This is a genomic window from Bowdeniella nasicola (genome assembly GCF_001907295.1).
Lineage (GTDB): Bacteria > Actinomycetota > Actinomycetes > Actinomycetales > Actinomycetaceae > Bowdeniella > Bowdeniella nasicola.
On sequence record NZ_MQVR01000011.1, the window covers coordinates 1 to 45427 of the forward strand.

At 66.7% G+C, this 45427-nt stretch carries 38 protein-coding genes, 1 tRNA gene and 1 rRNA gene; 25 read left to right on the forward strand and 15 right to left on the reverse strand.

Features of this window, described 5'->3' with window-relative positions:
• The 5 genes from BSZ39_RS03080 to gatC form a co-directional block, all read right to left on the reverse strand.
• A 16S ribosomal RNA gene (locus tag BSZ39_RS03080) occupies positions 1 to 92 on the reverse strand; the annotation flags it as partial.
• Between the two features lie 507 nt (positions 93 to 599).
• A complete protein-coding gene (locus BSZ39_RS03085; RefSeq protein ID WP_073715925.1) occupies positions 600 to 1991 on the reverse strand; it encodes an NAD-dependent malic enzyme in 1392 nt (463 codons plus the stop codon).
• A gap of 60 nt (positions 1992 to 2051) precedes the next feature.
• Positions 2052 to 3548 (reverse strand): Asp-tRNA(Asn)/Glu-tRNA(Gln) amidotransferase subunit GatB, encoded by a 1497-nt coding sequence (gene gatB / locus BSZ39_RS03090; RefSeq protein ID WP_073715926.1) that lies wholly within the window; start codon positions 3546 to 3548, stop codon positions 2052 to 2054.
• Positions 3549 to 3551: 3 nt separating this feature from the next.
• Positions 3552 to 5039 (reverse strand): Asp-tRNA(Asn)/Glu-tRNA(Gln) amidotransferase subunit GatA, encoded by a 1488-nt coding sequence (gene gatA / locus BSZ39_RS03095; protein ID WP_073715927.1) that lies wholly within the window; start codon positions 5037 to 5039, stop codon positions 3552 to 3554.
• Entirely contained in the window at positions 5039 to 5335 is a 297-nt protein-coding gene (gatC, locus tag BSZ39_RS03100) for an Asp-tRNA(Asn)/Glu-tRNA(Gln) amidotransferase subunit GatC (RefSeq protein ID WP_073715928.1), read from the reverse strand. The genes gatA and gatC overlap by 1 nt, the downstream gene beginning before the upstream one ends.
• 73 nt (positions 5336 to 5408) lie before the next feature.
• On the opposite strand from gatC, the gene BSZ39_RS03105 reads away from it, so the two are divergent.
• Positions 5409 to 6659 (forward strand): phospholipase D-like domain-containing protein, encoded by a 1251-nt coding sequence (locus BSZ39_RS03105; protein WP_083602895.1) that lies wholly within the window; start codon positions 5409 to 5411, stop codon positions 6657 to 6659.
• On the opposite strand, the gene ligA is transcribed toward BSZ39_RS03105, so the two are convergent.
• Positions 6656 to 9103, reverse strand: a complete 2448-nt coding sequence (gene ligA, locus BSZ39_RS03110; RefSeq protein WP_073715960.1) for an NAD-dependent DNA ligase LigA — start codon at positions 9101 to 9103, stop codon at positions 6656 to 6658. The genes BSZ39_RS03105 and ligA overlap by 4 nt on opposite strands.
• A gap of 36 nt (positions 9104 to 9139) precedes the next feature.
• Here ligA and BSZ39_RS03115 point away from each other — a divergent pair, with 36 nt between their 5' ends.
• From BSZ39_RS03115 to BSZ39_RS03140, 6 genes are all read left to right on the forward strand, one after another.
• The gene (locus BSZ39_RS03115) at positions 9140 to 9832 is read left to right on the forward strand and encodes an SOS response-associated peptidase (protein ID WP_073715929.1); all 693 of its coding nucleotides are present in this window, start codon (positions 9140 to 9142) and stop codon (positions 9830 to 9832) included.
• On the forward strand, positions 9829 to 11106 hold the full coding sequence (locus BSZ39_RS03120) for a sensor histidine kinase (protein ID WP_073715930.1): 1278 nt from the start codon (positions 9829 to 9831) through the stop codon (positions 11104 to 11106). The genes BSZ39_RS03115 and BSZ39_RS03120 overlap by 4 nt, the downstream gene beginning before the upstream one ends.
• Positions 11099 to 11767: a response regulator gene (locus BSZ39_RS03125; RefSeq protein WP_073715931.1), complete on the forward strand. Its 669-nt coding sequence runs from the start codon at positions 11099 to 11101 to the stop codon at positions 11765 to 11767. The genes BSZ39_RS03120 and BSZ39_RS03125 overlap by 8 nt, the downstream gene beginning before the upstream one ends.
• A 57-nt stretch (positions 11768 to 11824) precedes the next feature.
• Complete coding sequence (locus tag BSZ39_RS03130) at positions 11825 to 12604, forward strand: ABC transporter ATP-binding protein (RefSeq protein ID WP_073715932.1); 780 nt, start codon at positions 11825 to 11827, stop codon at positions 12602 to 12604.
• Positions 12604 to 15294 (forward strand): FtsX-like permease family protein, encoded by a 2691-nt coding sequence (locus tag BSZ39_RS03135; protein WP_073715933.1) that lies wholly within the window; start codon positions 12604 to 12606, stop codon positions 15292 to 15294. The genes BSZ39_RS03130 and BSZ39_RS03135 overlap by 1 nt, the downstream gene beginning before the upstream one ends.
• Before the next feature lie 101 nt (positions 15295 to 15395).
• Positions 15396 to 18353, forward strand: coding sequence for an FHA domain-containing protein (locus BSZ39_RS03140; RefSeq protein WP_083602896.1), 2958 nt, complete (start codon positions 15396 to 15398; stop codon positions 18351 to 18353).
• Here BSZ39_RS03140 and BSZ39_RS03145 read toward each other — a convergent pair.
• Positions 18301 to 18711: a hypothetical protein gene (locus BSZ39_RS03145; RefSeq protein WP_143180345.1), complete on the reverse strand. Its 411-nt coding sequence runs from the start codon at positions 18709 to 18711 to the stop codon at positions 18301 to 18303. The two genes, BSZ39_RS03140 and BSZ39_RS03145, sit on opposite strands and share 53 nt — an antisense overlap.
• 233 nt (positions 18712 to 18944) lie before the next feature.
• On the opposite strand from BSZ39_RS03145, the gene BSZ39_RS03150 reads away from it, so the two are divergent.
• On the forward strand, positions 18945 to 19193 hold the full coding sequence (locus BSZ39_RS03150) for a WhiB family transcriptional regulator (protein ID WP_073715936.1): 249 nt from the start codon (positions 18945 to 18947) through the stop codon (positions 19191 to 19193).
• Between the two features lie 58 nt (positions 19194 to 19251).
• Here the strand turns inward: BSZ39_RS03150 and BSZ39_RS03155 are convergent, their stop codons facing one another.
• On the reverse strand, positions 19252 to 20718 hold the full coding sequence (locus BSZ39_RS03155; RefSeq protein WP_073715937.1) for a sensor histidine kinase: 1467 nt from the start codon (positions 20716 to 20718) through the stop codon (positions 19252 to 19254).
• An 83-nt stretch (positions 20719 to 20801) separates the two neighbouring features.
• Here BSZ39_RS03155 and BSZ39_RS03160 point away from each other — a divergent pair, with 83 nt between their 5' ends.
• Positions 20802 to 21296: a DUF2505 domain-containing protein gene (locus BSZ39_RS03160; protein WP_073715938.1), complete on the forward strand. Its 495-nt coding sequence runs from the start codon at positions 20802 to 20804 to the stop codon at positions 21294 to 21296.
• A gap of 72 nt (positions 21297 to 21368) precedes the next feature.
• Here the strand turns inward: BSZ39_RS03160 and BSZ39_RS03165 are convergent, their stop codons facing one another.
• Positions 21369 to 24848, reverse strand: a complete 3480-nt coding sequence (locus BSZ39_RS03165) for a proline dehydrogenase family protein (RefSeq protein ID WP_073715939.1) — start codon at positions 24846 to 24848, stop codon at positions 21369 to 21371.
• Between the two features lie 138 nt (positions 24849 to 24986).
• Here BSZ39_RS03165 and BSZ39_RS03170 point away from each other — a divergent pair, with 138 nt between their 5' ends.
• From BSZ39_RS03170 to BSZ39_RS03235, 14 genes are all read left to right on the forward strand, one after another.
• A complete protein-coding gene (locus BSZ39_RS03170; protein WP_083602897.1) occupies positions 24987 to 25454 on the forward strand; it encodes an OsmC family protein in 468 nt (155 codons plus the stop codon).
• Positions 25455 to 25459: 5 nt separating this feature from the next.
• Positions 25460 to 26158: a hypothetical protein gene (locus BSZ39_RS03175; protein ID WP_073715940.1), complete on the forward strand. Its 699-nt coding sequence runs from the start codon at positions 25460 to 25462 to the stop codon at positions 26156 to 26158.
• A gap of 9 nt (positions 26159 to 26167) precedes the next feature.
• A complete protein-coding gene (locus BSZ39_RS03180; protein ID WP_073715941.1) occupies positions 26168 to 26968 on the forward strand; it encodes a thymidylate synthase in 801 nt (266 codons plus the stop codon).
• Positions 26965 to 27480 (forward strand): dihydrofolate reductase, encoded by a 516-nt coding sequence (locus tag BSZ39_RS03185; RefSeq protein WP_073715942.1) that lies wholly within the window; start codon positions 26965 to 26967, stop codon positions 27478 to 27480. The genes BSZ39_RS03180 and BSZ39_RS03185 overlap by 4 nt, the downstream gene beginning before the upstream one ends.
• Entirely contained in the window at positions 27481 to 28179 is a 699-nt protein-coding gene (locus tag BSZ39_RS03190; protein ID WP_073715943.1) for a DUF4129 domain-containing protein, read from the forward strand.
• A complete protein-coding gene (locus BSZ39_RS03195; RefSeq protein WP_073715944.1) occupies positions 28176 to 28607 on the forward strand; it encodes a hypothetical protein in 432 nt (143 codons plus the stop codon). The genes BSZ39_RS03190 and BSZ39_RS03195 overlap by 4 nt, the downstream gene beginning before the upstream one ends.
• Positions 28604 to 29569: an AAA family ATPase gene (locus tag BSZ39_RS03200; protein WP_073715945.1), complete on the forward strand. Its 966-nt coding sequence runs from the start codon at positions 28604 to 28606 to the stop codon at positions 29567 to 29569. The genes BSZ39_RS03195 and BSZ39_RS03200 overlap by 4 nt, the downstream gene beginning before the upstream one ends.
• Positions 29569 to 30864: a DUF58 domain-containing protein gene (locus BSZ39_RS03205; protein WP_073715946.1), complete on the forward strand. Its 1296-nt coding sequence runs from the start codon at positions 29569 to 29571 to the stop codon at positions 30862 to 30864. Before BSZ39_RS03200 ends, BSZ39_RS03205 begins: the two co-directional genes overlap by 1 nt.
• Positions 30861 to 31403 carry a hypothetical protein gene (locus BSZ39_RS03210; protein WP_073715947.1) on the forward strand — a complete coding sequence of 181 codons (543 nt, stop codon included), beginning with the start codon at positions 30861 to 30863 and terminating at the stop codon, positions 31401 to 31403. Before BSZ39_RS03205 ends, BSZ39_RS03210 begins: the two co-directional genes overlap by 4 nt.
• A 131-nt stretch (positions 31404 to 31534) precedes the next feature.
• Positions 31535 to 32455: an ABC transporter ATP-binding protein gene (locus BSZ39_RS03215; protein ID WP_073715948.1), complete on the forward strand. Its 921-nt coding sequence runs from the start codon at positions 31535 to 31537 to the stop codon at positions 32453 to 32455.
• 13 nt (positions 32456 to 32468) lie between these two features.
• Entirely contained in the window at positions 32469 to 33269 is an 801-nt protein-coding gene (locus tag BSZ39_RS03220) for an ABC transporter permease (RefSeq protein ID WP_073715949.1), read from the forward strand.
• 35 nt (positions 33270 to 33304) lie between these two features.
• Positions 33305 to 34480, forward strand: coding sequence for a sensor histidine kinase (locus tag BSZ39_RS03225; protein ID WP_073715950.1), 1176 nt, complete (start codon positions 33305 to 33307; stop codon positions 34478 to 34480).
• The gene (locus BSZ39_RS03230; RefSeq protein ID WP_073715951.1) at positions 34477 to 35097 is read left to right on the forward strand and encodes a response regulator transcription factor; all 621 of its coding nucleotides are present in this window, start codon (positions 34477 to 34479) and stop codon (positions 35095 to 35097) included. The genes BSZ39_RS03225 and BSZ39_RS03230 overlap by 4 nt, the downstream gene beginning before the upstream one ends.
• Positions 35098 to 35112: 15 nt before the next feature.
• Positions 35113 to 35430 carry an antibiotic biosynthesis monooxygenase family protein gene (locus BSZ39_RS03235; RefSeq protein ID WP_073715952.1) on the forward strand — a complete coding sequence of 106 codons (318 nt, stop codon included), beginning with the start codon at positions 35113 to 35115 and terminating at the stop codon, positions 35428 to 35430.
• Here the strand turns inward: BSZ39_RS03235 and BSZ39_RS03240 are convergent.
• The 5 genes from BSZ39_RS03240 to BSZ39_RS03260 all read right to left on the reverse strand — a co-directional run bounded on the left by BSZ39_RS03240 (position 35427) and on the right by BSZ39_RS03260 (position 41674).
• Positions 35427 to 36167, reverse strand: coding sequence for a DUF1287 domain-containing protein (locus BSZ39_RS03240; RefSeq protein WP_073715953.1), 741 nt, complete (start codon positions 36165 to 36167; stop codon positions 35427 to 35429). The two genes, BSZ39_RS03235 and BSZ39_RS03240, sit on opposite strands and share 4 nt — an antisense overlap.
• A 10-nt stretch (positions 36168 to 36177) precedes the next feature.
• Entirely contained in the window at positions 36178 to 36672 is a 495-nt protein-coding gene (locus BSZ39_RS03245) for a GNAT family N-acetyltransferase (protein WP_083602899.1), read from the reverse strand.
• A gap of 444 nt (positions 36673 to 37116) precedes the next feature.
• Positions 37117 to 37193, reverse strand: a tRNA-Met gene (locus BSZ39_RS03250).
• A 61-nt stretch (positions 37194 to 37254) separates the two neighbouring features.
• Complete coding sequence (locus BSZ39_RS03255) at positions 37255 to 38496, reverse strand: TIGR04053 family radical SAM/SPASM domain-containing protein (protein ID WP_083602900.1); 1242 nt, start codon at positions 38494 to 38496, stop codon at positions 37255 to 37257.
• A 79-nt stretch (positions 38497 to 38575) separates the two neighbouring features.
• Positions 38576 to 41674 (reverse strand): UPF0182 family membrane protein, encoded by a 3099-nt coding sequence (locus BSZ39_RS03260; protein WP_245792407.1) that lies wholly within the window; start codon positions 41672 to 41674, stop codon positions 38576 to 38578.
• 274 nt (positions 41675 to 41948) lie between these two features.
• Between BSZ39_RS03260 and BSZ39_RS03265 the strand changes: the two genes are divergently transcribed.
• Entirely contained in the window at positions 41949 to 42503 is a 555-nt protein-coding gene (locus BSZ39_RS03265; RefSeq protein WP_073715956.1) for a PPA1309 family protein, read from the forward strand.
• Here the strand turns inward: BSZ39_RS03265 and BSZ39_RS03270 are convergent.
• Positions 42500 to 43630 (reverse strand): YlbL family protein, encoded by a 1131-nt coding sequence (locus tag BSZ39_RS03270; RefSeq protein ID WP_143180346.1) that lies wholly within the window; start codon positions 43628 to 43630, stop codon positions 42500 to 42502. The genes BSZ39_RS03265 and BSZ39_RS03270 overlap by 4 nt on opposite strands.
• Before the next feature lie 130 nt (positions 43631 to 43760).
• Here BSZ39_RS03270 and BSZ39_RS03275 point away from each other — a divergent pair, with 130 nt between their 5' ends.
• The gene (locus BSZ39_RS03275; RefSeq protein WP_073715958.1) at positions 43761 to 45224 is read left to right on the forward strand and encodes a zinc-dependent metalloprotease; all 1464 of its coding nucleotides are present in this window, start codon (positions 43761 to 43763) and stop codon (positions 45222 to 45224) included.
• The last annotated feature ends 203 nt before the right edge of the window (positions 45225 to 45427 follow it).

The window sequence follows — 45427 nt, forward strand, 5'->3', positions numbered from 1 at the left end:
AAACCCGCAAGCGGATAAGGATCCCGTTCGACTTGCATGTGTTAAGCACGCCGCCAGCGTTCGTCCTGAGCCAGGATCAAACTCTCCGCAAAAAACCAATAAACTGGCCTTCACGGAAAAATCCCAGCCAGCCACCCCAAAACAGGGCAGCCAACCAAACAAAACAACCCACACACCACAAAGGTGCGCGAGCCAAATGGCATCACAAAAACAAAATAATGACACACTGTTGAGTTATCAAGGAACCACCACACACCAGTCCCATCGGTAGTGAAACCGATCGTTCTAGAGGTGAAGATTTCTGGCCCGATCTCTCAGGGCCGGGAATCAAACTTACCAGAGCTTTTGAATCTCAGTCAAGTCCGATCCGTGTGGCCTCCATCTCGATGGGCTTTCCGCCTTCCCGATCCGGGGCCGTTACTCGCTCCGGGCTCTTGGCCCCTCGCGGCAACAGGTAAGACATTACGACCCTGCTACCCCCGGGTCAAGTTGCCCCCACTGGGGTGTTGCAGGCGTGTTTGCCCCATGATTTAGCGGAAAACACGCGCTTGCAACCCCAATGTTCACGTTTTAGTGAAACACATCATATCCAACGGTTGTTATTCGGCGGCGGCGCGCTTGGCGGCCGCAGCTTCCTGCACCGCTTCCGATACGCGCGGTGCTACCCGCTCATCGAAGACGCCCGGGATGATGTAGGCCGGCAACAGTTCCTCATCGGTAATGGTCTCCGCGATGGCGACCGCGGCGACGCGCAGGACCTCATCGGAGATCTCGGAGACCTCGGCGTCGAGTAGGCCGGGGAAGGCGAGGACGTTATTGATCTGATTCGGATAGTCCGAGCGTCCGGTCGCGACGATGGCCGCGGTCTCGGCGGCTTCGGTCGGGTCGACCTCTGGGGTGGGGTTCGCGAGCGCGAAGACGATGGCGTCGTCGGCCATGGTCGCGATGTCCTCGCCCGTAAGGATGTTGCCGGTCGAGACGCCGATAAAGACGTCGGCATCCTTCAGGCCTTCTTTCAGGCTGCCGCTCACGCCGCGCGGGTTCGTGTTCTCGGCGAGCCAGCGCCGGTGTGCGTTCATGCCCTCGGTGTCCCCCGCGTGCAGGGCGCCGGTCCGGCCGTAGCCGACGATGTCCTTTGCTCCTTGGGCGGCGAGGAGGCGGATGATGGCGTGGCCCGCGGCGCCGACGCCGGAGACGACGATGCGAACGTCGGCGATGTCCTTGCCGACGACTTTCAGGGCGTTGATGAGGGCCGCGAGGACGACGACGGCGGTGCCGTGCTGGTCGTCGTGGAAGACGGGGATGTCTAGCTCGTCGCGCAGCCGCTCTTCGATCTCGAAACAGCGCGGGGCGGAGATGTCTTCGAGGTTGATGCCCGCATAGGCGGGCGCGATCGCCTTGACGATCGAGATGATCTCGTCCGCGTCGGTCGTATCGAGGACGATGGGCCAGGCGTCGACGCCGCCGAACTCCTTGAAGAGGACGGCTTTGCCCTCCATGACAGGCAGCGCCGCGAGCGGGCCGATGTCGCCCATGCCGAGGACGGCAGTGCCATCGGTGACGACGGCGACGGTGTTCTTCTTAATCGTCAGCTGGCGAGCTTTGCTCGGGGTGTCGTAGATGGCCTGGCAGACGCGGGCGACGCCCGGGGTGTAAATGCGCGAGAGGTCATCGCGGTTACGCAGCGGCGCCTTCGCGTGGATCTCGAGCTTGCCGCCGACGTGCGCGAGGAAGGTGGCGTCGCCGACGGTGCGGACGTGAACATCCGGGAGGGCACCGAGGACCCTGACTAGTTCGCGGCGATGGCCGGAGTTGCGCGCGTCGCACATGAGGTCGACGGTGAGCCGGCCGCCTTCGGAGGCGGCGACGTCGAGGCCCGTGACGAGCGCCCCGGTGCCCGCTGCGGTAGCGACGAGTTCGGATGCGCCAGCAGTCGTGGCCGGCATGTCGATACGGAGCGAGACGCGATATGCAGGAGTCGGGGTTGCCATGTCTTAAAGCCTAAGACAGGCAACCCCGACTCCTTCTGGGACGATCAGTCCGTGGGCGGGCTAGCTCCCGACCTTTTCCATAATGATCTCGCGGACGCGGGCGGCGTCGGCCTGACCGCGCGTCGCCTTCATGACCGCGCCGACAAGGGCGCCAGCGGCCTGGACCTTGCCGCCCTTAATCTTCTCGACGATGTCGGGGTTGGCAGCGAGTGCCTCGTCGACGGCCTTCTCGAGGGCGCCATCATCGGAGACGACCTTCAGGCCGCGAGCCTCGACGACCTCGGACGGGCTGCCCTCGCCTGCGAGCACGCCCGCGAGCGCCTGGCGGGCGAGCTTGTCGTTCAGGGCGCCGGAATCGACGAGCTGCTGGAGCTCGGCGATGTGCTCGGGCGTGACGGACAGGTCATCGAGCGAGACGCCCTCGTCATTCGCGGTGCGGGCGAGCTCGCCCATCCACCACTTGCGGGCGGTCGCCGGGGCGGCTCCAGCCTTGACGGTCGCCTCAATGACGTCGAGCGCGTCGGCGTTGATGACGTCGCGCATCTCCATGTCGGAAAAGCCCCACTCGTCATGCAGGCGACGCCGGCGCGCGGCCGGGAGCTCGGGCAGGGACGCGCGCAGTTCTTCGACCCACTGCCGATCCGGCACGACCGGCACGAGGTCCGGCTCCGGGAAGTAGCGGTAGTCCTCGGCGTCCGACTTCGCGCGGCCCGCGGAGGTCGAGCCGTCCTCTTCGTGAAAGTGGCGCGTCTCCTGGGTGACGGCCTCACCTGCGGCGAGGATCGCGGCCTGGCGACTGATCTCGTAGCGCACTGCGCGGTCGATCGAACGGAAGGAGTTGACGTTCTTCGTCTCGGTGCGGGTGCCGAACGGCGCGTCCGGCCTTTCGCGCAACGAGACGTTGACGTCGGCGCGGACGTTGCCGCGCTCCATGCGGGCCTCGGAAACGCCGAGCGCGCGGAAGATATCGCGCAGCGTCTGGACGTAGGCGGCGGCAACCTCGGGGGCGCGCTTGCCGGCGCCGGCGAGCGGCCGGGAGACGATCTCTACGAGCGGGACGCCCGCGCGGTTGTAATCGACGAGCGAGTAGTCCGCGCCGTGGATCCGGCCGTCGGCGCCGCCGACGTGGACGTTCTTGCCGGCGTCTTCTTCCATGTGGGCGCGCTCGATCTCGACGCGGAAGACCTCGCCGTCCTCGAGCTCGACGTCGAGGTAGCCGTCGTAGGCGATCGGCTCGTCGGACTGGGAGGTCTGGAAGTCCTTGGCGAGGTCCGGGTAGAAGTAGTTTTTGCGCGCGAACCGGCAGGACTCGGCGATCGTACAGTTCAGCGCGAGGCCAATCTTGATCGCGTACTCCACCGCCTTGGCGTTGACGACCGGCAGCGAGCCGGGCAGGCCAAGAGACGTCGGCGTGACGTGCGTGTTCGGGTCGCCGCCAAACGCGTTGGGGGCGGCGTCGAACATCTTCGTCACCGTGCCGAGCTCGACGTGGACCTCGAGGCCGAGGACCGGGTCGTACGTGCTCGTTGCCTCATCGAAGGGCATGAGAGTGGTCATGGCTCAGTTCTCCTTCAGGGCCGGGCATACCGGGGCGTCGACGAGGGATTCAATGGCGGCGGCGACGCGGTACATGCGCGCGTCTTCAAATGCGGGGGCGAGGACCTGCAATCCGACGGGCATCTGGTCATCGCTCGCGAGGCCGCACGGCACGCTCAGGGCGGGGATGCCGGCGAGGTTCGCGGGGATCGTCGCGACATCGTTGAGGTACATCGACATGAGGTCTTCGGACTTCTCGCCGAACTTGAAGGCCGTCGTTGGGGCCGTCGGCGAGATGAGAACGTCGACCTCACCGAACGCGGCCACGAGGTCGCGCTGGACGAGCGTGCGGACCTTCAGCGCCGCGCCGTAGTAGGCGTCGTACACGCCCGCCGACAGCGCGTGGGTGCCGAGGATGATGCGGCGCTTGACCTCGTCGCCGAAGCCCGCGCCGCGGGAGGCGGCCATGACCCGTTCGGCGGTCACGGGGCCCTCGGCCGGTTCGACGCGCAGGCCGTAGCGCATGCCGTCGAAGCGGGCGAGGTTCGAGGAGACCTCGGCCGGCATGATGAGGTAGTACGCCGCGAGGGCGTAATCGAAGTTCGGGCAGTCGACCTCGCTGATCGTGGCGCCAGCGGCCTTCAGCGCTTCGACGGTCTCGGTGAAGCGTTCGAGGACGCCCGCCTGGTAGCCCTCTCCCCCGAGCTGCTTGACGACGCCGATGCGCACACCGGTTAGGTCGGGGCCCTCCGCGATCGAAGCGGTGAGGTCGGCGGCGGGGCCGGGCAGCGACGTCGAGTCGGCCGGGTCGTGGCCGCTGATGAGGTCCTGCAGCGCGGCGGCGTCGGCGATCGTGCGCGTCACGGGACCGATCTGGTCGAGCGAGGAGGCCATGGCGATGAGGCCATAGCGTGAAATCGCGCCGTAGGTGGGTTTGACGCCGACGGTGCCAGTGACGGCGCCGGGCTGGCGGATCGAGCCGCCGGTATCGGATCCGAGCGCGAGCGGGGCGAGGCCGGCCGCGACCGCAGCTGCGGAGCCGCCGCCCGAGCCGCCGGGGATGCGTGTCGTGTCCCAGGGGTTCTTCGTCGGGCCGAATGCGGAGTTCTCCGTCGAGGATCCCATCGCGAACTCGTCGAGGTTGGTCTTGCCGAGGATCGGCAGGCCCGCCTCCTTGATCTTCGCCACGACGGTCGCGTCGTACGGCGGGCGCCAGCCTTCGAGCATCTTCGAGGCGCACGTCGTCGGCATGCCGCGCACGACGAGGTTGTCCTTCAGCGCGATCGGCACGCCGGCCAGGCGGTGCAACGTCTCGCCGCGCGAGCGGCGCTCGTCGATCTCTCGGGCGGTCGCCAGTGCGCCGTCGCGGTCGACATGCAAGAAGGCGTTGTAGTTCGTGTCGAGCGCGTCGATGCGATCGAGGAAATGCGTCGTGACCGCCTCGGAGGTGAGCTCGCCGGCGGCGAGCTTATCGGCAAGGTCGAGGGCGCTCAGGGCGTGAATCTCCGTCATTATTCCTCCCCCAGAATCTGCGGCACGAGGAAGCCGCCGTCTTCGCTAGCCGGGGCCTGCGCGAGGACCTCGTCGCGGTCCAGGACCTGCCCGATCACGTCATCGCGCATGACGTTCGTAAGCGGAATGGGATGGGAGGTGGCGGGGACGTCGTCGGTAGCAACTTCGGAGACCTTGGCGACCGCGTCGGCGATGATGTCGAGCTCGCGCGCGATGCGCTCGATTTCATCGTCGGTGAGAGCCAGTCGAGCCAGGTCGGCCACGCGGGCGACTTCTGAGCTAGAAATTGTCGACATGCCTCAAAGTGTAGTGCGTCGCTCGCGGCCTCGTTGCGGGCGGTCACGTCTCTGGCTCGGTAGTGTTAAGGGAATGAAGCGATGGACAATTAGAGGCCGGTCGATTCCGCGCGCCGTTTTGACGGGCCTCGCCGTCACATTCACCGCGCAGCTGGGCGTTGCCGCGGCCCTCACCGCCGTCGACGCCGTCCGCAAAACTCGCGAAGGGCCGCACGGCGGTTTCCCGACGCTCTCCCCCCAACGCTCGGTCGTCCATCACACCGAGATCACGACCTATACCGAGGGCGGCCAGCTTTACCGCGACATGCTCGAGGCGATCCGCGGCGCCAAACACCTCATCTTGTTCGAGTCCTATATCTGGAAGGACGACGAGATCGGCCGGGAGTTCAAAGAGGCGCTCACGCAGGCCGCGCATCGCGGCGTCGAGGTCTTCGTCATCTATGACACGTTCGCGAACCTCGTCGTGCCCCGGAGCTTCAAAAACTTCGACCCGGCCCTGCACGTGCTGCCGTTCCCGCTGATTAGGCCCGGCCTGCTCACGCTGAACCCGCGCTATGCGGGGCGCGATCACCGCAAGATCCTCGTCGTCGATGAGGAGGTCGGGTTCGTCGGCGGGTTCAACATCGGCAAACTCTATGCCGACACCTGGCGCGATACGCACGTGCGGCTGAGCGGCTCGGCCGTGTGGGAACTGACGAACGCCTACGTCGACTTTTGGAACGCCTACCGCAAATCGCGCCACCCGATCCTGCCGGACCGCGGCGCAAAGAGCTGGGATTCGCGCATCCGCGCGGCCCTGAACATGCCGAACCGGATGCTGTTCCCGGTGCGCGGCCTCTACCTCGATGCGATCGACCGCGCCGATGACCGCGTCTGGATCACGCAGGGCTACTTCCTGCCCGACGACGATATCGTCGCCTCGATCCTCGCCGCACGCGACCGCGGCGTCGATGTGCGCATCATCGTCCCGTCGATCTCGAACCACGTCGTCGCCGACTGGGTATCGCGCGGCTACTACGCGCGCCTGCTCGAGGCCGGAGTGCGGATCTTCCTGTACCAAGAGGCCATGGTGCACGCGAAGACCGCGACCGTCGATGGCCGCTGGACGACCGTCGGCACGACGAACGTCGACCGGCTGTCGATGATCGGCAACTTCGAGATCAACCTCGAAATCTTCGACGCCGACCAGGCGCGAGTCATGGAGGACGTGTTCGAAAACGACCTCACCAACTGCAAGGAACTCACGCTCGAGGCGTGGGAGGCCCGGCCCCGTTGGAAGCGCGGCGTCGAGGCGTTCTTGCACCCGCTGCGGCCGCTGCTTTAATCCAGCGCGTCCATCCCCTGCGCGAGCAGGGCAACAAAGGCGTCTTCGTCGATGATGCGGATGCCGAGGTCGCGGGCCTTCGTCTCCTTGGAGCCCGCATTTTCGCCAACGACGACGAGGTCCGTTTTCTTCGACACGCTGCCGGCGGCCTTGCCGCCCCGGTCGAGGATCGCGGCCTTGGCTTCGTCGCGGCTGAAGCCCTCCAGCGAGCCGGTCACGACGATCGTGAGGCCCTCGAGCACCTGCTCGGGCGCGTCGGCGCTCGCCTCCTCGACGAGTTGGACGCCGGCGGCGCGCCAGGCCTCGATGATGTCGCGGTGCCAGTCGACCTCGAACCAGTCGGCGACCGATTGGGCGATGATGGCGCCCACGCCCTCGACCTCGGCCATCTGGTCGACGCTCGCGTCACGGATCGCATCGAGCGAGCGGAAGTGGCTTGCGAGCGCCCGCGCGGCGGTCGGGCCGACGTGCCGGATCGACAGGGAGACGATGATCCGCCACAGGTCCTTTGTCTTCGCGGCCTCGAGCCCGCCGAGCAGTTCCGTCGCGACGGCGTTCGGCGCCACCTCCTGGCAGACGCGGAAAGCGCGCTTGGTGCCCTGGCGCGAGCGCCACTGGACCGTCGAGCGCGATTTGGAAAAGTAGGGACGCCGGCACCAGATCTTCTCGGCGGTCACGTTCGGGGCATCGCCCGCAGCCTCGATCGCGGCCGTGACCTCGTCGGCGGAGCCTGGCAGATCCCCGATGATCGGCGGCGAGGGCGGTTCGCGTCGCCAGACGAAGACGTCGAGCAGATCGTCTTGCGTGAGCGCGAACAGGCCGCCTTCGTTGGCAAGGGCGGGCGCGCTGGGCTCAGGCATCAGCTCTTGCGCGGCTTTCAAGCGAGCGGCCTCATCGGCGTCGGCGGGCAGGTCGATGCGCAGCTGATTGCGGTGCTCGTCCTCGATCACGTCCCCGCTCGCGAGCGCCGCGAGGACTTCATCGCGCTGGGCCTCGGGCTGGGTGAGCGCGATCGCGGCCTCTTCGCCCAGGCCCTCGATGTCGAGTGCGCCGCGGGTCCCGACGTGTTCGACCCGGCCGGTGACCTGCGCGGGGCAGTCCTTACGGTTCGGGCAGCGCAGGTCGACGTCGCCCTCCTTGGCGGGCCGCAGCGCCGTGCCACACGAGGGGCAGTCCTTCGGCATGACGAATTCCCGCTCGGAGCCGTCGCGCACATCGACCACGGGCGCGACGATCTCTGGGATGACGTCGCCGGCCTTGCGCAGCACGATGAGGTCGCCAATGAGCACGCCCTTGCGTTTGACCTCGTCCTGGTTGTGCAGCGTCGCAAGCGAGACGGTCGAGCCCGCGACGAATACCGGATCCATGACGCCAAAGGGCGTGACGCGCCCGGTCCGCCCAACATTGACGCGGATATCGAGCAGCCGCGTCGTCACCTCTTCGGGCGGGTACTTATAGGCCGTCGCCCACCGCGGCGTGCGGGAGGTCACGCCAAGCTCGCGCTGCGCGGCGAGCGAGTCGACCTTGATGACGATGCCGTCGATCTCGTGGGCGAGGTCGTGGCGGTGCTCGCCGTGATAGGCGATCATCTCGCGGATCTCATCGAAGTTCGTGGCGCGGCGCGCGGCATCGGAGGTCGGAACCTCCCAGCGCTTCAGCGTGTCGATGAAGTCGGACTGGGTTGTTGGCAGCGGCGCGTCCTTGCTCTCCTCCCAGACGCCGAGGCCGTGAGCGAGGAACGCGAGTGGGCGCTTGGCCGTGTCCTTGGCGTTCTTTTGCCGTAGTGACCCGGCGGCCGCGTTGCGGGCGTTGACGTAGACCTTCTCGCCCGCCTCCTGCTGCGCGGCGATGAGCTCGGCGAACTTATCGGAGGGGAAATAGACCTCGCCGCGGATTTCCACGCGGCGCGGGAACGGGGCCGGCAGCTCGTGCGGCAGGCCCGCGATGGTGCGGACGTTCGCGGTGACGTTCTCGCCCTCGCGGCCATCGCCGCGGGTCGCAGCACGCGTAAGGACGCCGTCGTCGTAGATGAGATCGACGGCGAGCCCGTCGATCTTGACCTCGCAGACGACCTCGGGCTGCTTGCCGAGCGCGCGCTCCATCCGGGCGTACCACGCTTCGACTTCTTCGAGCGAGAAGACGTCGTCGAGGCTGAGCATGCGTTCGGGGTGGCGGACGCGTTCGAAGTCGCTCGCGACGGGGGCACCGACCTGGACCGTCGGGGAATCGGGCGAGCGCAGCTCCGGGAAGCGCTCCTCTAGGCCCTTCAGCTCATGGAAGAGCTCGTCATACTGTGCGTCGGCCATGAGTTCGCGCGCGGTGCCGTGGTAGACCTCGCGCGCTTCGTTGATGCGTTCGGCGAGTTCACTCCACCGTGCCTTGGCGGCGGCGAGCTCGGTGTCGGAGTCGAACGATTCCACCTGGTCGTCACTGGGCGTGCTCATGAATCCCATTGTCGCACTGTGCGACATAATGGCAGCATGTGTGGCCGCTACGCTCAGTTCCGAGATGCCGATGACCTGGCCAACGTGTTTCGTGTCCAACTCGTGACTCCCGATGCCGCGAGCCTGCTGCCGAGTTGGAACGTTGCCCCGACGCAGCCGGTACGGATCGTGCGCGACACGCTCGAGGTCTCACCCGAACCGCTCCGGACGTTAGAGCTCGCCAAGTGGGGGCTCGTCCCGACGTGGGCGAAGGACCCCGCGATCGGCTCGCGCATGATCAATGCGCGCAGCGAAACCGTGGCGGAAAAGCCCTCGTTTCGCGGCCCGATCCGTTACTCGCGCTGCCTCGTGCCCGCCGAGGGCTATTACGAATGGCAAAAGCCCGCGCCCGGCAAGCGGCTGAAGACCCCGCACTACATCTACCGCGAAGACGGCGCACCCCTCGCATTCGCAGGCATGTACTCGCTATGGCGCGATGAGCTGCTCACCTGCACGATCCTCACGCAAGAGGCACGCCCAACGCTGCGCGAGTTGCACGAGCGCGAACCCGTCGTCCTGTCCGATGACGTCATCGACGCCTGGCTCGATCCGTCCCTGAAAGAGAGCGACGAAGCCCTCGCCATGCTGGCCCACGATCCGCCCGCACTCACGCATCACATCGTGTCCACGGAGGTCAACGCGGTACGCAATAACGCTCCGCACCTCATCGAACCCGCCATCCTGCTATGACCCAAAAACACGCCTCGCTCCTGCCCGGCCGAACCGACATCCTGCTCGCCTTCGGCGCGTTCGTGACCCTGTCGCTACCGGTCATGGTCGGCGGAGCCAGCGGCGCTTTCGAAACGGCGCTGAACTCCACGATGCGCAATTCCTCGGGGCCGATCCTGCACCTGGTCTGCCTCCTCATGCCGCTCGCGACGGCCTTCCGACGTACCCTGCCGGCGACGTCGGCGGCGGTCATCTATGTTAGCGCACTCACCCACTTCGCCGCCGGCATCCACCTGCTGCCGGCCGACCTCCTCGTCTTATCGGCCCTCTACTCGGTCGTGCTCTACGGTTCGAAATTCGCCCAGATCCTCGGGATCACGGGTGCCTACCTCGGCGCGATCATCATCGCCGTGTGGTCGGGGACGCTGTCCTTTGGCGACCGCCCGCGCCCGATCAACGGCCTGTATGCGTTCCTCGGCGGCGCGGGTGCCGTGACGATGACGTGGTCGATCGCGCTCACGCGCCGGCTGCACCAGCGCGAGATCATTGCCCTCGCCGAACACAACCGCGCGCTCCAAGAAGAGCGGGACCAAGAAGCCGAGCTCGCCACGACGGCCGAGCGCAACCGCATCGCCCGCGAAATGCACGACATCGTCGCCCACTCGCTGTCGGTCATGATCGCGCAGGCCGACGGCGGCCGCTACGCCGCCCAAGCTCAGCCGGAAGCCGCCGTCACCGCGCTCGAGACCATCGGGCAGGTCGGCCGCGATGCCCTGTCCGATATGCGTAAGATCCTCGGCGTGCTGCGCGGGGAAACCGGTGACGAGTCACCGCGCCTGCCGCAGCCCGTCGACAGCGACCTCGATGAACTCATCACCCAGATGCGCGAAGCTGGCCTCGATATCTCGCTGGTGCGCATCGGCGTCGCCCGGCCGCTGCCGCCCGGCGCCGGCTACGCGATCTACCGGATCTGCCAAGAGGCCCTGACGAACTGTCTGAAGCATGCCGGCCCGCAAGCCTCCGTCACGGTCGTGATGCAGTGGCTGAACTCGTCGGTCGAACTGAAGGTCGACGACGACGGCCGTGGCGCAGGAGCCCTGAGCGATGGCAAGGGCCAGGGCCTGGTCGGGATGCGGGAACGTGCCGGTATTTTCGGCGGCTCCCTGTCCGCCGGGCCGCGCCAGGGCGGCGGCTTCCGGGTACATCTGCAACTGCCCGTCCCCGCGGCGGCGCCACCGACCCCCGCGCTCGGAGTAGCCTTAGCAACGGGCGAACTGAAGGAGGACCATGAGTGACGCGATCCGGGTAGCGATCGTCGATGATCAGCAACTCGTACGAGCAGGGTTTTCTCTCGTCATTAATTCCCAACCCGATATGCACGTCGTCGTTGAAGCGGGCGACGGGGTCCAAGCCTTGCGCGCGCTGCGCTCCTACGCGTGCGACGTCGTCCTCATGGACGTGCGCATGCCCAACATGGACGGGCTGCAGGCCACCGCCGAACTCACGGCCCACGATACGGGTCCGAAGGTCATCATCCTCACGACGTTCGACCTCGACGAATACGTGCTGCAGGCGATCCGCGCGGGCGCCTCGGGATTCCTGCTCAAGGATGCTCCCCCGGAGGACATGCTCGAGGCGATCCGCACCGTCCACTCCGGCGAGGCTGTCATCGCACCGTCTTCGACGAAACGCCTCATCGAACACCTCGCCCACGTGCTACCCGATGAGCAGCGCGCCGATACCTCGGTCCTCGATGCCCTCACGGATCGCGAACGCGAGGTCCTGGTCGAGATGGCGCGCGGCTTTTCTAACACGGAGATCGCTCAGCGACTCTTCGTCGCCGAAGCTACGGTCAAGACCCACGTCGGCCGCGTCCTTGCCAAGCTCGGCGCCCGCGACCGCGTGCAGGCCGTCATTGTCGCCTACGAAACGGGGCTGGTAGCCCCTGGATCCTAGGCGCTTTCACCCCACGGGTGGATGACTCGGTCAGCGACAACCTGATGGGATCGAGCAGTGAGAGCTTCCGTTAAAACTGCACCCGACGCAACAGAGCGCCTCGCGCTATCTGCCCACAACCTCACGAAGGTCTACGGCAGTGGCGGCAGCGAGGTCAAGGCCCTCAACGGGGTCAGTCTCGATATTGCGCCGGGCCGGTTCACGGCCATCATGGGCCCCTCCGGCTCCGGTAAATCGACCCTGTTGCATGTGCTTGCCGGCCTAGAAGCCCCCACGTCCGGAGTGGTGCGCGTGGGCGGCGTCGATCTCGCCGAGATGAGCGACGCCGAGCGCACCGAATTGCGCCGAGACCGGATCGGCTTCGTCTTCCAGTCCTATAACCTCGTCCCGATGTACACTGTGCGCGCCAACATCACACTCCCGCTCGACCTTGCGGGACGGACGGTCCCGGCCGACGGCCTCGAGCGCATCACCGACACCCTCGGGCTGTCCGACCACCTCGAACACCTGCCGAGCGAACTGTCGGGCGGTCAGCGCCAGCGCACCGCCATCGCCCGCGCGCTCGTGACCGAACCCGACGTCATCATGGCCGACGAACCGACCGGTAACCTCGATAACCGCACAAGCGCGGAAGTTCTGTCGCTGCTGCGCTCCGCCGTCCTCGAATACGGCCAGACCCTCGTGCTCGTCACGCACGATCCGATGGCGGCCGCCTATGCGGACAACGTCTTGCTCCTGACCGATGGCGCCATCGCCGGCACGGTCGAGCGCCCCACGTATGATGCGGTCGTCACCGCGCTGGAAGCCCTTCGCAGCATTAACTCGTCCGTCATCTAATGTGGTCCCTCGCGCGCGCCCAAATCCACGCGGGATGGCCCCGGCTAGTCCCCGGCGGCATCGCGCTCATGATCGCGACGGCGATCATTTCGGTCGCACTCATGTCGGGCACCGTCATTTCCAACGTGGCGATGCGGATGTTTGCCCTCGATTACGGCAATACCGACGTCGTAGTCAGCAATATAACGGGTTCCCTCGATTCGGCCACGATCGAGGACATCGCGGCCGAGCCGCTCGCGAGCACCGTCGTTGGTGATACGACGGGCGTCGTCGGGGTCGCGCATGACGGGACGGTAAGCAACGAGCTGTTCGTTCCCACCCAGCCCGAGGAGTTCGCCCGCTATTCCCTCGCCGAAGGGCGCGCCCCGGCCAACGCTGGCGAAGTCGCGCTGACAGAATCCCAAGCGGAAACCTATGGCGTCGGCCTCGGTGATTCCATCACGATCGCCCTGACGATCCCCGCCGCGAATGCCGATGACGTGACCGCAAAGGATGGGACCGTCGAGTGCGAGGGCGAGACCTGCAGCCTGCGCGTACCGGTCACGGTGACGGGCTTCGTCCATCCGCCCCCGCTCGTAGTCTCCGAGGTCAGTTGTCTCGTGCTCTCGCCGGACGATATCGCGGCCTGGCATGATTACGGTGCCCTGCCCGAATCGGTCGACCGCCTGCTTATCTCCTCGCCTGACCCGGCCGGGCTCATCGCCTCGATCACGGCGAATTATCCGGAGAACATTGCGGCCACGTCGGTGCGCGAAGCCTCCCAGCTTCGCTTCGACGACACGACGGGCAACACTGCGCTCATCCCCGCGATCGTCATCGTTTTTGCCACGCTCGCCATGGTGGTGGCCGGCCTCATCATCGCCAATACCTTCCACGTCACCGTTGCCCACCGTGTGCGCCACTATGCGCTGCTGCGCTGCGTCGGAGCCCAGCGTTCGCAGATCCACGGCGCGGTGATGTACGAAGCCGCGGTCGTGGGCCTGGTCGCGGGGCTCAGCGGCGTGCTCCTCGGCTACGGGCTCATCGCCGCGCTGCTCGCCTATCTCGCGAACCTGCCGACGACGGCAGACCTGTCGATGAGCATCCCGATCTCGGCCGTCTCCATCGTTGTGCCCGCCCTGATCTCGATCGTGATCTCGCTGATCGCCTCGCTCTGGCCCGCCAATATCGCGACCCGGCAGGAGCCGCTCGAGGTCCTCAGCGGCGCCGAGACCGCTCCGATGCGACTGCCGACCAAGCTCCGTTTCCGGATAGGCCTGGGGCTCTTCCTCGGCGGCGTGATCGGCCTCGGGGTCTCGCTCCTGCTACAGCCGTGGCTGCGCACGCTGATCCCCGCGTTCCCGGTCCTACCGCTCACGCTCGGTTTCGTCTGCGTCTTCATCGCCGCGCTCATCGCGGGCCTCGCGGTCCTCGCGCCCCGCATCCTGCCGCCCATCACCCGCAGCCTCGCGCGCGGCATCGCCGCCATCCTGCCCGGCAATTACCGGGTGCCGATCCGGCTGACGCAGGCCTCGCTGCAGCAGCAGCCCGGCCGTACGACGGCGGCCACGATGGCGGTCTTCCTTACGACTGCCCTCGTCGCCCTGTCCTCCGTCGGCACGGCGGTCGTGCGATCCTCGGTGAGCAGCGCCTTCGGAAATCTTTTCGCCTTCGACCTCGAGGTCCATACCGATGGGACGAAGGAAGGCCTATCCGAATCGTTCTTCCGCAGCCGGCTCGAGGGGCTGCCGGGCGTCGGCGAGATCGCGATCGGTCGAGCGAGCCACCTCGGGATGGCCTTCGGAACCGATGACGTCCGCACCGCGATCTCCGTCATCGGTGTGGACCCGGTCGCCGTCACGCTGACGACGAGGATCGAATCGCTCCCGAAATCCATGGGCGACGATGTCCTTGTCATCGGCCAGGAGTACGGCATCCCCGAGGAGGTCACCCAAGTGCGGCTGTGGCGCCTGCCTTCGGGAGACCTCCCCCCGGATCACGAACTCTTAGGACCGCCCGAGGGCGGCAACGATACCGACCCGATGAGCATCGGCGAGATCCCCAAGGACGCCGTCACCCTGCGCGTCGTCCACGCCCCCAGCGGGACGCCCACGATGCTCACGCGCACCACCTTCGATTCGCTCGTGCCCGACGCGAAGGGTCTCGTCGCACTCGCCCATGTCAATCCCGATGACAGCGCACGGGCCGTGGAATCCGTGCAGACCGCATTCGCGTCGAGCTCGCTTGGTTCGCCGTTTTGGATCAGTGGCTCCGCCGTCATCCGCGGCGCCGTCGATCAGGTCCTCTCGGTCCTCGTCGCCGTGGTCGCCGCCCTGCTCGCGATCGCCGTGTTCATCTCCTTTGTCGGCGTCACCAATACGCTGATGCTCTCGGCGATCGAACGCCGCCGCGAGGTCGCGCTGCTGCGCGCCGTCGGGATGACAAAACGTCAGCTGCGGATGGCACTCGCCAGCGAAGGCTTCCTCATGACCGTCATCGGCACGACGCTCGGGATCGCGTGCGGCGGCCTCATCGGTGCCGCGGGGTCGGCGTTCATCTTGCACCAGGCCGATGTCCCCGTCGAGTTCTCGCTGCCCCTGCGCTTCCTCGTCCTCCTCGTGGCGCTCACGGTGCCCGCCGGAATCATCTCGAGCATCCTGCCCGCCCACACGGTGCTGAAGGATTTCCAGGTCGAAGACCTCGCCGAGTGAGCTTGCCGCCGCAATCCACAGGCGTCTCTCCCTGACGCTCTGCTCCCCTGGCCGCAGCCGCTCGGCGCCCTCCGGCGTGCCGCCCGCGCCACAGTGGGTGCATGGCCGTTGTGTTGTCGTGCGTTGCAGGACCCGATCGCGGGTTCGCGACCGTCCTGTCCCCCGGGACCCACACGATTGGCCGGGCAGGCACGATCGAACTGCGCGACCCGACCGTCTCGCGCATCCACGCCACGATCCGGCTCGATGCCCGCGGCGTGCGGCTCGCCTATCCCGACCTCCCCTGGCGCCGGCTCCCCGTCGACCGCAAGCGGGTGCGCCTGCGGTTCGGCGACACCACCATGACGATCCAACACCTGCGGCCAGGCCGCTTTACGTCCGCCTTTGACGCGCAGGTGATGATGCGTGTCGGCGCGCCCGCCCTCATCTGCCTAGCGATGATCCCGATGGCCCTGTCGGGCCCGGCGTGGCGGTGGGCGATGGTCGCCCTGCCGGGCTTCATGGCGCTCGCGGGCTGGCTGTCGTTGCGCCAGTCGCGCCGCTCTACCCGCCGCGGCCGGCTCCTGCCCGTCGCCCCCGAAGATGTGCTCATCCATGTTCTGCTCGGCGAACGCGGCTCCGATGAGCGCGTGGTGCCGCGCTGCCTGACTTCTGATGTCCTGTGGGAAAGCGGTGAAGCGTGGAGCATCCTTGGACCGGACACGCAAGGCCACGCGATGTGGCTCGCCGGCTGGCTCGCCGCCACTCATCGCCGAGAAACCCTCGGCGTCGCCAGCCCGTGGATCAATACCGCCGACGACGACAGCGACATCGTCGTGACGTTCCTGCCGCACGATGCGGCCCTCACGCCGAGCCCCGGACAGGTCGTTGTCACCTACGGCGGCCCCCTGCCGTGGGCAGTCCCGATTCCGATGCGCCGCCGCGCCCGCCTCCCGCAGGGCACCAAGCGCTGGATTTCGGCCCTCGCCGACGCCCTGATGCAGGACGAGGCCGCCGCCAGCCTTCCGACGCGGACCGCACTGGGCGACATCCTCGAGCTCACCACTCCCGCTGTCCGTCGGCGATGGGATGCGACAACCCTGGGCAGCACGCTCGCCATTCCCATCGGAAGCGATGAGGACGGCACCGCCATCCTCGACCTTGCGGCAGAAGGACCCCACGCCCTCGTCGCGGGCACCACGGGATCAGGAAAGTCCGAGCTCCTGACGACGTGGTTGCTCGCCCTCGCGGCGACGTTCTCACCTGCCACCCTCACGTTCCTGCTCGTCGACTTCAAAGGCGGCGCAGCCTTCGGCCCCCTTGCCCGCCTGCCCCATACGATCGGCGTCCTGACCGACCTCGACATGTCCGACACCATACGGGCGCTCACGTCCCTTACCGCTCAGCTGAAGCGGCGCGAGGAAATCTTCGTGCGCTACGGCGTGCGATCCCTGTCGGAGTACTCCGTACTCGACGACGCCGATAAACCCGACCTGCCTCGGATCCTTGTTGTCATCGACGAATTCCAAGCGCTCGCCTCCGATGCCCCCGATGTCCTCGACCAATTCGTCCGGCTCGCGACGCAGGGGCGATCGCTTGGAGTGCACCTCATCGCGGCAACCCAACGCCCGGCAGGCGCGGTCACTCCCGCCATGCGCGCCAATATGCCGCTGCGGCTGTGCCTGCGCGTGACCACGCCCGCCGACTCTTCAGACGTCCTCGACTCCCCCGCCGCAGCCGAGCTTCCCGCCATCCCCGGCCGGCTCATCGCCGCAGGACACGCCACCCGCACCCTGCAGTGTGCCTGGGCTGGTCCCTTGACCGAGGTCGAGGCGCTCGTCAGCGACCTTTCTGCCCAGTGGGCGATCCGGGGGGGCGGGCACGTCAGCGTGCCGTGGGCACCGACGCTCCCGGCACGCGTGACACTCGAGCAGTGTGATGGCGCGTGGGGGCGCGCCGACGAGCCGGAACTCCTTCGCCACACATCGTTCACGCCAACCTCGCGGCACCTCATGGTGATCGGAGGTGCAGAAAGTGGCCGCAGTACGACGGCCAGGCTCGCCGCCCACCAGTTGTCCGCAGCCGGCGAGCACGTCGTGTTCGTGACCTCCCAAGACATTGCGTGGCCGGGGATCGATACCGTCGCCCTGCACGATATCCACCTGTCACGTATTCTCGTCGAGGCGGCACAAAGCGAACCGTCACGACTCTTGATCGTCATCGACGATCTGCATCACTGGCGGGCAGCGCTCGATGACGCGTTAGGACCGGGCACCGGCAACGACTACGTCGAGCGGCTCACGCGCTGTGCTGCGCGCTTCATCGCAGTCGGCGATACTTCGCTTGCGACGGCACGATTCGCCGCGGCATTCCCGGAACGATTGGTCCTCGCTGGCCTCGATGCCGTCAACCTCTCCGTGTGCGGGGTCCCCAACCGTATGTCGCCCGGGCCTGGCGCAGGCCGGGCCTTCCACATCCCTACCGGGCGCGCGATCCAGCTGGCGCTCCCCGAAGATCCTGTCCCACTGCGTGCCGCTCGCCAGCCACGATTCCGTTCGCTTCCCACCGGCACCCCTAACGCGCCTGCCGGTTTCGCCGGCTGGTCGCTGCCTGCCGCAGCGCCTTGGGCGCCACGAATCACGACGTCGGTCCTCATCATCGGACCTGCGGGATCAGGCCGAACCACCGCAGCGCATACCCTCGCGGCGATCTGCCGCCAGCAGGGGCGGCGTGCCCAGGTCATCGATAACGCGAGCGCGATGGACGAGCGGCTCATGGCCCCGGTTGATTGCGATGACGTGTTGATTGTGGCGAGTGATCCGGCGACGGTCACCTATGCGGCCGCGGGTCCGCTCGCGGCGCTCAAGACGAGCAGTAGCCTGCTGCTCCTGAACCCACAGCGTATGACGCGCGTTGCGGGGATGAGCTTTCCGATTCCCGGTTGGGTATACGCGCAGTGCCCTGCAATGAATCACCCCGGACGGGGCGTCTGGATCGATGGCTACGGTGCCACGATTATCCAGCTGGCTAGTCGAATTTCGTCGGGCGATCCTCGACTCCCAAAAAGGCCCGCGTGCTAGCGGGCAGCAGTCCCCAAATTCCCACGACCGACAGCAGGCCGAGCGCGCTGAGCCACCACGACCTGTTTCCGATCGTGAAGAGGAAGGAGAACGCTTCGACTAAGAACAGCACGAGCAACGGGGCGCGGGCGAACTTCTTCTTCCGTACGATCCCGTACGTCGCGGCCGCCAGGCAGAGCCCCATGACGAGCGCTGCGGTGGCCATGATGCGCAGCAGTTCGACGAACTTCGGTTCGCTCATCGAGTCGATCCACCACGAAATACCGATGTAGAGGAAGCCCGCAGCGTGCAGCGCTCCGATGGCGACGGATGCCCGCAACGGGTTCGGCATCGTCCGAAGAGAGTCAGCAACGCTCATCCCCCTAGCATAACGACGTTGTCCAGCGGCCTGGCACGCGTAGGTGACAAAAAATTGTCCGGATAGTAAACGGCGTGTGAGAAACTGCACCACTCCTTGATCGAGTGGAGTGGACCGGGACTCTTGTGCCCCCGGGACATTAGTGCGAAGCTTGTCATCAGACATTCACACGATGACGTTGAGTTGTGCTCCGTCATGTGTTGGAGGCAACTCAATTCACTTGAGGAGATGAGATGGACTGGCGTCACCGGGCTAAGTGCTTGACCGAGGATCCGGAGCTCTTCTTCCCCATTGGTAATACGGGCCCTGCCCTAACCCAAATTGAGGAAGCCAAGGCTGTTTGCCGGCAGTGCGAGGTCATGGATACCTGCCTCAAGTGGGCCCTCGAAAACGGCCAGGATTCTGGCGTCTGGGGCGGCATGAGCGAGGATGAGCGTCGCGCGCTCAAGCGCCGGACTGCTCGCGCCCGCCGCGCTAGCTAAATCGCGAATTACTTCCCGATAAAAGATTTCCGGCCCGCACAAAGCGGGCCGGAAATCTTTATTCCCCGTCCGACGAATTTCGGCTGCACAAATGGACGTGAACGACGACCTCGGTACCGCCTGAGGGCCGCGGAATCCAGTTAATTGTCCCGCGCAGCTCACCTTGCACAAGGGTCCGGACAATCTGCGTGCCAAGCCCCGTACCGGGCCCCGCATTGCTCACGCCGGTGCCCGAATCGCGGACATAGACCGTAAGGTCACAGTCATCGCGACGCGCCTCGATCTCGATCTCGCCGCCTGAGCCCTCATAGCCGTGCTCGACAGCGTTCGATACGAGTTCCATCAATACGACCGACAGACTCGTTGCCACATCGGCGCCGACAAAGCCGAAGGAACCGAGCACTTTCGTGGTCGGGTGGTCCCCCGGGGATGCCACATCGGCCGCCAGGCGCAGCACGCGTACGAAGACATTGTCGAAGTCGACGGTCTCGTCGATCGTCTGTGAGAGCGTCTCGTGGACCGTCGCGATCGTGGCGACGCGGCGCATCGCCTCCCCGAGTGCTTCACGGGTCTCATCGGAGTTCGAGCGACGCGCCTGCAGGCGCAACAGGGCCGCCACGGTCTGGAGATTGTTCTTGACGCGATGGTGGATCTCGCGGATCGTCGCGTCCTTCGTGAGCAGTTCGCGCTCGCGGCGCCGCACCTCGGAGACATCGCGCACGAGGAGGACCGCTCCGCGGCGTTCGCCATGTTCGGTAATCGGCTGCGCCCGCAGCGTCAGCGACACCCCATAACTTTCGACCTCCGTGAGCCAAGCGGCCCGGCCCATGAGCACGACGGGCAGGGTCTCATCGACCAGGGAGTGCGCCTCGATGATGTCGGAGACGGCTTCCGCGAGGTTGCGGCCGTTCATATTGCCCTGGACCCCTAGGCGGTGGAAGCAGCTCAGGGCATTCGGGGAGGCGTACTGTACGGCGCCATCGGCGTCGAGCCGGACCATGCCATCGCCAACACGCGGCATGCCGCGCCGGAAACCGGGGACCGAAGACGAGGGGAATTCGCCGCGCGTCATCATCGCGCACAGGTCGTCGGCCGCGCTTTGGTAGTTGCGCTCGAGCCGCGACTGACTGCGGGCCGTACCGAGGTTTGCCTCCCGGGAGACGACGGCGATCGCTTTGCCCTCGAAGAGCACCGGGACGAGGTCTTCGCGCACCGCATAGGACCCGGTCCACCGGGGTTCTTCGGAGCGACGGATTGTGCCCGCGGCCATCGTTTCTTCGAGCAGGGAGCGGCGTCCTTCGGGAACGTGTCGGCCGACGACATCATCGTGGTGGACGGTCGAACCCGTCGACGGGCGGCAGTGCGCGACCGCGGTAAACCCTTCGCCGTCGGGGACCCACAAGACGAGATCTGCGAAGGCGAGGTCGGAGATGATCTGCCAGTCACCCACAAGGAGATGGAGCCATTCCACCTGTTTCGGATCGAAGCCGCCGAGGCGACGGATGAGATCGTTTAGATTCGACACACTCCAAGCCTAGCGCCGCCATCGTCGCTGTCTTGCCTCCTCGCGGTAGCCTTGAAGGAACATGTCCTCGGTTAGGAGCTTTGATGCATTTCTCGACCTCCGTCGCATACCCTGCCACGACGAATCGCGTGAGCGAGCTGTGGCGGGATGAATCGTTCCAGCAGGCCAAGGCCCGCCGCGCCGGCGCGACGAAAGCCGACGTGACGATCCAGGGCGAATCGGACCTGACCGTGACGATCCGGGCCGAGATCCCCGCGAACCTCCTGCCGCAGGCGGCGCGCCGATTCGTCGGCGACACGCTCGATGTCACCATCGTGGAGGCGTGGCAGGCGCCGCGCGAGGACGTCCGCCGGTCGGGAACACTGAACCTCGATATTGCGGGCGCACCGGTACGGGTACGCGGCCGGATGGAGTTGTTGCCGGTGAGCGATGGCTCCTGCACGCGCACGATCGACGGCGAGGTTAAGGCCTCGGTACCGCTGTTTTCGGGTCCGATCGAGCGAGCGGCCGTCGGCGCCGTCGATGACGTCGTCGAGGCTGAAAAGGCGATCGCGGTCGAATTTTTGACCGCCGAGTAACCCGCACGTAAAAACACGTCGGCCCGCGTCAGCTCTTCAGGAGCGACGCGGGCCGACGTGCGATGTGGCCGCTTAGCGGACCGGGACTTCCTCACCGGCCGGCAAGTGGCCGAAGCGGTGACGGGTCCGCGAGATCGCCTGCTCACGCAGGAACGTGAGCATCTCGCGACGACCGGTCGCAAGGACCGGGCCGGTCAGCACGGTCACGGCCGACGTCGAGGCGAGGGCGGCATCGATCTCGGCGCCTTCCTCCCCGATGACGCGGATGCGACCGGTGATCTGGCCGGAGCGGGCGCGCGCGATGAACTGGTCGGTGCGCTCGCCGACGTCGACGACCTTCGCGAGGCGCTGCAGGCCCGCGACAGCGGCCGGTCCGGCCGGGTGCATGCCCTTGAGCTGCTTGGACAGCTCGGGGTTGAGCGAGACGCGCACGGTGGAACCGGCGAGCTCCGCAGCGGCGAGCAGGCGAACCAGCTCGGCCGCGCTCGCGCCCTTGCCGGCGCGGATCGTCACGTCCGCCGGACGGTAGCGGAAGATGTTGTCTTCGGCGTTCAGGCCGGACACGTCTTCTTCCTGGCCGAGTTCGGCGGCCCAGGCGGCCGCGTCGGAGGCCAGCGCCGCACGCAGCCAGGCACGGTCGGCCTGATCGGTGACGAGTCCCGTGTAATCGGCGTGCGCAGCGGCGACGGTGTCGGACAGCTCGATGCCGTGCTCGGGCTCGCCATTCGGGACCCAGCGGCCCAGCTGCGCGACGTAGTTCGGGCCACCGGCCTTGGCGCCCGGGCCGAAGGCGGACAGCTTCCAGCCGCCGAAGGCCTGGCGCTGGACGATCGCGCCGGTGATGTGCCGGTTGACGTACGCGTTACCGATCTCGACGTTGTCGAGCCAGGTGTTGATCTCTTCCTCATCCAGCGAATGGATGCCGCCGGTCAGACCGTAGGCCACCGCGTTTTGGATCTCGATCGCTTCCGCGAGGGTCTTCGCACGCATGATGCCAAGGACCGGGCCGAAGCACTCGGTGAGGTGGAAGAAGGATCCGGGCTGGACGTTGTCGCGCACGCCGGGCGACCAGAGCTTGCCGGTCTCATCGAGCTTGCGCGGCTCGACGAGCCAGGTCTCCCCCGGCTCGAGCGTCGTGAGGGCGCGCAGCAGCTTACCTTCCGGCTCCTCGATGACCGGGCCCATCGTCGTGGACAGATCATCGGGGTAGCCCACGCGCACCGACGAGGCGGCGTCAACGAGCTGGTTCATGAGGCGCTCGGAGGTGCCCGCAGACCCGACGAGGATCGCGAGCGACGCGGCCGAGCACTTTTGGCCGGCGTGGCCGAAGGCCGACTTCACGAGGTCCGCGACCGCGAGGTCGTAGTCCGCGGCCGGGGTGATGATGAGCGAGTTCTTGCCGGAGGTCTCGGCGTAGACGCGCGCACCGCCGTCGTGATCGGCGCGCCAGCCCGCGAACATCTCCGCGGTCTCGGAGGCGCCGGTCAGGATGACCTGGTCGATGTCCGGGTGCGAGATCAGGTGCTTGCCGACCTCGTTTTCCTTGCTGCGCACGGCCTGCAGGAGCTCGCCGGGAACGCCGGCCGCGTGGCAGGCTTCCACGATGAGTTCGGTACAGCCGGGCACCGCGGAGGCGGGCTTGATGATGACGCCGGAACCGGCCGCGAGCGCCGCGATGACGCCACCACAGGGGATAGCGACCGGGAAGTTCCACGGCGGGGTCACAAGCGTGACATCGACCGGCTCGAAGCTGGCGCCGTCGGTCGCAAGCGAGCCGGAGCCTGGCTCGAGCTCGGCGACGCGGTCCGCGTAGTAGCGGGCGAAGTCGATCGCCTCGGAGACCTCGGGATCGCCCTGCTCGACGGTCTTGCCGCCCTCGGCGGCCATGACGGTGATGAACTGGCCGCGGCGGTCCTCCAGCTGCTGAGCAACGGCCCGCAGGATGGTGGCGCGCTCTTCGGGGCTCTTCGCCCGCCAGTTGCCCACCGCGGACTTCACCTTGGCGACGACGTCATCGACCTCGGAGGTGGACCCGAGGACCGGGCTCCACAGTTCCTTCGGCTTGGCGTCGAGCGATTCGCGAGCCCAGGCCCGGGTCGCGGGCAGCGCCGGGTCGGAGTCGGCGGTGTTTTCGAACGAGTCGGTGATCGGCGCGCGCTCGGTGGAGCGGCGGGCCGAGGCCTCGTGGGAGAACATGTCGGTCACGGAGCGACGGAAGCGCACTTCCTGGTCGTCCAGACCCGCACCGGACTCATCGCCTTCTTCGGCGAACATCGCACGCAAGAAGTTTTGCGTCTGGGCGTTTTCTTCCAGGCGACGCACGAGGTATGAGACGGCCACGTCGAAGTCCTCGGGGGCGACGACGGGCGTGTACAGGAGCACCGAACCCACGCGGTCGCGCACGGCGCGCGCCTGCGAGGGGCTCATGCCCTGCAGCATCTCGATGTCGAGCATGTCGCTCACGCCGCGCTCGGTCGCGAGCAGGTGGGCGAGCGCCACGGTGTAGAGGTTGTGCGAGGCGACGCCGACGCGGATCGAGCCGAGGTTCTCCTCGCGCAAGATGCGCTCGACGAGGCGCAGGTAGTTGGCGTCGACGCCGTCCTTGTCGGTAAACGGCGCCTGCTTCCAGCCGTGGATCTCGGCCTCGACGCGCTCCATCGAGAGGTTCGCGCCCTTGACGATACGGATCTTGATCGGCGCGCGGCCCTGCTCGTGGCGCTTGTGTGCGAAGTCGATGAGCTTGTCCATCGCGGCGACCGAGTCCGGCAGGTATGCCTGGAGCACGATGCCAGCCTGCAGGTCGTGGAATTCTTCCTCGTCAAGGATGCGCGTGAAGACCTCGATCGTGAGGTCGAGGTCGCGGTATTCCTCCATGTCGAGGTTGACGAACGTGTGCGGGCTCGTGGAGACGGCCGCGCGGTACAGCGGGCGCAGGCGCTCGAGCACGCGCTCCGTCGTGCCCTCGGTGTCCCAGGTCGAGATCTGGGAGACGAGCGAGGAGACCTTGATAGACACATAGTCGACGTCATCGCGCTTGATCAGGTCGGTCGTGCGCTGCATGCGGGAGGCGGCTTCCTGCTCACCGAGGACGGCCTCACCGAGCAGGTTGATGTTCAGGCGGAAGCCATCCTTGCGGGACTTTTCCAGGTGCTCGGCGAGCTGCGGATCACGGGCGTCGACAACGAGGTGCCCGACGATCTGGCGCAGGCGCTTGCGCGCGAGCGGCACGACGACACCCGGCGCGAGGCGCGCGGCCTTAGCGCCCAGACCCAGCAGCACGCGGTCAATGCCACCAAGGAACGACGACGCGTCCGAGGCGGTCAGTCGTGAGAGTTCCTTGGCCGCAACGCCACTGTCTTCCGGACGAGCCACGCGGTCCACGAAACGCATCGCAAGGTCCAGTCCGGCTGGATCGGCAACGAGCGCCGCTAGCTGGCCCGTAGTAGCCCGCTCCTCATCTGTTTGACCGGCCTCGGTTTCGTCAATCCACCGGTGTGCAAGATCGACTGCGTCATCGACCAAAGCGAGAACGTCAGCGGGTACTTGGGTCATCGATTTTCCTCCATCGTCCCAACGGTTTAGGCGGATCGAGCGCAGCATCAGTACTGGGCTAGACCTTCTGACCTAATCTATCAACCGATTGCTTCTACCACATGCGCGTCAGGCGCTGTGGCATGCGACGATTACGGCATGAGTACGCAGCCCACGCCTCCGTCCTTTCCCACCGAGCCCGACGAGGGCCAGTCGGCCCGCCCGCCAATCCTCCTGCGGCGGCTCGGCACCCGCACATTCGTCGCGACCGCGCCCCGCGGACAGCAGATCACTGTCGGCCCCGCGGACGTCCCCGGCGCGATCACTCCTGGCGAACTGCTTCAGATCGCGCTCGCCGGATGCAATGCGATGAGCGCGGATGCGCGGATGGAACACGCCCTCGGCGAAGACCACAATTCCGTATGGTGGGTGCGGGCGATCTTCGATAAGGAACGCGACGCGTATGCGGCTTTCGATGTCGTCGCCGACCCCGAGACCGGCGATAAGGACGTGCCGGATCCGAGCCGAGTGCACGCTGCCATCTCGCGAACCTGCACGGTTGGGCACACATTAGAAGAGTCCCCCGCGATGACTGTCACTTTTCGTGACGAAATTTTTAAGGAGTGAGCTTCATGGCCTCACTATTTTCTGTGCAGGGATTCGACAAGGCCCTCGATAAGGCCGTGACGATCCCGTCAGCCCGCGTCAGCGCCCAGGTGGCGAAACTTCGCCGCAGGCGCCCGCGCGCCACGCCCGAGCAGATCATCGCGATGCTGGACAAAAAGTTTTTGCGGTTCGTAAAGACCTCCGGCGCCGGTGTCGGTGTCGCGGCCGCAGTACCGGCCGTCGGGACCGCCGCCGCGGTGGGTCTGACGGGTGCCCAGATGGCGGCATTCGTCGCCGCGACCGCCTTCCACGTCATGGCCGTGGCCGAGGTCTATGGCATTCCGACAGAGGACAAGGACCGCCGCCGCACGCTGCTGCTGACGGCGCTGCTCGGCGAAGAAGGCGCCTCGGCGGTGCAGGCCTCGCTCGGCCTGTCGACGATCCACTGGGCGAAGCAGGCGATGACGCGCATGCCCGTGTCCACCGTGAAGTCCGTGAACAAGGCGCTACGCAAGCGCGCCGCGAAGCAGACGGCGGCTAAGGGCGGCAGCCTCGCGCTCGGTCGCCTCGCTCCCTTCGGCATCGGCGCGGGCATCGGCTGGGTCGGCGGCAAGGCGATGGGCAAGTCGGTCCTCGACGGCATCGCGGCCGCGTTCGGCCCGCCGCCGGTGAGCTTCGAGGTGGCGGACAAGAACCGTCAGCAGTTGCTGGAGGCCATGCACTAAGCTGGCCCTGTGACCGTCAACACAGCCTACGAGGATCTGCTCCGCCACGTCCTGGAGCATGGCACGCGCCGCGAGGATCGGACCGGCACCGGAACGATCTCGACCTTCGGCGCCCAGATGCGTTTCAATCTCGCCGAGGGTTTCCCCCTGGTGACGACCAAGCGCGTGCACATGAAGTCCGTCATTGGCGAGCTGCTGTGGTTCTTAAAGGGCGACTCCAACGTCCGCTACCTGCAGGAGCACGGCATCCGGATCTGGAATGAGTGGGCCGATGAGGACGGCGAGCTCGGTCCCGTGTACGGCGTACAGTGGCGCAGCTGGCCGGCCGCCGACGGGCGCCACATCGACCAGATCGAACGGGTCCTTGGCCAACTGCGCGAGGATCCCACCTCGCGGCGCATCATCGTCTCAGCCTGGAACGTCGGCGAGCTGGAGAAGATGGCGCTCATGCCGTGCCACGCGTTCTTCCAGTTCTACGTCGCCGACGGCAAGCTATCCTGCCAGCTGTATCAGCGCAGCGCGGACATGTTCCTCGGCGTCCCGTTCAACATCGCGTCCTACTCCCTGCTCACGCACATGATGGCACAGCAGGTCGGCCTCGAGGTCGGCGATTTCGTGTGGACCGGCGGCGACTGCCACATCTACTTAAACCACCTCGACCAGGTGCGCGAGCAACTATCGCGCACGGCCTACGACAAGCCTCAGCTGAAGCTCGCGAAGGCCGACTCGATCTTCGACTACGACTTCGACGACGTCGTCATCGAGGGCTACCAGCACCATCCCGCGATTTCGGCACCGATCTCTGTATGATCGGCGCTATCTGGGCCCATGCGCACGGCGTCATCGGGGCCGACGGCGCGATGCCCTGGCACCTGCCGGAGGATCTCGCACATTTTAAGTCGACGACGCTCGGCGCCACCGTGCTCATGGGGCGAGCTACGTGGGAGTCGCTGGCCGAAAAATACCGTCCGTTGCCGGGCCGGACGAATATTGTCGTCACCCGCAACCCCAACTTTTCGGCGCCCGGCGCCACCGTCGCGACCGACCTCGATCGTGTGCTTGCCGATCCCCGGTGGCACGAGGAGGACCTGTGGGTCATGGGCGGCGGCGAGATCTATCGCGCCGCAATGCTCTACGTCCAGGTCGCGTCGGTGACCGAAATCGACCTCAAAGTGGCCGGTGATACCTTCGCGCCACACCTGCCGGATGGCGAATTTTCCTGCGGATCTTGGCAGCTTTCGGCAACCGAATTGAGGTATCGCTTCTGCCGCTGGGAGCGCACCTTTTACACTGGCACGATGAATCAGGCAGGGGGTCGCTAAGTGCGCAATCGTTCTCTCGCGGCGATCCTTGCGCTCGCCTGCTGCCTCGTTGTCTTTATTGGGTCGCTGCCGCCCGCGATTCGGCTGCGTCCGCAGGTCACTACTGCCGAACACAGCCGCGATTACCGTCCGGGCCCGGGCTACGGCCCGCACTCAGGGGAAGAGGTCTTCCCGCCCGCCGCGCCAGATCTGTCGGACCTGCTGGCCGCGGCCGGCGCCGTCTTCTTCGTCGTGATCGTCCTCGGCGCCATCTTCGGCGTGGGGCTCTGGCTGCACCGGTCCGCGAAGCGCCGCGGCAGCGCCGAACAGGTCGACGACGGCGCACGCTTCGATGCCCTCATCACGGCCGAAGAACCGATCTACGCCCATCAGGTCGCACGGGCGCGCAGCGCGCTGGCCGACCTCGATGTCAGCCCGACCGATCGCGTTATCGCGACGTGGGTCGAACTCGAACGCGCGGCCAGCGCCAAGATCGGCGCCCGTTCCGCATCGGTCACGCCGGCGGAATGGGCCCGCGAGCGCCTCGTGCGTTCGGGTGCCGATGAGGCGGCGACGCAACAGCTAATCGACCTGTACCACCGCGCGCGCTTCCGCCCGAATACGACGTCGACTAACGACGATATTGCCGCGGCTCACGCGGCACTGGAGACCATCGAAGCTAGTCTGGCCGAGGCACCGAAGGCGGGCTCCCGCCGATGATTCGTCGCAGCCTTATCCCGCTGGCCATCGGCCTCGTGGTCTTCTTCATCGCCCAGGCCATCTCCTGGCCGTTCGGATACGCACTCGCCCTTGGCGCGGGCGCTACTGCAATCGCCGCGGCGGCGAGCCTGCTGCGCGGGATCGATACCGAAAAGACCCCCGATTTCGAATCGCAGGCGTTCACCGGGCTGCGCCCGAGCGTCGCCACGACCGCGGGCGCGTTCCGCGAGCCCCGGCTTTCCGGCACGACGCTCGAACGCCTCGGCGCAGTCGTCGCCGATTTTTCTACCCGTCATCAACTCACTAATGCCCAGGCGCGTGAACTGTTCGGACCGGAGTATGACGCTCTGGTGTCCGGTCAGGCGCGCATCACTCCGGCCACGGCGCGGCAGCTGCTGCGCACCATCGCAGAAAAGGACAGGACATGACGCCAACTCCCGCATCCATCGAGGAGATCTCTTCGAACGGTCAGGCGGTGCTCGATGCCGTCAAGACCGTCGTCGTCGGCATGGACGAGGCGCTGTCGACCGCGCTCGCTGCGGTCCTCGCAGGCGGACACGTCCTCTTCGAAGACCTTCCGGGTCTCGGCAAGACGGTCGCGGCTCGCTCGATGGCCTCGGCACTCGGCCTCGACTTTGCGCGCCTGCAGTGCACCCCCGACCTCCTGCCGGCCGACGTCACGGGCTCGTTCGTATGGGACCCGGCGACGCGCGAATTCAACTTCCGCCCCGGTCCCGTCTTTACCGGCCTGCTCCTCGCCGACGAAATCAACCGCACCTCCCCGCGCACGCAGTCCGCGCTGCTGGAGGCGATGGCCGAAGGCCAGGTCAGCGCCGAAGGCCGGACCTACCGCCTGCCTTCCCCCTTCCACGTCATCGCGACGTCGAACCCCGTCGAGCTCGAGGGCACGTTCCCGCTGCCCGAGGCCCAACTCGACCGCTTCATGGTGCGCCTGTCGGTCGGTTACCTGTCGTCCGCCGACGAGACGACGGTCCTCATGAACCGCGTCGCTCGCCGCGCCGAAGCCACGCGCGTCGACAGCGTCATCACGGCCGAGCAGGTCCTGGCGATGCAGGCCGGCGTCGAAGCGATCGACGTGAACGAGGACGTCGCCGCCTACTGCGTCGCCCTTGCCGCCGCGACGCGCGCGCATCCCGAGGTCGAGGTCGGTGTCTCCCCGCGCGGCGCCCAGTCGCTGCTGCTGCTGTGCCGCGCGAAGGCCGCACTCGCGGGACGTGACTTCATCATCCCCGACGACGTGCGCGCCGTCGCGACCCCGGCGCTCGCCCACCGTCTCACGCTCACGGCTCGCGCCTGGGCGGGCGGCACGACGGGCTCGTCGATCATCACGTCGGTCCTCGACACCGTCCCGGTTCCCGATCTGGCCTAATGCTGGGAGAAGCCCGCGCCGAACACGCCAAACCCACCCTGCTCCACATCGGTGGGATGCTCACGGCTGCCGTTTTGGCGACGATGGCCCTGGTCGCGGCGCGCCCCGAACTGGCCGTGCTCGCCGCCCTCTTCGCGTTCGATGCCTTTCGGCGGGCGACGACGCGCGTCGTTATCAACCGCACGCATCCGACGCTCGATCGGAATAACCAGCTGACCTCCACCCTCGAGATCGCGGGTGAAGGCGGCCTGCCCGACGGCATCAATGTACGCATGGCGGGCGTCTCCGGCATCCCCGTCGAGGCCGTCATCGCGCCAGAGCCGCACGACGAGTTGTGGGGGCGATCCATCGTCGCCACCGACACGTGCGGCCGCTCGGGCACGCTCGATTTGCTCCGGCTCGAATCCCGCGTGCAATCGAGCCGCGGTGCCTTCGGCCCGCTCGTGCTGTTGCCGCTGCGGGTCTTCGTCCCGCCGCGCATCACGCCACTGCCCGATCGGCCCCGCCCGCGCCGCCTCGTCGGCGCCTGGGGTCCGCGCGAGGACCGGCGTGCGGGAAGCGGCACCCGATTCTTCGACGTCGCGCCCCTCGGCCGCGGCGACCGTATCAGCCGAATCTCGTGGCGGACGACGGCCCGGCACGCGACCGACGAGGGCCTCGCCGAGCTCTACGTCGCGCGAACCCACGCCGGCGCGGAATCGATCGTCATGCTCGTGCTCGACCCGCGCGATGACGTAGGCCGCAACGTCGATGCGTGGGCCGGCGGCGTCAAGCGCGGCGCCACCGACATTACGAGCCTGGATATCGCCCGCAACGCCGCCATTTCGCTGGCGCACGCCCACCTCGAGGCGGGCGACCGCGTCGGCCTCGTCGACCTGTCGAACCCCGGTCACGGCATGCTGCCCGCGACCGGGCGCCGCGCCGAACAGCGCCTGGCCCGCTACCTCACGATGGCCCGTCCACCGCACCGCGCGACGCACCTCGTGCGTCCCCCGCGGCTGACGTCGGCGGCCTCGGTATGGCTGATCTCGACGCTGCTCGATGACGTGCCCCTCGACCTCGCCTTCACCTGGTCGTATGCGGGCCATCAGGTGATGGTCATCGACGTGCTACCCGATGGCTTGGCGTCCAAGGACTCCGCCGTGGCGGCGGCGCTCGAGCTCGAACTGGCCGAACGCGAGATCCGGATCCGGGCGCTGCGGGACGCGGGAGTCGAGGTCATCTCCTGGCCGTGGCTCGGTTCACCCGACGTTGCCGCGTTCCTGCAGGCCAAGAAGCGAGGAGAACGCCGATGAGCCGGTCGCAAGATCTCACCTTGAACATCGGTCCGGCCGTCCCCGTCGTCGCGCTCATCGCCTTCCGCCCCCTCGCGGCGCTCGCCATCGGGCTGCTCTGGGGCGCCCCGGTCTGGCTGCTCATCCTCACCTCGGTCCTCTCCCTCGCGGCGACCGGCGCCTGGGTGCCGATGCTCGGCCTCGCCTTTGGCGCGCTCGTCGACTTCCTGCCCGCCCGGTACGTCGACGGCGTCCTCGTCTCCTCGCTCTCGTGGTGGGCGAGCGTCGCCGCGATCATCGTGCTCGCCCACGCCCTCATCATCTCGGCGCGGCTGACCGAGCGCGTCGGGTGGCGCGGCCAGGTCGAGTGGCGCGCGATCGGCTCCCTGGCCCGCCGCAGCCTGCCCGCGCAGCTCTTCGCCCAAGTGCTGTGGGGCGCCGCGAGCGCCCTGCCGCTCCTGACCGATCACGCCCACCGCAACCTCCTCATCGTTGGAGCCGTGGGCCTCGCGGGCCTGGCCGCGCTCATCATCTCGCGCCTACGCCGCACCGCCTCATGACCGCGCCCACGCAGATAGCGCTGATCTCCGATGTGCACGGCAACGTCACCGCCTCCCCCCTGACATTCGTCATGGCGAAGTTCGGCCGCCGGTCATAGGGGCGGCGCCGTGCGCGGGTGAAGCATGGAGACATGGACACCACAGCACTCGCCCTTTCCGGCGTCACGAAATCCTTCGGCGACACGAAAGCCGTTGCCGGCATCGATATCGCCATCAAGCGTGGCGAGATCGTCGCCCTCCTCGGCCCCAATGGCTCGGGCAAGACGACCTCCCTCGATATCGCCCTCGGGCTTACCTCGCCCGATTCGGGTAGCGCGAAACTCTTTGGCGCGGACCCCATCGCGGCGATCAACCGCAATCTCGTCGGCGTCATGCTTCAGGCCAATTCGCTGCCGACCGACGACCGCGTCGGACGCATCATCACCCTGCTCGCGAGGATCGCGGGCGCCAGCGGCACCGTCGACTCGCTCGTCAAGCGCACCGAGATCGACGGCCTGCTGACCCGCCACGTCGCCCAGCTCTCGGGCGGCGAACTCCAGCGGGTACGCCTCGCGATCGCGCTCATCGGCGATCCCGAACTGCTCATCCTCGATGAGCCGACCGCCGGAATGGACCCGAATGCGAGGCGCAACTTCTGGCGCCTCATGCGTCGCGAAGCCGATGCGGGACGGACGATCATCTTCGCGACCCACCAGCTGAACGAGGCCGAAATGTTCGCCCCGCGCACGATCGTCCTGTCGCACGGCAGCGTCGTCGCCGATGGCCCCACCGCCGAGGTGCGGGGGCTCACCGCCTCGCAACACCTGACCGCGCTCATCGACGAGGAAAACTGGCCGACGCTGCACGACCAGCTCGCCGACGCGCTCGCTGAGGACGACTCGGTCGACTTCGCCCGCGGCCAACTGGCGATCACGGGCGCCGACCTCAAAGACGTCGCGATCGCGGTGCTCTCCTCCCCTGACACGCACGCGGTCGAGCTGCGCAACTCCACGCTCGACGATTCCTTCGAAATGCTGACCACCACCCCCGACGCTGAACGCGTCACCGCCTAAGGACTGATTGACCATGACGACCACGACTCTTACCTCGTCCGCTGACCTGCTGGAAACTCGCCCCTCGCGCGCCGGGCACGGTGTGCTTGCCGCAGCGGTTTTCAACCTGCGTTCGGCCCTGTTCAACCCGTTCATGCTCGCCTTTTCGGTCATTATGCCGGTCCTGTTGTACCTGATGTTCGGCGTCGGCAAGGAATACACCGACATCCAGCTGGGCCGTGGCACCATGGGAGGCCAGATCCTCGTCCAGATGACGTTTTTCGGCGCCGTCAATGCACTGTCCGCGCTCGGCGTGACCGTCGCGATGGAACGCCAGCAGGGCTGGCTGCGTCAGATCGCGATCACCCCGCTCGGAGCCGGCCGCTACGCCCTGTCAAAAGTCATCGCCGGGTTCGCGCTCGCCATCGTCATCATCGCCATGACGTACCTGGTGGGCTTCGTCACGGGCGCCCAGCTCGATGCACCCGTCTGGCTGTACTCTGCCATCGCGATCCTCTTTGTCGCCCTCATTGCCTCCTCCATTGGCCTGGCGGCGGCGTTCTTCCTGCGCTCCGACGCAGCTTATGCCGCCACTTCGGGTGTCGTGACGCTGTCGGCGTTCATCTCCGGTATCTTCCTGCCGCTTGAAGAGATGCCCGCAATCTTCCAGTCCATCGCGCAGTTCACGCCGTTTTATGGCCTTGCGCGTCTGCCGCTCGTCTTCATCGGCGGTGAGGAGCTCAACGCGACCGTCATCATCTCCGCGGTGGCGTACACGGCGGTGTTCCTCGCCCTCGCGATGTGGGGCGCGACGATCCGTAAGGACCGCAAGTAACCACTAGGCTGACAGCTAGCGAGAAAGGAGCACCCATGCTGACGCGCCCTTCCAAAGAACGGATCATGTCCCTGGGATGGTCTGCACCGTATCTCGTCTTCCTCGCGATGCCGATCGTCCAGCTCGTGCGCATGTGGGACGGTAGTCCGCGTGCCTACGGGATCGGACTCCTGCTCGTGGCCTTCGCGGCGACGTACCTGTCAGCCTGGCTCCTTGCCGATGTCGTCCCGCTTGGGCGCCGCATCAATAAGAACGTCATCATCGTCGTGATCCTGCTCGTCTTGATCCAGGTCGGCCTGTGGTTGCTGACGGACTGGACGATGATCTACCTGCTGTCCTACGCCATTTCGCTCACCCTGCTCCTGCCGCGGCGGGCCCTCGTCGGCTACCTCCTCGCCGTCGCTGCGATCGCATTCGTACAGGCGATCATCGAACCGAACACCGAGCTGTGGGTCCCGTTTGCGATCCTCGCGATGAACATGTTCATCATGATCGCCGTGCGAGGCTCGATCGTCTCGGATCGACAGCAGCAGGTCGCGACCGCGCAACAGCACGCGCTCGCCAAGGAACAGCAGCGGCTGCAGCTGGCGAGCGACCTGCACGACGTCCTCGGCCAGCAACTGACCGCGATCTCCGTGAAGGCCGAGCTGCTCACGCGCCTGATCACGGCCGAGCAGGCGAGCGACAAACACCTCGCGGCGGCGCGCAGCGAAGCCGGCGACGTCTCCGATCTCGCGCGCCAGGCACTGACCGACGTGCGCGCCGTCGTCGCGAAGACACGGCAGGCCCGGTTGAGCGATGAGATCGAACAGGCCCGCGCCCTGCTGAAAGCGGCGGGCATTTCCTGCACGCTCGAGACGAGCATCGACATCGATGAGCTCGACCCGTCGAGTATTGTCGGGCGCTTCGCGCCGTACGTCATCCGCGAGGGCTGCGCGAACGTCGTCCACCACGCCGCCGATCCGACGCAGGTGCGCATCGAGGTCGATTCCGACCGCGTGAGCGTCAGCGACAACGGCGCGGCGGCCTCGCCGCGTGATGCCCGCGCCGGCGGGAGCGGCCTCAACGGCCTACGCGACCGCGTTGGCGATCACGGCCGGACCTCGTGGGGACCGCGGTCCGATGGGCCCGGGTGGCGGCTCGAGTTGGCCCCCGCGCCCGTGTCCGCCGACGAGCTCTCGGCGGACGATCACGTCGAGGTCCTCGGATGATCCGCATTATCGTCGTCGACGACCAGGCCATGGTGCGCGGAGCGCTGGCGACGCTGCTGGACCTCGAAGACGACATCGAGGTCGTCGGCCAAGCAGCCTCCGGCACCGAAGCCCTCGACCTCATCGCGCACCTGAAAACGCGCGAGATCGGCGTCGATATCACGCTCCTCGATGTCGAAATGCCCCACCTCGATGGCATCGGCACCGCCCGACGGATTGCGACCGAGCATCCCGAAACCCACTGCCTCATCGTCACGACGTTCGGCCGCCCGGGCTATGTCCAGCGGGCGCTGGAAGCCGGTGCGCGCGGATTCATCGTCAAAGACACGCCCCTGCCGCAGCTCGCGGCCGCGATCCGCAAGGTTGCCGCCGGTGAGCGTGTTGTCGACCCGCAGCTCGCCGTCGACTCGATGACGCGCGGCACCTCGCCGCTCACCGACCGCGAGACGGACGTGCTCCGGGCCGCGGTCGATGGCGGCACGATCGAGGACATCGCCGCCGCCGTGCACCTGTCGACCGGGACCGTGCGCAACCACGTCTCTGCGGCGATGACGAAGACGAATGCGCGCACTCGCGCCGAAGCCGCCCACATCGCGCGGGAGAACGGCTGGCTCTAGCCGTAGGGTGGGCTCATGAGCATCATCGTCACGAACGAAATCACCGTCCCCGCCGAGCGCGGCGAGCTGGTCGCTGCCCGCTTTGCCGCAAACTCTCAATCTCTCAAGGACTTCGACGGCTTCGAGGGATTCCAGCTGTGCCGCCCCACAGATCCCGCCGACGATCGGTGGCTCGTCATCACCCACTGGCGTGACGAGGACGCCTATGAGGCGTGGCGTAGCGGCAAGGATTTCGGCGCCTCCCACCCGAAGGGCGAGAAAGCGAAGGGCAACGTCGACGCCCGCTCCGTGGTCCGGCACTACGACGTGGCGTTCGCGGCCCCGGGCAACTAGTCGCCCCAGCGCTTCAGCACGTCGGCGGGCACTTTCGACGCATCGAAACGGAAGTGCCCGTTTAGTGTCCAGTTGCGCAACCCGTTGTCATACAGCTCGCGCTGGGCGGCGTTGTGTGCGATCCATGGCAGGCCGTCCTTGTCCCGGTCTGGCCCCAGCACGCCGGTATGCGTAAGCGGTTTACTTCCCTCCCCGAGCGTGACGATATCGCCGGCTTGCCAGTCGGCGGGATTGAATTCACTGCTTGCGGGATCAGTACTAGTCGACAGCGAAATCGCGTACTTGGTGAGAAAGACGTGCAGGTTAGGCACGCGCCGGTAGTCGATGAGCGGATCGGGTTTGCCCGCAACGCGCGGATAATCACCGGGATGCGCCGCGATATCAGCATTGATCATCGCGGGCAGGTCATAGCCCGCATCGCGAAACGCGCGCCACACGAGATCCGTGCAGACGCCCGTCTCGGGACCGGGCATGCCTCGGTTCGTCGTGAGATAGGCACCGTCGTAGCGCGGGTGCCGATCGGCCTCAGCCTTGCCGCCGAGCCATAGGTCCCAGTAGTCATCGACGCCGTTGCCGTTCGCATCGGCGGGCGACGCGACCCGCTCGATGGCGAAGTCGTCGTCCGAAAAAGTCTTTTGTGCTCCGACGCCGCGCACCCCGATCAGGTAGGCCGCGCCCCCAATAGCGATGAAGAGGATGACACCGACGATGGTACCGACGATTGCTCTGCCCCGCATGGGCAAAATCCTAGTGGCTGATGGTCGCAAGCGGGACCTTGCCCGAATGCGCGGGCCCAATCATCTCAAGCTCCATAATGCCCTCATAGAAGGGCCGACGGTTCCCGGTGAAGCGGAAGCCATGCCGGAAGTACAGCCGTTGCGCCCCGAGGTTGATCGTGAGCACGTGCAGCCGCGGCGTATGGACCTGGGCGCTCGCGTGAGCGAGCAGCGCCGAGCCGATGCCGAGGTTTTGCGCTTCGGGATGGACGTAGAGTTTGGAGATTTCGTCGCCGAGTAAGCACACGATTCCGCCGCAGCGCCCGTGGACCTTAGCGGCCCACAGCCGCCCGCCTTGCGCTAACAGCTCGGTGAGGATTCCGGCGCCGGCCGCAGCATCGAAACGGGCCACGCGCTCGGCGGGAAAGAATCCGTGCGAAGAGCGCCACGAGGCCGCATAACAGCCTGCGATCGCCGAAAAATCGCACTCCTGGCTGGTGACGATGTCGACTTTAACTCGGGTCACATCGCCACCTCCGTCTCGAGCACTCCCTTAAATCCGGCGATAATGATCGAATCTAAACCGGGCGTGCGGCCGCGTTAGGGCGAGTCCGAGAGGTGGACGGACGATTAGGACCCTGGCCGAGTCCGATCGAAGCGAGTTCCATCACGACGATAGCCAACGGAAAAGACGAATCGGAGGCCAAGACCCGCGGCCGCGATCGCAATGCCTGATCGGATGAGGAAAATACACCAGGACACCGACAGCAAGAACGACGGGTCCGATCCACATCATCGCGCGGCCCGTGCGCACCATCGTGCGGGCTTCAGCGACTCCGGTGTGGTCGATAGCCATGTCCCCTCCCGCGTTTGACCCTCCCTTAAGCGTATCGCGCGCGAGTATTCCCGCCCATGGTTCCGGCACGGGAAGGCGAAAGGCCCGGAACTGAGGTTCCGGGCCTTCGCGACGTGGTAGCGGGGACAGGATTTGAACCTGCGACCTCCGGGTTATGAGCCCGGCGAGCTACCGAACTGCTCCACCCCGCGTCGTGTTCTCCACCTTAGGTTGCTTGGCGCGGCATTTCAAACTGAATACCGGTGTTCCCTCTCACACCCCACTGCCGCTCTTAGCCGCTTCGGGCGTGTAGGCGCAGGTGGGATCTTCCGCGAGATGATCTCCAGTTAAGGCGTAGGCCGTCGATCGCGAACCACCGCACACATGGTTGAATTCGCACACGCCACACGTGCCGCCGAACAGCGAGGGTGTGCGCAACTCCTGCATCACCTCGGTGTCGCGGTAGAGCTCGGCGAACGGCCGCTCCTTGACGTTGCCGACCTTGATCGGCAGGAACCCCGATGGGTAGACATCGCCGAGATGGGAGACGAACGCGAAGCCCGAGCCGGAGTTGATCGCGAGCGGCGGGCGCGGCGGGCGCGGTTTCGGCGCGTGCTCCCCCAGCAGTTTGGTCGTCTCGGCAGTGAGCCAGTGGTAGAGCTCGCCGCGTTTGGCGGGCTCGGCGAGCTCGTCGTGCGGCACTCCCCGTTCGGCCGCGGCCTCGCGCTGCAGCGCGACGCGGCGGTACTGCGGCGCCTCGGTCGTCTTGATCGCGATTCGGTCGGACACATCGTGCAGCCAGTGCATGACGTCCTCGCGCTCATCGGGGTCGAGCGCCTCGAGTTGCGCACCGCGGCCCGTCGGGACGAGGAGGAAGAGGTACCACATGAAGGCGCCCATCTCGATGGCGTTCTTCAGCATCTGCGGCGCCTCTCGGATCGTCTTTTTCGTGAACGTCGTGTTGATCTGCAGGCGGAAACCGACGTCCTTGATGAGCGCGGCGGCCTCGAGAGTCTTGTCGAACGTGCCGGCGAACCCGCGGAAGGCGTCGTGGGTTTCTGCTCGGGCGCCGTCGAGGGAGACGCTCATCGCGCGCGCACCGGCGGCCTTCAGCGCCTCCAGCCGCTCCCGGGTGAACAGCGGCGTCACCGACGGCGAGATCGAGACGGCAAGGCCGAGCAAGCAGCCGTATTCGGTCAGTTCGACGAGGTCCTCGCGCTCGAAACAGTCCCCGCCCGTGAAGACGACGAGCGGTCGCGGCTTGTCGTAGGCGGCGAGCTGGCGCAACAGGTCCTTGCCCTGTTCGGTCGTGAGCTGGCCGGGCGCCGCGGTCTTTTGTGCCTCGGCGCGGCAGTGTTTGCACACGAGCTGGCAGGCGCGCGTCACCTCCCAGATCACGATGAAGGGGCTCTCGTTCAAATCCTTGTGGACGTGCCGCACGGTCGGGTGGCGACGTCCGTGGTGCGCTGCGGCGTCATCGCCGTGCGGGTCCGGGGCCTGGGGCATCGTGCTCATCTTCCCATGGTAGGAGGAGCGAACATCCCCCATATGCGACAAAGGGCCCGACACCGCGTGGTGTCGGGCCCCGTGTCTGCTAGCCGCCTTCGGTCGGCTGCGGGGTTGGCGTCGCGCCTTCAGCGGGCGGCACTGCGCCGGTATCGGCCTTCTCCGCGGCAACGGCGTCTTCCAGCGCCTTTTGCAGCTTGGCCTGGGCCTCGCCGTACGCCTTCCAATCGCCACCCTTCATCGCGGCATCGGCTTCCTGCATGGCCGCGCGGGCGCGTTCGAGGGCGTCGGTCAGCTGCTCGCGAGCAGCCTTCTCCGGGCCGTCTTCGCCGGGCGTCTCGCGATCCTTCGGGTCGACGCCCGCGTCGCCGGCTTGCGCACCGGAGTCGCCGCCGAAGACCTGGTCGAGTGCTTCATCGAGCGTCGCCGCATAGCCGATCTCATCGCCGAATGCGACGGCGATGCGGTGCAGCAGCGGGAACTGCGTGCCTTGCGAGGACTGGACGTAGACCGGCTGGACGTAGAGCAACCCGTCGCCGACGGGCAACGTCAGGAGGTTGCCGCGGATGACCTGCGACGCGTTTTGCGCGAGCAGGTTGAGTTCCTGGGAGATGCGCGGCGTCGAGTTGAACAGGTTCTGGACCTGGCCGGGTCCGGGGACCGTGAGGTCGCGTGGCAGCTCGAGCAGCCGCAGCTTGCCGTAGCCCTCGCGCACCTTGCCGGCCTCGTTTCCGGGTTCGGCGTCGACGGCGAGGAAGCCCGTGAGAACTTCACGGTCGGTCCGACCGCCGGGGATGAAGGAGGACGTCAGCGAGAACGTCGCCTCATCCTGGCCGGGCATCTTCAGCGTGAGGTAGTACGGGGGCTGGGAGATCTTGCCGCCACCCTGCGTCGGGTCGTTGGGCGACTTCCAGAAATCACCACCCGAGTAGAACGAGCGCGCATCGGTCACGTGGTAGCTCGTGAGCAGCTCGCGCTGGACCTTGAACAGATCCTCCGGGTAGCGCAGGTGGCTCATGAGGTCGCCGCTGATTTCGGACTTCGGCTTGACGGTGTCCGGGTAGACGGCCCTCCAGGCCTTGAGCACCGGGTCGTCCTCGTCCCACGCGTACAGCGTGACGGAGCCGTCATAGGCGTTGACGACGGCCTTGACCGAGTTGCGGATGTAGTTGATCTGCGAGCTCGTCGCGATGATCTGCTGACCCTGGGTCAGCGAGTCCTGGATCGCCTGCTCGAGCTGGGCGCGCGCCGAGTACGGGAAGTTGTTCGACGTCGTGTAACCGTCGACGATCCAGACGAGTTCCTTCGGCGTATCCGGGTTGTCGTCGCGGTCGACGACGGCCGGATAGCTGCGCCCGTCCAGGGTGAGGTAGGGAGCGACCTTCGCTACACGCTCGCGCGGGGCACGGTCGTACAGGATCTGCGATTCGCTCGTCACGCGCTCGGAGAACATGATGTCCCACGAACCGAATTTGATCGCGAACAGCATGCGGTTCCACAGGTTGCCGATCGACGGGCCGCCGTTGCCCTGGTAGGTCGTGTTGACCTGACCGTTGGGGGCCTTATCGTCCGGGTAGTCGAGCTCCCACGGCTCCGTGCCTGCGGGGGCGCCGACGATCGAGTACTGCGGCGAGGACTCACCGAAGTAGACGCGCGGCTCGTAGTCGCCGAGCTGGCCCGTGGACGGGATGCCCTGCTGCAGGAAAGACGGGCGACCATCGGAGGCCGTCGTGTTGCCCTTCGCGGCGACGACACCAAAGCCGTGCGTGTAGACGGTGTGGTCGTTGACCCACGAGCGCTGGGAGGCATCGAGGCCGTCTTGCTGCAGCTCGCGCACACCGATCACGGTGTCGTGCTTCTTGCCGTCGATCTCGTAGCGGTCGACGGACAGCTGCGGCGCGAAGTTGTAGTACTGACGGTTTTGCTGCAGCTGACGGAACGTCGGCGAGACGACGTTCGGATCCAGCAGGCGGATCGACGCGGTCGATTCACTGTCCTCGCGCAGCTGGCCGGCTTCCGTCTGGGTCTTCGCGGCATACGTCTTGGTCTCGACGTCTTGCAGTCCGTAGGCGTTCAGCGTCGCGTTGATGTTGTTTTGAATATAGGGAGATTCGATCTCCTGGGCGTTCGGCGTGACGCGGAACTTCTCAACAATGTAGGGGTAGCCCATGCCGAGCACGAGCGCCGAGACGACCATGAGGGCAAGGCCGACCGCGGGCAGTTTCCACGTCGCGCGGAACGCGGCGATGACGAACAGGACCGCGACGACGAGCGCGATGCCCGCAAGGATCGCCTTGGCCGGCAGTACCGCGTGGATATCGGTGTAGCCCGCGCCGGAGAACCGGGCGTTTTCGCCGAGCAGCAGCGAGTAGCGGTCGAGCCAGTAGTTCACGCCCATGAGGACGACGACGAACGAGCCCGCGAACGCGGCATGCATCCGGGCCGACTTGTCCATTGAGAACTTCGGCTGCGTGCGCACCCCGCCGTACACGTAGGACACGACGAGGCCCGCGATTGTCGCGAAGATCGCGACCATCAGCAGGAAGGAGATCGTCGAGCGCACGAATGGGAGTGTGAAGACGAAGAAGGAGTTATCCATCTCGAAGATGGGATCGGTGGACCCGAACGGGGCCCGGTTCCACCACAGCAGGACCGTCTGCCATTGGGCCGCGAGCGATGTGCCCGTGAATAGGCCCATGATGAGGGGCACGACGACGAAGAGGAATTTGCGCATCGGTTCGATGGCTTGCCGGTAGCGTTCCATCGAGCCCGAGGAGACGGCCGGGTCCATCTTTGGACGTGTCCGATAGGCCCATTGCATCGAGAAATACAGCACGAGGGCCGTGATGAGGAACCCGATGGCGAACATGATCGCCTTCGCGATCCACGTCGTCCAGAAGACCGATGAGAAGCCGATCTGGTTAAACCACAGCACCTCGGTGTAGAACCCGGCCGCGAACCACAGCACGAGTCCGATCAGGCCGAGGATCAAGAGTGTGAGCAGGAGCGGGCTCGGCTTGCCGCCGGAAAACGGTGAACTGCCCGGGCGCTTGGCGCCGCCGCCACCGCCGAACGGGCCGCGCGGGCCACCGCCTCCGGGCCGGCCGCCGCCGTCGGGGCCGCTCGGGCCGCCGGGCCGCCGCGGATCAGTCGGGCCGCCTACACCAAACATGCCAAACGGCCCCATTGGTCGATCCTGATCTTTCGAATCGCCTTGCGGGGCACCAAAAACTGAACCAAAGAGTCCACCGGGACTAAAGAACGGATCACTCGGCTGTTGGTTTTTATCCGAGTTGCCTTTCTCGTCGTCGGGGCGGCCGTCCTCATCATCCGGTCGCTTCGAATCGTCCGAGTTCACAATCACTCCATCTATGGGGTTTCGTCTCCATCTACCCTATCGGTCGGCTAGGTCCCCGGTCACCTTCGTTCCTCCCTGGACGAACGGGTGAAACAATGGGCATATGACGACACCACCTGCCGACCGTACGCCGCGCCAGTGGGCGCTCGCTCGCGCGGTCTCCGATATCGACGACCACGTCGCCGCACTGCCGTGGGACGGCCCCGTCCACCTGTTCGCGCTGATCCGCACCGCGGAGGCGATCGCGACCGATGAGCAGTTCGCCGCGGAGCTGCCCGCGTCGATCAAGATCGAGGCCGACGGGGACGCCGAGCATTTGACGAGCGTCGAGCAGGATGAGCTGCCCGAGGTGGCGGATCTCGAGGAACTATTAGCGTGCATCGCGTGGCCGGAGGCGGTCGCGGGCGCCGCGATCGTCACCGAGCGGATCGTGCTGCCGCCCGAGGCGGAGGCCGAGGTCGCCGCGAGTGATGATCCCGAGGCTTACCTCACGCACCCCAAGCGCGAGGACGTGCGGATGGTCGTGGGCGTGCTGCGCACCGGCGAGACGTGGACGGTGTTGCGGATGCGCCACCACAGCCAAGACGTCATGGGCGGCGAAGACCTCGTGCCGGGCCTGACCGCAGCGCTCGCCGCGACGTTCGAGGACATCGACTAGTTCGCCTCGCACGTCGGCAGGCCCGACGTGTTTCCGGCCGCGATCGCCTTCACGGCGGCGAGGGCGTCATCGAGGCGCTCGACCTTGACCCCCTGCAGGCCGTCGGGCACGTGCCCGATCGTCTCCGCGCAGTTGAGCGACGGGATGAGGAAGTACTTCGCACCATCGCGCACCGCGCCAAACATCTTTTGGCGGATGCCGCCGATCGGGCCGACGGCGCCGTCCAGCGAGATCGTGCCGGTGCCCGCGATCGAGGCGTCGCCGGCGAGCGGCCCGGGCGTCATCATGTCGATGATGCCGAGGGCAAACATGAGGCCGGCCGAGGGCCCGCCGATGCGGTCGCCGACGCCGAAGTCGATGTTGAGCTTCTCGGTGGGATGCGCGTAGAGGGAAAGGCCGAGCAGGGAGCCTTCGCGCTGCGGCTTGCCATCGGGGCCGACGGGCGGCGCGATCGTCGTGAGCGGCAGCTTCGTTTCGGTACCGTCGCGATCGACCGTGACCGTGACCTTCGTGTCGGGCGCGACCTTGGCCATGAGGCCGATGACCTCGCGGTAGGAGGACGCCTGCAGCACGTCGTGTCCGGGGACCTCGACGGACTTGACGACGTCGCCGACCTTCGCTTCCTTCTCGGCGCTGGAGCCCTGCGCGAAGCCCGCGACCTCGAGGCGCACCGGCACCTTGTGCCCCATCGATTCGAGCGCGGCGATCGAGGCGTTTTCTTGCGAGGAATTCATCTGCGCCGCGGAGATCTCGCGGTTTTCCTCGACCGTCTGCCCCTCGGGGAAGAGGCGTTCGCGCGGCGAGATCGCGAGCTTATGGTTGAACAGTGCGTAGCTGAGCGGCAGGGCGACGATGGTGTCGCCCGGTAGGCCGGAGACCGAGACGGTCGTCATCCGCAGCGGACCGCCAACCTGTTCCTCGTTCGGCACCGTGATGAGCTTATTGCCCTGGTATTCGCCAAGGACGTTGACCGTCGGCCCCGGGTGTTCGATGACGTAGGGCAACGGCACGACGGAGGACACCGCCAGCAGCGCGAGCGTCGCCGCGCCGGAGATAAACGAGCGTCGTTGCAAGATGGCGGCGCGGCTTTGCGGCTTGCGCGGCCGCCAGGTCTTCAGTCGAGGCATGGTCACCATCGCACCACCAGGGCGCCAAATGTGCAAGGCCGCTCCCCCGTGGCGAATTTCGCTTAGAGAGGTCAAAGCCGCGCCCGCACGCCCGCGCGCTCTACAGTGGGAGGTGGAAAGGGGATGACACATGAGCGAGGACGTCACGCCGAGCAATCCGGGAGCCGATGGCGAGTCGTGGAAAGAGTTTTTGCGCTCTTTCCTCGGTGAAGAAGGCGCCGACGAAGCCCTGCGCGCGATGCGCGAGGCCGGTCTCGACCCGAACGCGCTCGGCCAGGCCGCCGGCATCCCGCTCGACCCCCATCAGCTCAGCCTCATGGTGACACAGATGCAGGCCATGATGGCCTCCGCGGGCGACAGCGCGATCAATGAAGACATGGCGCGCGATATGTCCCGCCAGGTCGCGCGCACCGACGGCGACCCGACGATCATGGCGAGCCAGGCCGCGCAGTACCGCAACGCGCTACAGGTCGCGGACCTGTGGCTCGATTCGGTGACCGATTTCGACCCGCCGCGCGGCCGCCGCGATGTCCTATCGCGCGCCGAATGGGTCGACAACACGCGCGACACCCTCCTCGATGTTGCCTCCCCCGTCGCCCAGCAGATGGTCGACGCCCTGATCGAAACGCTGAGCGGCCAGCTCGGCGAAGGCGGTCTGCCCGAGGGCCTCGCCCTGCCCGGCATGCCCGAGGGCGGCGACATCGGCGGCATCGCCTCGCAGATGATGTCGAAGATGTCGGCGGCGGTCTTCGGCGCCCAGTTCGGCCAGGCCATCGGCACGCTCGGCACCGAAGTATTCGGCTATTGCGATATCGGCTTCCCGCTGACCGACGGCGGCCACGTCGCGCTCGTACCGAAGAACGTTGAGGCCTTCGCAGAGGACCTCGAAGTGCCGTTCGACGAGGTCATCCAGTTCCTCGCCGTGCGCGAGGCCGCGGCCGGCCGACTGTACTCGGCCGTCCCCTGGCTGCCCTCGCACATCCGCGCGATCCTGCGCACCTATGCCGAAGGCATCGACATCGACATGGATGCGATGACTGAGGCGATGAGCTCCGTCGATCCGACGGACCCCGACCAGATCCGCGAGGCCATGAGCTCTGGCGTGTTCGCCCTGCAGTCGACCGACGAGCAGCGCGCCGCGCTTGAGCGACTCGAGACGGCCCTCGCGGTCGTCGAAGGCTGGGTCGATACGGTGACCGAGCAGGCCACGCGCGCCCACCTACCGCACACCAACGCGCTGCAAGAGATGATCCGGCGGCGTCGCGCGACCGGCGGCCCGGCCGAGCGCGTCTTCGCCACCCTCGTCGGCCTCGATCTGCGCCCGGCGCGGCTGCTCGATGCGGCCAAACTGTTCGCGGCCGTCCAGCGCGAACGGGGCGTCGAGAGCCGCGATGGCCTCTGGCGCCACCCCGATCTCATGCCGACGCCGCAGGACCTCGACGAACCTGACACGTTCCTCGCCCGCCGCGAAGCCGAGCAGGAGGCGGGCTCCGATTTCGATACGAGCCTCGCCGCGCTGCTCGATGGGACGCTGCCGTATCACGACGAGGCCCGCGCCCACGATGACAAGGGCGAGGACGAGCCGCGCCCCTAGCGTTATCCACAGGCAGGCGGCCGACCCTGGCGGGATCGGGCGTCCTCGCGTGTACTGGGAGATGTGAACCGCTCCCCCACGTCCGTCCTTGCTTGGCGCACTCCCACCGACGGTCAAGTCCCTTGTAGTGGTGTAACGGCGTTTTCCTCTCGTTTGGGGTTTTAGCTTGCTAGTGCGGGCGTGTCGGTATCGGTCATGGTCGT

Coding starts and splice junctions, on each gene's coding strand:
- BSZ39_RS03125 (WP_073715931.1), top strand. CDS start 11,099: ATGAGTGACGCGATCCGGGTAGCGATCGTCGATGATCAGCAACTCGTA.
- BSZ39_RS03195 (WP_073715944.1), top strand. CDS start 28,176: ATGATTCGTCGCAGCCTTATCCCGCTGGCCATCGGCCTCGTGGTCTTC.
- BSZ39_RS03150 (WP_073715936.1), top strand. CDS start 18,945: ATGGACTGGCGTCACCGGGCTAAGTGCTTGACCGAGGATCCGGAGCTC.
- BSZ39_RS03145 (WP_143180345.1), bottom strand. CDS start 18,711: ATGAGCGTTGCTGACTCTCTTCGGACGATGCCGAACCCGTTGCGGGCA.
- BSZ39_RS03200 (WP_073715945.1), top strand. CDS start 28,604: ATGACGCCAACTCCCGCATCCATCGAGGAGATCTCTTCGAACGGTCAG.
- BSZ39_RS03260 (WP_245792407.1), bottom strand. CDS start 41,674: ATGGGGCCGTTTGGCATGTTTGGTGTAGGCGGCCCGACTGATCCGCGG.
- BSZ39_RS03105 (WP_083602895.1), top strand. CDS start 5,409: ATGAAGCGATGGACAATTAGAGGCCGGTCGATTCCGCGCGCCGTTTTG.
- BSZ39_RS03225 (WP_073715950.1), top strand. CDS start 33,305: ATGCTGACGCGCCCTTCCAAAGAACGGATCATGTCCCTGGGATGGTCT.
- BSZ39_RS03270 (WP_143180346.1), bottom strand. CDS start 43,630: ATGCCTCGACTGAAGACCTGGCGGCCGCGCAAGCCGCAAAGCCGCGCC.
- BSZ39_RS03240 (WP_073715953.1), bottom strand. CDS start 36,167: ATGCGGGGCAGAGCAATCGTCGGTACCATCGTCGGTGTCATCCTCTTC.
- BSZ39_RS03115 (WP_073715929.1), top strand. CDS start 9,140: ATGTGTGGCCGCTACGCTCAGTTCCGAGATGCCGATGACCTGGCCAAC.
- BSZ39_RS03230 (WP_073715951.1), top strand. CDS start 34,477: ATGATCCGCATTATCGTCGTCGACGACCAGGCCATGGTGCGCGGAGCG.
- BSZ39_RS03140 (WP_083602896.1), top strand. CDS start 15,396: ATGGCCGTTGTGTTGTCGTGCGTTGCAGGACCCGATCGCGGGTTCGCG.
- BSZ39_RS03235 (WP_073715952.1), top strand. CDS start 35,113: ATGAGCATCATCGTCACGAACGAAATCACCGTCCCCGCCGAGCGCGGC.
- BSZ39_RS03120 (WP_073715930.1), top strand. CDS start 9,829: ATGACCCAAAAACACGCCTCGCTCCTGCCCGGCCGAACCGACATCCTG.
- BSZ39_RS03185 (WP_073715942.1), top strand. CDS start 26,965: ATGATCGGCGCTATCTGGGCCCATGCGCACGGCGTCATCGGGGCCGAC.
- BSZ39_RS03135 (WP_073715933.1), top strand. CDS start 12,604: ATGTGGTCCCTCGCGCGCGCCCAAATCCACGCGGGATGGCCCCGGCTA.
- BSZ39_RS03220 (WP_073715949.1), top strand. CDS start 32,469: ATGACGACCACGACTCTTACCTCGTCCGCTGACCTGCTGGAAACTCGC.
- BSZ39_RS03085 (WP_073715925.1), bottom strand. CDS start 1,991: ATGGCAACCCCGACTCCTGCATATCGCGTCTCGCTCCGTATCGACATG.
- BSZ39_RS03210 (WP_073715947.1), top strand. CDS start 30,861: ATGAGCCGGTCGCAAGATCTCACCTTGAACATCGGTCCGGCCGTCCCC.
- BSZ39_RS03205 (WP_073715946.1), top strand. CDS start 29,569: ATGCTGGGAGAAGCCCGCGCCGAACACGCCAAACCCACCCTGCTCCAC.
- ligA (WP_073715960.1), bottom strand. CDS start 9,103: ATGAGCACGCCCAGTGACGACCAGGTGGAATCGTTCGACTCCGACACC.
- BSZ39_RS03165 (WP_073715939.1), bottom strand. CDS start 24,848: ATGACCCAAGTACCCGCTGACGTTCTCGCTTTGGTCGATGACGCAGTC.
- BSZ39_RS03170 (WP_083602897.1), top strand. CDS start 24,987: ATGAGTACGCAGCCCACGCCTCCGTCCTTTCCCACCGAGCCCGACGAG.
- BSZ39_RS03265 (WP_073715956.1), top strand. CDS start 41,949: ATGACGACACCACCTGCCGACCGTACGCCGCGCCAGTGGGCGCTCGCT.
- BSZ39_RS03175 (WP_073715940.1), top strand. CDS start 25,460: ATGGCCTCACTATTTTCTGTGCAGGGATTCGACAAGGCCCTCGATAAG.
- BSZ39_RS03255 (WP_083602900.1), bottom strand. CDS start 38,496: ATGAGCACGATGCCCCAGGCCCCGGACCCGCACGGCGATGACGCCGCA.
- gatA (WP_073715927.1), bottom strand. CDS start 5,039: ATGACGGAGATTCACGCCCTGAGCGCCCTCGACCTTGCCGATAAGCTC.
- gatC (WP_073715928.1), bottom strand. CDS start 5,335: ATGTCGACAATTTCTAGCTCAGAAGTCGCCCGCGTGGCCGACCTGGCT.
- BSZ39_RS03160 (WP_073715938.1), top strand. CDS start 20,802: ATGCATTTCTCGACCTCCGTCGCATACCCTGCCACGACGAATCGCGTG.
- BSZ39_RS03275 (WP_073715958.1), top strand. CDS start 43,761: ATGAGCGAGGACGTCACGCCGAGCAATCCGGGAGCCGATGGCGAGTCG.
- BSZ39_RS03215 (WP_073715948.1), top strand. CDS start 31,535: ATGGACACCACAGCACTCGCCCTTTCCGGCGTCACGAAATCCTTCGGC.
- gatB (WP_073715926.1), bottom strand. CDS start 3,548: ATGACCACTCTCATGCCCTTCGATGAGGCAACGAGCACGTACGACCCG.